Here is a 57,028-nt window from a genome sequence, read left to right on the forward strand (position 1 = left end):
TGACCTTGGTGACCTTGGTGATGGTGGTCATGAATTGCTTGCGGATATCCACCTATTCCTCCAGCCACAACACCTACTCCTGGTACAGGAAATCCTGTCTGCACTCCTCCAACGAAAGATGGAAATCCTGTTTGTACACCCGCTACTGACGTTGAAAGCCCTCCAGGCGCTCCGCCTATCCAGCTCGGAATTCCGCCATATCCTTGTTGACCTGCCCCTCCCATTAACATCATTTGTTCATAACTATCCGATCCACCTCCGAAAAATCCGTGTGGTGCATTATTGTCCATCCCTTTCATTCCTTTCACCTCTTCTACTCAATTTAGCCTACCTTTTTTATCATATTTCCTATAGAAAAATAGGTGTTTGTCTGTATTGGAATTCCGCTCCTTTTTCTTCATTCATGGTAAAATTAATTAACTGAATATTTTTTCTAGGGGGTATTTCTATTGAAGAACGTAACAAAAGCTTCTATCAATGATTTAGATTCAATCGTACATATAGATATTGATGTAATCGGAAATGATAGCAGACGAAATTATATTAAGCACACTATTGATGAGGAACGATGCGTCATCTTAAAAGAAGATAATTCTATTTCCGGTTTTCTAACATACGATACAAGTTTCTTTGATTGTACTTTCCTCTCATTAATCATTGTTTCGCCAGCAAAAAGAAGACGAGGCTATGCAAGCTCGTTACTCTCATATATGTTAAGTCATTCTCCTACTCAAAAAATATTTTCTTCAACGAACGAATCAAATGAAAGTATGCAAAAAGTTTTTAGTGCGAACGGTTTTATACGTAGTGGCATAATTGAAAATTTAGATGAAGGTGATCCAGAGATTATTTTCTACACAAAAAAGCTCAGAGTATAAATACTCTGAGCTTTTATTTAGAATGAATTAGTTTGCAACAACGTTAACAAGTTTGCCAGGAACAACAATTACTTTACGAACTGTTTTCCCTTCAATTTGGTCTTGAATTGCTTCAAGTGCAAGTTTTTCCATTTCGTCTTTTGATGCATCTTTACTCATTGTTAGTTTTGCGCGAACTTTGCCCATAATTTGAACAACGATTTCAACTTCATCTTCTACAAGTTTAGACTCATCAAATGTTGGCCAGCTTGCATATGTGATTGTTTCATTGTAACCAAGCTTGCTCCATAGCTCTTCCCCGATGTGAGGTGCAACTGGTGCAATCATTTTTACGAAACCTTCTACATATTCTTTCGGAAGTGTTTCAGCTTTGTATGCATCGTTGATGAATACCATCATTTGAGAAATCGCTGTGTTGAAGCGAAGCTCTGCATAGTCTTCTGTTACTTTCTTCACTGTTTGGTGGTAAGCTTTTTCAAGGTCTTTATTTGGTGCATCAGTAATTTTCTCGCTTAATTCACCGTTATCTTGAACAAATAGGCGCCATACGCGGTCTAGGAAACGACGAGCTCCGTCAAGACCATTTTCAGACCAAGCGATTGAAGCATCTAATGGTCCCATGAACATTTCGTATAGACGAAGTGTATCTGCACCGTGGCTTGCTACGATATCATCTGGGTTTACAACGTTACCTTTTGATTTACTCATTTTCTCGTTGTTTTCACCTAGAATCATACCTTGGTTAAATAATTGTTGGAATGGCTCTTTCGTTGGAACTACACCGATATCGTATAATACTTTGTGCCAGAAACGAGCATATAGTAAGTGAAGTACAGCATGCTCTGCACCGCCAATATAAATATCAACTGGAAGCCATTGTTTTACTTTTTCAGGATCTACAAGTGCTTCGCTATTGTTTGGATCGATGTAACGTAGGTAATACCAGCAGCTACCAGCCCATTGTGGCATTGTGTTCGTTTCACGACGACCTTTTTTACCAGTCTCAGGATCTACAACATTTACCCACTCGTCAATGTTAGCAAGTGGTGATTCACCAGTACCTGAAGGACGGATGTTTTCTGTTTTCGGAAGAACTAATGGTAATTCTTCTTCTTTCACAGCTGTCATTGTGCCATCTTCCCAGTGGATTACTGGAATTGGCTCACCCCAGTAACGTTGACGGCTGAATAACCAGTCACGTAGACGGTACGTTACTTTTTGATTTCCTGCGCTCGTTACTTCAAGCCATTCAATCATTTTTGCGATTGCTTCTTCTTTATTTAATCCATCAAGGAATGCTGAGTTTACGTGAGCACCATCACCTGTGTATGCTTCTTTCGTAATGTCTCCGCCTTTTACAACTTCCTTCATTGGAAGGTTGAACGTTGATGCGAATTCATAGTCACGCTCATCGTGAGCTGGAACCGCCATTACAGCACCTGTTCCGTAAGTTGCAAGAACGTAATCAGCAATCCAGATTGGCAATTTCTCACCATTTACTGGGTTAACTGCGTAAGCACCAGTGAATACACCAGTTTTTTCTTTCGCAAGTTCTGTACGCTCTAAATCACTCTTCATTTTTACAGAATTAATGTAAGCTTCTACAGCTTCTTTTTGCTCAACAGTTGTAATGTCAGCAACAAGTGCATGTTCTGGAGCAAGTACACAGTAGCTTGCGCCAAATAGTGTATCAGGACGCGTTGTGAAAACTGTGAATTTCTCATCTGTACCATCGATGTTGAAGTGTACTTCTGCACCTTCAGAACGACCGATCCAGTTACGTTGCATATCTTTTAAGCTTTCTGGCCAATCAAGCTCATCTAGATCTTCTAATAGACGATCTCCGTAAGCTGTAATTTTTAACATCCACTGTCTCATCGGACGACGCTCAACTGGATGTCCACCGCGCTCACTCTTACCATCAATGATTTCTTCGTTTGCAAGTACTGTACCAAGTGCTGGACACCAGTTTACAGGTACTTCATCAACGTAAGCTAAGCCTTTTTCAAATAGTTTTAGGAAGATCCATTGTGTCCACTTGTAGTAGTTTGGATCTGTTGTATTTACTTCACGGTCCCAATCGTAAGAGAAACCTAATGATTTAATTTGGTTACGGAACGTATTAATATTATGCTCTGTAAATTCTGCTGGGCTGTTTCCAGTATCAAGTGCATATTGCTCTGCTGGAAGACCGAATGCATCCCATCCCATTGGATGAAGAACGTTATATCCTTGCATACGCTTCATACGAGATAAAATATCTGTCGCTGTATAACCTTCTGGATGTCCTACGTGTAGACCTGCACCTGATGGATATGGAAACATATCTAGTGCATAAAATTTTGGTTTTTCTGTTTCATCTGGCGTACGGAATGTTTTATTCTCTTCCCAGTACCCTTGCCACTTCTTCTCAACTTCTTGATGATTAAAGCTCATGAGATACCCTCCTTGAAATTTCATTTATTTTCACCGCCCAAAATACAAAAAACCTCTCATCCCTAGAAAGGGACGAGAGGTTATAGATTCCCGCGGTACCACCCTAAATTAATGTACAAAAAATATACATTCGCTTAGATCCGTAACGTGGATTAACGGCAATTGCTACTACTAGTTTCACAACCGCAACTCAAAGGCGAGTTCATAACGAAACGTGGATTGACTTGCACCGACCGTCAACTCTCTAAACCAGCTTCTATTACTACTACTCCTTCTCACTGTTATTACAAATATGAGTGAATGTGAACTACCCTCAACTTCGTATCTCATAAGAGCTTACTTAAAGCGGGGCTTCTCGGTTAATCGTTACTCTTAATAACGAACGAATTCGTCTTAAGACAGCCGAGCTATCTCCCTTGTCCCAAAGGTTGTTTTATTTAAATATATTCTAAAACATGTTAACATGTTCCGTCAAACTAAACTGCAATTTTTTCTTCAACTGTTTCTTCTACTTTTACTCGTTTATCATAAATGCTCGTTGCTATAAGCGCTACTACAAGCATTACCATGATTGCTATAAACAATACTTCCATATTGTATAAATCAACAATTGCTCCGCCAACGACTGGCCCGAACATTTTCCCTACAGTCGCCGCACTATTTACAACGCCTTGATAAAAACCAAGTTTATCTTTTGGCGCAAGTATATTTGCAATTGTCGGCACTGCTGGCCATACGAATAATTCACCAATTGTTAATGTAACCATTGCCACAAGGAACATCGTAAATTGCTGCGCTTGACTTAATACAACGAATGACGCCGCAAAAATGAAGATCCCAATCATAATTTGTTGTTTTAATGAACGCTTCATCCAGCGAATTAACATACTAACTAGCGGCTGCGCACAAACAATCATCGCTCCGTTTATCGTCCATAATAAACTGTAGTGACGAAGGCTAATGTTTAATTCTTGCATATGTGTTGCAATTGCCCCTTGCCACTGTACGTATGTAACCCAGCATAAAGCATATGCTACACATACGATAAGAAGTGCTTTGAATCCTGGCGTAAGTGACCAGCCTTTTTCCGTTTCGCCTTCTTTTTGCGCTCCTGGCTCTTTCTTGTCTTCCATACCACGGAATCCAATAAAAGCAATTAAGAAGAAAACAAAGTATAAAATAAAGTTTGCTAAGAAAATATAATCAAAACGATACGATGCAACTAATCCACCACACGCTGTTCCGATCGCAATACCAACGTTTTGTCCAACATACATCGCATTAAATGCTCGTCTTCCGCCCTCTGGCCAAACCGTACCAACCATCGCATACATCGATGGGAAGACCATTCCAGAACCAAAACCGATTAACGCTAGCCATACAACGTATAAAGGCCAACCGTGGAAGAACACAAGACCTAAAATCGATACAAGTGTAATCACAATCCCTACTAAAGTTGATTTATAACCGCCCCATTTATCAAATAAAACACCGCCGAGCAAGTTTCCGATTACACCAGTAAGCGAGTTGATCATTAATACCATTCCGGCTACAGATAAAGATTTCCCTAGGTGATCATGCAAATAAATTGTATTAAAAGGCCATAAAAAAGAAGCACCCGTGACATTAATAATCATCCCAGCTACTAATAGCCATACTTTCCTTGGCATAGTCTCCCCTCCTATTCTATTTTTTTCGTTCATCTATAACAGTAAAATTGTAGTCGTTTTTAAATAGGAAGGCAACTGATTAATAGTTGATGAAATTCAGATAATGGTTTGTTAGTAAATGAAATGATATTGATTGCCGTTTGAAAATATATCAGCGATTTTGGAAATATATCGACTTACCGACAAAAAACGCCAACAGTAACAATATATAAAAAAGAAGAGACTGCATGAAGTTCATGCAGTCTCTTCTTTTTTATATTATCCAACTTCTTTTTCTCGCTTCGCACGTTCTTTAGCGCTCCATTTAAATATCTTATCTAATAGAGAGTATATCCTCCCAGATTCTTTCGTTAACAAAGGTCCTAACGATGCCAATATTAAAACATATAAAGCCGAGAACGGTTTGATTGTTGCCAGTAAGCCGCCTGCAATTCCAATATTCGCAACAATTATGGAGAACTCTCCGCGTGATACGAGTGTTAAACCGATATTCGTAGAAGCCTTATGGGATAACCCGGCTTTACGTCCCGCAATCATTCCAGCAGTAAAATTACCGATTAGAGTAATGAAAACTGCTCCTAATGCCAACCACACTGCTCCTCCAAGCGAAAATGGATCTATACTTAAACCGAAGCTGAAAAAGAATATGGCTCCAAAGAAATCACGGAATGGGACGACGAGCTTCTCAATTCGATCACTATGCTCCGTTTCAGAAAAGACGAGTCCTAATAATAACGCTCCAATCGCCTCAGCAACGTGAATCGTTTCTGAAAATCCTGCTACGAAGAATAAAATAGCAAATATTACGATAATGAAAATTTCGTTAGACGAAATATCTAATACTTTATTTAAAAACGGCGTAGCTTTTCTAGCGATTACAAAGAATAGTAGCATATACCCTACTGCGATTAGCACCGATGTAAGAGCACCTACAAATGATGTTGCCCCACCAAGTACTAAACCTGAAACGACTGATAAATATACAGCTAAAAAAATATCATCAAACATAATGATTCCTAATATTAATTCAGTCTCTTTATTACCAGATCTTCTTAAATCAACAATGACTTTTGCAACAATTGCACTTGATGAAATCGTAATGATTCCAGCAATAATTAACGTTTCTAGTAAGGGGAAGCCCATCACATATCCATAAAGCAAACCTAATATGAAATTAAGTGATATGTGGACAGTCCCCCCGAAAGCAATTGATTTTCCTGATTTAATTAATTTTTTTATTGAGAATTCTAAGCCTAAATAGAATAGGAGGAATATGACGCCAACACGTCCGAGGAAGGAAATAACTTCTCCGCTTTCAATAAATCTTAAATCGATAAGTCCTAAATCTGGGGCATGAGGCCCCACTAACATACCGAGTATAATGAGAAACGGAATAATCGAGAACTTTAACTTCGCAGCGAGGATAGCTGCAAAAGCGACTAATACTAACGCAGTTCCAACTTCAAAGATTAAAGTATCCATCGATTATGAATCACCTCCTGCTGAAAGCAATTCATTAATAATTCTTTTCACTTCATGTCTTTCACCCGATAACACGAGCATATCGCCAGCTTCAATAATAGAGTCTGGACCTGGATTAAAGAATTTCTTCATATTCTTTTTTAAAATAGCAATAATCGTTACATTATACGTTTTTCGTACATGTAAGCTACCAATTGTTTTTTGTACGACTGGTGCGTTATTTTCCACCTTAAACCATTCAATTGATAATCCTTCAAAAGCCATCTCAATTGTGTCTAATGCTTGTGGTCTATATACCATTCCGCCTAATATAGCCGCAATTTGTCTCGATTCAGAATCACGAAGAGAAATGCTTGAAATACTCTCATCATGATCCGCATCAAAATGATACATTTCTCTTCGGCCATCATCATGAATAACGATAACCATTTTTTCATTACCTTTTGTAATTACTTCAAATTTACATCCAATGCCCGGTAATTCACTCTCTCGAATATTCATATTTTCCGCCTCCTAAAGTTTTTAGTTACGGCTTTTACAAATCTACATCAATCTCTGTTTTAAATTCTTCATCTTTTGAGATTCCCAAATACTTTAATGTCTCTGAAGGTGTCGCGTGATGAAAATGTTTTTGCAATAGCGCAATCGCTATCCCTCTTTTGTACGCATGAAATCCAAATGTTTTTCTCATTGAGTTCGTTCCGATTTTACCAACAACCCCAACTGCTTCAGCAGCATTATGAATTACACGATACGCTTGTTGACGCGTAATTGAATTTGCCGTTTTATTAGATTGAAATACGTAGTTTTCTCTTTTCACATTAATAGATTGTACGTACTCTAAAAGTGCTTCTTTTACTTTTGTATTTAAATAAATATCTTGTTTAAACTTTTCATCCTTCACAGGAAGAGAATAAAACTCTTTAACAGTTCCATCTTCATTTAATACCTCTTCAAATTTCATGCTAAGTAGCTCAGTAATTTTTAATCCTGTGTTAATTCCAATAACAAATAAAAGATAATCTCGCTGCGAGTGCTCTTTTAAATACTTTTTCATAGCCTCAATTTGGCTTATATCTTTTAATGCCTCTACAACTTCCATACATGTATTCTCCTCATCTTATGAACGGTAATTTTCTCATCATGTTGTCCATTTTACCTTATCATGCTAGGGGATTTCCATGTATTATCCATTATTTTTTAATATACTTTTAGGTCCGAAAATTTTTCGTTTGGAAATTTATAATTGTGCAAATACAGTGGGGTAGGAAAAATAGGGGGATACAAGTTCAGCCTCTTTCTACAGATCGGATTCCTCCTTTCATTATCCAGCTGCTTCTACTTTAATATTATGTTACTTATTTACATTATATTATATATTTCAGTAACATTAAAGTGTTTTTTCTGAAAATAATAAAAACCGAGCAGTTTCGCTCGGTTTTTTTATTAATCTTCCTTAGGAAGAACAATTCCTTTATACAATTGAACTGTAATGAAGTAATAAATCGTGTAAATAACTACGAAAATTACAATTGGTACCCAAATACGGAAGTACGGATCGATTAAAATAAATCCGAAAATATTCATACCAACTAATACGTGTGCAATACCTACAATTGCTGGGAATAAGAATACTAAGAATAATTCTTTATAAATGGATTTTGTTAATAATTCACGGCGCACACCGATTTTACGAAGCATTTGATAACGCGTAATATCTTTTGATGCACCAGAAAGAATTTTAAACATTAAACAACTTGCCATCATTGCTAAGAATGCAATTCCAAGGAAGAATCCCATAAACACTGTTCCGCTCGCAACGCCGTAGAACATGTCGTAAGCTTGATATTTACTATTTAATCTTTCAGCTGCTACATTTTTATATTTATCTAGTTGCAACTCGTCAAGTTTTTTCCATTCTTTTATGTGTGCTTCAAAATCATCTGTTTTTCCAGTAAATACGATTCCTTCTTTACCGTTTACAGTATCGTACATTTTTTGATCTACAATTTTAATTGCATGATCTTCATGTACGTAGAATGGCTGGATTGTTCTGAAAGCCTCGTCCCATTCTTCTGGAAGTTCTTTAGCGTTCGCATCTTTTTCATTCATTTCTCGAGAAACTGCACCTACTGGCAGGTCCGCTGAAACTTTCTTTGTATTCATTAAATCCTTCATCGACTTCATATTTGACATATCTTTTACTAAAGGACGATTTTTCTCTAAATCTTCTTTTACATAGTAAACGTATTTATTATCAACTTTGTAACGATATTCATTTTTCTCTTTAAATGTAATACCATTTAAAACTTTCTTTTCTTCAGCTGTTGGATTATGAACAACTGAATCGTAAATTACTAAACCATCAACCATTTTTATAACGTTATTTTTAAACGCCATACCACCTGAAATTGCACCAGCTCCAAGAGCAACTAACATCGCTACTGTTGCAAGTACTTTCGTTAAACTATTAATACGGAAATTTAATTGTGCAAATGTAAAAGCGTTAAGCCCTTTTTCACTACGCTTTTTATTACCTTTTAACTTTTTAATAATAACTGGGAGAAGTGATCCAAACAGCATGTAAGTACCAGCTGTTGTTGTAATTAATGCAATAAGGATTCCCATTTCTCTTAGTTTTTCCATGTAAATCATTGATGCATAGCCAATACCTAATAAAATAACCGCAAGGAATGCAACTACACCTGTCATTTTTCCTTTTACTGCAACACGTTCTGTTTGTGCGTCTGCATGTACAAGTTGCAGTACAGAAATACGTGATAATTTAATACTGTTCATAATTGCTGATAATACAAATAGTGCAAAGAAGAAGATGCACGTAACAGTCATTGATGGTAAATAAAATGCTTTATAGCCTTTACCAGCAAATTCTAATTGTTTCATTAATAACTGTCCGATACCTTCTGCAAGTCCTACACCAACTATAATACCAATTGCAAGAGACGCAGCGCCTAATACGATTGTTTCAATAAACATAAGTAATGTAACTTTATGCTTTTTTGCTCCTAACATCATATACATACCAAACTCTTTTTGACGAAGAGATAGTAAGAAAGAGTTCGCATACAAAATATAGAAGAACGTTATAATAGCGAGTAAAAATGAACCTGCTTGGAATACAAATCCAATTTGACCAATAGTAGAATTTTCCTTAAGGAAGGCTTCGTTTAACGCTAATGTTTGAAACATATAAAAAATTGAAATGGACATGACAAGACCAACAAGTAAGACGATATAATCTTTCAGCTTACTTTTTAGTCCTGACATGGAAAGTTTAAATAACATGCCCTAGACCTCCTTTCTTACGCTTTTTGTGTGCCTAAGTCTGCAAGCACATCTAAAATTTCTTTATAAAACTCTTCGCGTGTACCACCGCGGTGAATTTCTTTATATAGCTCACCATCTTGAATGAATAAAATACGCTGACAGTAACTTGCACTATACGGATCATGTGTAACCATCATAATAGATACGCCTTGATCTTTATTTAAGTTCGTCATCGCATCAAGTAAACTCGCTGCATTTTTAGAATCAAGCGCTCCTGTTGGCTCGTCCCCTAAAATAATTGCTGGCTCATGTACTAAAGCGCGCGCTGCTGCTGAACGCTGTTTCTGTCCACCAGACACTTCAGATGGATACTTTTGAAGAATTGCTGAAATACCTAACATATCTGCTACTTTTTCTACTTTCGGTCCAATGTTACGTGATGAAACACCTTGAAGTGAAAGTGGCAATGCAATGTTTTCGTAAATAGATAAGTTCTCTAATAAGTTAAAATCTTGGAAGATGAATCCTAATTTTTGCGAGCGGAAATCAGAAAGCTCACCTTGCTTCATTTTCGTAATATCCGTTCCTGCAATTTCAACAACTCCGCCCGTTGCTTTATCAAGCGTTGAAATTACATTTAGTAATGTTGTTTTACCAGAACCAGATGGTCCCATAATTCCAACAAACTCACCCTCTTGAATTGAGAATGATACACCTTTTAATGCGTGTGATTGATTCTCACCTTTTTTACCGTACACTTTTTGAACGTTTTTCACGTCTACAACTGGTTTCGTCATATATATCCTCCTACACTTGTTTTTCCATTACCTATTCTGCGCTTTTTGGAGCTGAACTGCTATTTGTTAACATTACAATTACCTTACACTTTTGTAAGATAAAAAAGTTGTGCTTGTAAGCTTGGCTTCTACTACTAGTTCGTTTTTTGACACAGCAAATCGGTAAATGAAATTATATCGGCGATTTTTCAAGTATATCGACCGTAACTCCAAATATATCGGCGATTTTCAAAATATATCGACCATAACTCCAAATATATCAGCGATTTTCAAAATATATCGACTTATCGACAAAAGCTGACAATACAAATAGGCTGTTCCACAAAAGGAACAGCCCACTTCTCTCTTTATTTCTTTAAAGGTGTTACCGTCCAGTACGTAATAACACGCCAAATCCATTCTAGTGGACCCATTTTAAAGATTTTCATCCAAATTACACTAAACACAATTTGAATTGCATAAATTGCAATACACACATATAACGTCTGCATGTAAGTTAAATTTCCTGCAAAGTTAAATACACTGCCTGCAATTAAAATCATTGCAGTTTGACCGATATAATTCGTTAACGCCATACGTCCATAATATTTCAGTGGTGCTAACAATGTTTGAACTGGTTTTAATTGTAGTAATAAAATTAATGCTCCAACATAGAAAGCTGAAATAATTGGTCCAACAGTAATACCAATTTTTAAAAACTGGCTTGCAGCATCCATTGTTCCGTCCTCATTCATTAGTATCATATTTACAAATGGATCAGCAGGTACTTGTCCGTATTGATACCATACAGCTATGACACTTAAAACAAACATAATACCTGTAAAAATAGCGACTTTCTTTATATTTTGCGTGAGATTTTCAAATACACGATATTGTCCTGCAGCAAGTCCTAATAAAATTAAGCCAAGTGGTAATAGTTCTTTAACTCCCATTACACTGAAGGCAATTGTCAAAATAAGTCCTAGTACTAGGTTCACTTCTTTTTTCGCTTTATAAAACGGTAAAACGATTAACCCGCAAATTGCGTATAACGCTAGTGCTTCTCCAGGCTGAAACATTTGATGAATTAAACCAAAAATAAATAATGCTACTAAGCGACGTAAAAACAAAACATAGCCATTTTTCCCTTTCGCAATCGCTCTCGAAATAAAGATATAGAATCCCACTCCAAATAAGAATGAGAAGATTGAGAAGAAACGACCTTCTACAAATAAGTATAAAAATCTTTGATAGCTAGCATCCACTGTATTAGGATCTGGAATTTTAATGTTAAGTAATGCGAGAATATTTACTAAAATAATCCCCAGTAGTGCGAAACCACGAATGTAATCTAACTCATCAATTCGTTTGTTTGTAATATTGTTCCCCATAAAGCAACTCCTTGTCCAAAATTTAATCCTCCCTTACTCTACTGAAGAAGTAGGCTTATAACTATCGGTAAACCTTACAGTAATCTTACATTATTGTCATATAGTAAAATAAAACTTTAATTGATATATTAACTGTTCATCTCGCACTACTCATCCATTTGCAGTGCAAAATAAAACCAGGTCATAATGCGACCTGGTTTACTCTGATTGCTTCGATTTTTGAGGTTGTCCTTTTTTACTGTTACGCTGTTTTACTTGAACAATCGGATCAAGTTCATTTGAAAACTCAGCGTTATGTCCATTTTGCGTTTTTTGCTCTGGGTTATTTTGATCTGAACGTTTCGCCATTACATTCACTCCTTATTAGTGCGGTGTAATAATCATTTGATGTTGCAGTTGGCGAATTGCCATACGTGCTCTATTTAACTGCTCACGTTGCTCATCATTTGCATGTTGTTGCATCGTTTGTAAATCGTTATACGCTTGTTCTAATTGTAACTGCGCATCTGAATACTCCATTGTATTATAATGCTCTTGTCTCATACCTTGGTCTAATTGTTCTTTCGCATATTCCACCGCTTGTTCCGCTTGTGTAATATAAGATTCAAGTGATTGACGCTCTGCCATAATTGTCCCTCCTTGCTTCAATTCCCCTTTAGTGTGTCCCTTCCATATGAACCTTATGAGTATGTTATAATGGATTTTGTTTCATTTTGACTCGTCTTAGGAGGGAAAGTAATGAAGGTTCAAAACCCTTTTCCATATACGAACGACAATAAACGTTATCATACATGGAATTACCATTTACGAAATGAATTTGGAGAAAAAATCTTTAAAGTGTCATTAGATGCTGGATTCGATTGCCCGAACCGTGACGGTACAGTTGCTTATGGTGGTTGTACATTTTGCAGTGCTGCTGGATCTGGTGACTTCGCTGGCGATCGCCGCGATGATGTTATCACGCAATATCATGAAATGAAAGAAAAAATGCGTTCAAAGTGGAAAGATGGAAAATGTATCGCTTATTTTCAGGCTTATACAAATACACATGCACCACTTGAAGTGTTAAAAGAAAAATTCGAACCGCTTCTAGCAGAAAAAGACGTTGTCGGTCTTTCTATTGCGACTCGTCCAGATTGTTTACCAGACGATGTCGTTGAATATTTAGCGGACTTAAATAAACGCACGTACCTTTGGATTGAGCTCGGACTACAAACTGTTCATGAACGAACTGCAAATCTTATTAATCGTGCTCACGATTATCCTTCTTACGTTGAAGGCGTAAATAAATTACGTAAACATGGCATTAGAGTTTGCTCTCATATTATTAACGGTCTTCCTCTTGAAGATTACAACATGATGATGGAAACAGCTCGTGAAGTAGCGAAGCTTGACGTACAAGGAATTAAAATTCATTTACTTCATTTATTAAAAGGAACGCCAATGGTGAAGCAATATGAAAAAGGACAATTAGAATTCCTTTCTCTTGAAGATTACGTAAGTCTCGTTGTTGACCAACTTGAAATGATTCCAGAAGACGTAATTGTGCACCGCATCACAGGTGACGGTCCACCTGATTTAATGATCGGCCCAATGTGGAGCTTAAATAAATGGGAAGTATTAAATTCCATCGATGCAGAATTTGTACGCCGCGGAAGCTGGCAAGGAAAATATGCAAATGAGGAGAAACAAAAATGAAATTAGAACGTGTATTACCGTTTGCTCGCTCGCTTCTGCAAACGGCAGTAAAAGAAGGCGATTACGCTGTAGATGCAACACTTGGAAATGGTCATGACACTTGCTTCCTAGCTGAAATCGTTGGAGATAACGGAAAAGTATTTGGATTTGATATTCAAAAAGAGGCAATTGAAAGCTCGACGACTCGTCTAAAAGAAAAAGACCTATTCGAACGTACTGTTTTAGTTCACGATAGTCACGATACACTTCAATCCGTATTACCAGAAGATGCAAAAGGAAAAGTAACAGGCGCGATCTTCAACTTAGGTTACCTTCCAGGCGGAGACAAGCATATCGTCACAAAACCGAACTCAACAATCTCGGCAATCGAGCAATTACTAGAAGTAATGGCGCCTGAAGGTATCATCGTCCTTGTCATTTACCACGGACATCCAGAAGGACAAGTAGAACGCGACGCTGTACTTAAATTTGCCGAAGAACTAGACCAAAAACAAGCACACGTACTGCGATACGGCTTCATTAACCAGCAAAACAACCCGCCATTTATTGTAGCGATTGAGAAACGATAAAATATCGACGATTTTTCAATTATATCTATCGTAACTTAAAATATATCAACGATTTTTTCGATATATCGACGATTCGACACAACATATCGACTTATCGACAAAAGATAACAAAAAAAGACGTGCACTCACTGCACGTCTTTTTGTTATTCTCCTATATAATGGATATATACAATATTTAAAGAAAGAAGGATAGAACTTTGCTAGTAGAACTAAGGGGAATTCAAAAGAAGTATGGCAAATCACTTATACTAGACAACATTGATTTATCCATTCCAGAAGGAGAAGCACTCGCTATTATTGGCGGGAACGGGACTGGAAAAAGTACGCTACTCAAAATAATTGCAGGCTTTATTTCACCTACGGCAGGGACAATTCAAAGGAAAGAACATATACAAATCGGTTATGTACCTGAACATTTTCCTGAAGGGATTCGTTTTACATTAGAGGATTATTTATATCATCTCGGCTGCATTCACGGCTTATCAACAGCATATGTAAGAAATAAAATTCCGATGCTCCTTGAATCTTTTCATTTACTTCATGTAAGGCATTCTGTTGTACGAAACTTTTCAAAAGGTATGAAACAAAAAACAGGCATTATGCAAGCATTACTTACAGACGTCCATTTATTAATTTTAGATGAACCTCTTTCTGGGCTCGATCCTAACTCTCAGCAAGAATTAGAACATATTTTACTCTCATTAAAACAACAAGGTATATCTATACTCTTCACATGTCACGAAAAACAGCTACTAGAAAACTTCGCCGATAGAATTGTGACGTTAGCAAATCATACAATCGCAGAAGATACCGCTGTGCAAAAAGGAGCAAAACAAGTCTATATTGAAGCAATCGTTCATGAAACATTTTCAGCGATAGAACTACAAAAGCAATCCGGTTTTATACACGTTGCACACAATTCAAATCAAAATCTTATTCAATTACAAATCGAAAAAGAATATACAAATGACATACTTCAGTTTTTATTACATAAAAAAGCATCTATCACACTGCTACAACCTAACTTTTAAATCGAAAGAAGGTTTATTATGTTCGCGCTTATTCGTTACCATTTTCTCGACTATACAAAATCGTATAAGTACATCCCTCCTATTGCGATGTACTTTATGAGCTTGCTTTTTGTATATACATATAAACCGACTCCTATTGTACCGACATATTTAGAAACAGCACTCGCACTTTATTTATTATCTGCCTGGATTACGGTCACAATTTTTCATACCGAAGACCCTGTACAAGAGCAAATCACTATTTCACATACAAATAACATTTCCACATTATACGTTGGTAAATATATTACAGCTCTTCTCATTTGTACTGTGCTATCTTTTATATCCGTAATCTATCCCATTATTTTGCAAATGTTTAATGAAAAAATGAAAGTTTCTTTATTTCTAGTCGGATTTCTCTCTCACATGTCTTTCTCTATAATAGGGATTTCAATCGCAATATTATTTACAAGAAATATAATTCAAAAAGCAAGTACGGCTTGGCTTAGCCTTACATTCATATTACTTATAACAATTGCCTCCATCCGGTTTAAAAAAGAATTACTATGGTTTTTACCACCTGTCGAAAGCTTTCTAATGCTTGGACAATACAAATATCATATACTGATTCACACGCTATGGCTCACTGTTTGGGCTATCGTATATTCATTTTTATTACTTACTTTATTTCTTTTTATCGTTCGCAAAAAACGTTTTTGATTACATATTAAAGGAGACGAAACAATGATCGGAATACTAGCAGGAATGGGGCCAAAATCAACTGGACCGTTCGTCGATACAGTTGTAGCAAGGTGCCAAACAATATACGGAGCAAAACATGATATGGACTTTCCTCATATGATGATTTACTCGTGCCCAACACCGTTTTACATGGATCGCCCTATTGATCACGAAGCGATGAAAAAAGCGATTATTGAAGGAGCACAAAAACTCGAGAGTACTGGTGTAGAATTTATCGCTATGCCGTGCAATACAGCGCATCTTTATTTTGAAGAATTACAGCGATCTCTTTCTATTCCTATTTTGAATATAGTTGATGAGACGTTAAAAACAATTCCTGAAAATACAAAAAGAGTTGCTCTTCTCGCAACAGAAGCAACTGTTCAAGCTGGGATTTACCAAGATGGGATTACAAAACGTAATATAGAATACATTCATCATGAAACATGGCAGGAAATGATTAATCAAATTATTACTTGGATTAAATCTGGAGAGAGTGAAGAAGCTCGCGAATTGTGGAATGCGCTCGTTTTACAGTTGGAAGATGAAGTAGATACTGCAATTATCGCATGTACCGATTTGAATGTGGTGGCGAGTGAGGATTTTGTTGATTCTGCTCAATGTCTTGCTGAAGCGGTTGTTAGGATGTATGTAGAAAATATAAGGGGGTCCCAATGAATATACCTTTTGAAATGGGATACACGTTTGATGAAAACCTTAGAGAAAAACCTTTATCCCTTGCTGAAATGAAGCAAGGGATTGTATTTTTGAAAGAGCATTTACATGAAGGACCGTTATATGGGAAAAACTGCGGATTAATCGGTGTTTATGAACGAATCGCTAGTAACCTTTCTGACAGTAAGTATTACTTACAGAAGGCCATTGAATATTACACACAAACAGACAACATCCAAGGGCTTTTTATTAACAAACTTCGCCTCGCACATACATATCATTGGGAAAGAAGTTTTTCTGCTGCAAATACAATCTTTATCGAACTTCTACAAACACTACCAGACTTACCCGCTTATGAAGATTTTTTCTACTAACATTACGGAAAAAGTAAATTAGATGAGGGTGACTTCCAAACCGCCCTTACTTGTTTTCAAAAAGCGCTTCAAATCAGGCTACAAAAAGGAAATGAAGAGCTAATTCATTCAACTAAGCTTTGCATTACTTATTGTATGTCTCGCCGATAAAAATCCTTAAAAACTTTTAATTTTCTTCACAATTCTTTCAAAGTATCCACACTTAATCTCGCTATATTAAATAAGTAGTTATTCATATAGGGAAGGTTAGGGGAACTAAGAGTATGAAAGTAAATCGTTCGCTTCATTACATTTTTTGGCGTTGGCATTTTTATGCTGGGCTTTTTATTACGCCGCTTCTTATTACGTTGTCACTGAGCGGAATTGGGTATTTATTTCGGGAGGAAGTTGAAGATTTCATCTATAAAGATTTATATTTTGGGAAGAGCGCCCAAACAGAATCTATTTCGATGGCTGATTCTATTTCATTAACAGAGAAAAAATATCCGCATTATAGTGTGGCAAAAATTAGTGAGTTTCATGAAGATTATAATACGAGACTTACCATTGCAAATGAGTATACTGGACAACAAAAATATGTGTATTTAGATAGTAATAATCAAATTGTCGGAGATCAAAACGCAAGTGAAACATTTGCCAATATCATGAGGGAATTACATAGTTCTCTTTTAGTTGGTGGCACTGTCGTTAACTATATTGTAGAACTTGCGGCATGCTGGACAATCTTTTTAATTGTAACCGGATTGTATATGAGTATACGCCAGTTCAAAAACACACCGGCCTCCAGTAAACGAGAAAAAGCAAAACGACGTCATTCTATTATCGGTATTATATTTACAATTCCTCTCGTTTTGTTAGTCGCATCTGGATTGCCATGGTCAGGATTTATGGGTAACCAAATTTATAAAATCGCATCGTCGAATGAATCGCTCGGGTATCCGAAATTATATATGGCACCGCCTGAATCGAAGGTAAAAGAATTACCATGGGCAACAAGAAAAGAAGCTCCTCCTGAATCGAACTCAAATGAACCGAAAGCAATTTCTGTCGATGAATTACAAAAAGGAATTGAAATAAAAAAACCATATGTTATCTCACTACCAACTGATCCGAAAGGTGTATTCACCGTTTCGAAATCGAGCGGTTCTGGTATTACGGGTATGCACGTCGCACCAAATGAAGAAATAACAGCTTACTTTGATCAATATAGCGGCGAACTTATTTCCAAAACGGACTATCGTGATTATGGCTTATTTGCACAATGGTTCACTTACGGTATCCCGCTTCACGAAGGTCATTTATTCGGATGGCCAAATAAAATATTATGCTTACTAACGACATTATCTTTATTACTTCTCATTTATTACGGAATAAAAATGTGGTTAGCAAGAAAGCCGGAAGGAAAATTAGCAGCACCTCCTAAGCAAAGAGATAAGAAAAGCATACTCGTTTTCTTTATCATGATGGTTATACTAGGCGCTGTCATGCCTTTATTCGGACTATCTGTGTTAGTTATTTTCGCGGTTGAGCTTCTTATATATGCATTTGCAAAAATACGTTCATAATAAAAAAGCGTTTGTACTACCGTGTACAAATGCTTTTTTATTTACTATTCGTTTGTTTTTTTCTACTACTTATTAAAAAGACAATATCTACTATAATAATTGCGCCAATTATTACTTGTGGCACATAATCCATCATAGTAGGACCACTTGGCCTATTCATCATCATATACATTCCAGTTACAAATGAAATTGATAATAAGACTAAGAGTGTTACTTCAATGTGATCATATAGCTTTTGAAAGACATACTTCATTTCTGCCACCACCTTTACCATATTATAACAAAAAACCACTCTATATGAGTGGTTTTCTTCATCACTGCGCCGTTTTCTTTCGGTACATCTTCCCGTTCCAATAGAAGAATCGTGAAGTGAGGCCTCCGTATTTTACAATGCGCCGTGCCATTTTGTGCATATTCTTTTGTGCTGATACTTTTTGATCTGATAAATAAATACCAAGTAACCCTCGGCTTATAAGACGATGAAACTTCGCATGAGGCAAATCACCAATGCTTTTCTCTGCTTCTTCTACAAAGTGTTTCATACGATCTAATATAGCTTGCTCGTTTTCATAATAACTACAGAAATTCAAATCCCCGCCGGCGCGGTCTTCTTCTTGATCAATGAAATAATCAAGTAAGATATGAAGTCCTTGCACGTAAGGGAAATATCCTTGTCTAATTTTCGCAATATCTTCATCATGTAATTCATCATGAAATGCATATGCTACAAGACAGAAAATTCCAAGCGTAGAACCGGCACATGCTGAAAATTCAAACCAACTCATCTCAGGTAAGTTTTCTTTATGCGCTTCAAACCACTTTTGTAATCGTGGTTCTCTTTCTTCTAACTTCACGTGTTTATGAATTTGCAAATCACAATAATAACAAGCAAGTTCATGAAGAACAGGAGCAATTTTGTCATAGTGCTTCGTTTTCTTTAAAACATCTTGGCACGTTTCAACAAGTTCATCTAAATAACCACCATCATCTTGATCATCACGATAACGATAATAATTACCGCCACCTTCTACTTCAGGTGATAATGCCATTAACATCGATTCATGCAACGCGGCAAAATCATTTGGATCAAGTGATGTACTGCGATCACATAAATTATCTAAGTAGTCACTAATCGTTTGATATGCGACGATAAAACGAATACATTCCTCACGGTGTTCATTCGCTAATAGCGCTAAAATGCCACCGCCTTCGCAATGAAACGTTTTATGCTCAATACTTGCGATTGCCTGACTATGAAGCTCATCATTCGGAATATGGTAGGCACGCTCTTTCCACATCGCTAGCTCATGGTGTACAACCGGAAACACATCACGGTATACTTTCGCCATGAGCGTTATGGGATTACTCGGTACGTTCACTTCTTCCTTCATCTCCTCTATTCAATGTACAAATAATTTACTTATTTGTTTCTATTATGTTATTGATGCGTATTTCAGTAAATGACTGAATATAATTCAAAATTTCATCACGCTCATACTCATTTAATAACTCATGATAACAATTCGGCCATTCTTTAAAAGCCTTATCACTTATTTTAACATTATCAAACCACATGCGGACACGTGTTTTATCTACAAGTTTATCCTCACATGCTTGCATTAGCAAGAGTGGAACGTCTGGAAAATCACCTATTTTTTTATGAGCAATTTCAATAGACTTAATTAATTCACTATACCAACGTACTGATACTTTGCGCAAGAACAATGAATCATTCTCCATCGCATCTCTCACTTCATGGTTACGTGTTGACATTTCCACTGTAAGATTTGTTGCAAATTGCAATTTTGGAGCAATAATATTTAATATTTTTGAGGCAGCTTGAAGCGGTGCAGAAGGTGCAGCTAATACGCCTAAACATGGCGAACTTAAAATAATGCCGTCTACATCTTCTCTCTTCGTTTCTTGCATCATACGAATGACGATAAGACCACCCATACTATGACCAAATAGAAAAATAGGTAATCTGTACTTTCTTGCCTCTTTCACCCATAGTTTAACTTCCTCTATGTATTCATCAAACGAATCAATATGTCCTCTATTTCTTGAAGTCGTTCCATGTGACGGAAGGTCCCCCATCACGACGTGGTAGCCGATATGATTCCACATTTCCGCAACGGCTTCATAACGTCCGTGATATTCCATTGCGCCGTGTACAATAACGATTACAGCTTTCGCTTCCTCTGCTTCATAATTCCACATACGGCTCTCCTCCATTTCACTCTTTCTCATAATTTGATACACTGAAACTAGTCTCTAGGAAAGGAAGGCTTTACATGATATATCCTTACAAAGAAAAAAATCCGAAAATTGCGAGTAGTGCTTTTATCGCTGACTATGTTACCATTACAGGCGATGTTTCAGTTGGCGAAGAATCAAGTATTTGGTTTAATACAGTCATACGCGGCGATGTATCACCAACAATCATTGGAGATCGTGTAAATGTACAAGACCAATGTACACTTCACCAAAGCCCACAATATCCTCTTATTTTAGAAGACGATGTAACAATTGGGCATCAAGTGATTTTACATAGTTGCCATATTAAGAAAGATGCTTTAATTGGAATGGGATCTATTATATTAGATGGTGCTGAAATTGGCGAAGGAGCCTTTATCGGTGCTGGAAGCCTCGTTTCACAAGGAAAGAAAATCCCGCCAAACACGTTAGCTTTCGGTCGTCCAGCGAAAGTCGTTCGTGAATTAACAGAAGAAGACCGTAAAGACATGGAGCGTATCCGCACACAATATGTTGAAAAAGGTCAGTACTATAAATCATTACAGAAATAAAATTCCGCTGCCATAAGATTGGCAGCTTTTTTATAAAAAAACTAACTTTTTCTTTACAAAACATTATTACTCCCTCAACAAAATCTTATTAAAATAAAAGCTAATATCTCCATATATATGTAAACGAGGGAGGAGAATTTTCATGAAGGCCAGTGGACTGTATAAAATAGAATGTTACATTTTCAAAGGAATTAACCGATATTTTGATCAAAAAACGTTAAATATATTTTTCAGCAATATTACTCATATCGGTGGCGCGACTTTCTCCATCGCACTCACACTGTTCTTTTTAATTTTCGCAGAGGGAACTTTGCACCAAGCTGCAATTGCAACTGCTATTTCGTTAGCAATTAGCCATATCCCTGTGCAAATATTAAAAAGGTGGTATCCGCGAAAACGTCCTTATTTAACAATTCAGGATGCAAAATATCCAGTCCATCCATTAAAAGACCACTCTTTCCCGTCTGGTCATACAACAGCTGTTTTCTCTGTCTTTATTCCATTTATTTGCTATAATCCAAGCTTATTTGTTTTTCTATTACCGTTAGCATTATGCGTTGGTATTTCTCGTATTTATTTAGGGCTTCACTATCCGTCTGATGTATTCGTCGGTATGTGCCTCGGCACTTGCTCTGGCATCATCTCTTTTTATCAATTCATCCCACTTTTCACATAAAGGAGTGATATGATGAGAGTCGCCATATTTACCGATACTTTTACGCCACAAGTGAACGGGGTTGCGAAAACATTAGAACGATTAACACGTTACTTTCAGAAAGAAAAAATCGCCTATTCTGTTTTCGCCCCTCAGCATACGGCTGAAGATAATTTCGTGGCTAATGTGAACAAGATGAGAAGTATCCCGTTAACAATATTATATCCAGAATGTCGTTTTTCTTTTCCTACTCCGCGCATTAAACGAGAACTTCTTTCCTTTAAACCTGACATTATTCACATTGCCACACCTTTCAACATGGGACTTTGTGGATTGTATTATGCAAAAAAGTTAAACATCCCAGTTGTCGGTTCTTATCATACTGATTTCGATGCTTATTTACGCTATTACAAAATCGAATTTCTCTCTAATATGCTTTGGAACTATTTAAAGTGGTTTCATAGTCATATGCAAAAAAATTTTGTACCCTCTCCTGAAACATTACATCAATTAAAAAATAAAGGCTTTCAAGCTCTCTCTATTTGGGGACGGGGTGTAGATTGCACACTCTTTCATCCATCTTACAATACAGACCTATTCCGAAAAAAATATAATATTACAGCGAAGTACGTCCTTTCCTATGTTGGACGGATTGCCCCTGAAAAAGATATTGATACGTTGCAAAATCTTATCGTTAAATCAGCGCATACTCGAAACGATATTCATTGGCTTATAGCAGGAGACGGTCCTCTAGCAACAAATTTGCGTGAAGCTGTCCCAAAAACAAATGTAACCTTTACTGGATATTTACAAGGTGAAGATTTAGCTGAAGCCTATGCTTCTTCCGATCTAATGGTATTTCCATCTGCTACTGAAACATTTGGGAACGTTGTACTTGAATCGCTTGCATGCGGTACACCTGTCATTGGTGCAAATAGTGGCGGGGTTAAAAATATTATTACAGATGGAAAAACAGGAGTTCTTTGTCCACCCAAAAATGAGGACGCATTTCTATCATCCATTTATCTTTTATTGCAAAATGAAGAAAAACTTGAGCAGATGGGAATAGCAGCTTCATCTTATGCGAAATTAAAAAGCTGGGATGAGATCTTTCGTGGCTTACTTAACCAATATGAAGAAGTCCTTCAGCATAACGCATCAGAGTTGCTTGCTTAAATAGAAAAACTCCCTTCAAAAAAACGAAGGGAGTTTATTACACAGTTGTAAACTTTACTTAAATAAATGATACACAAGGTGAAAAATCATATTATTTCTATATTCATCATAACAAAAACAAACATAAACAAACATAAACAAACAGACTTGTAATAAAAACCCATAAAAATTAATATATGGTTATACAGTATTTTAACTGTATGATGATTTTAAGAATTCTCCTTAAAATCAACTTACTCACATACCTTTATACAGTAATTGTTCCCCAATTTCTGTATATCAAAAAAACCTTTCATTCATTTGAAAGGTCTTTTTGAGCCTGCACATATTCTTCTTTCGTATTCACATTCATAAACCAATCTGCATTCGCTTGTACATCTTCTCCAGCAACATATTTCACATTACATTGTGATAAAAGTTGGCCCATACTTCTTTTTTCTTCTTGAAGCAAAGCATAAATCTTTTCTTTCACACGGTTATGATATGCTGCAAGTAACGGTTGTTTCCTTCCATTAATAATAGGTACGACTGCATCATATTCATCACTCGTTTGCTCTAATAAAATGGTAAACCACTCATGCGAAACATTTGGCGCATCGCAAGGCATAATAGCGTACCAATCTGCTTCTATGTATTCCATCCCTGATACAATCCCAGCAAATGGTCCGTTTCCTTTATAGTGCGGAATATCTTCTATAACAGGAACTTGTACGAGTTGCTCTACTCGCTCTTTTATATCAGAATGACTAATGACTACAACCTCTTGGAGCGTCCTTGTCATCACTTTCAAAATACGCTCAATAAACGTACTCCCTTGCCAGCTCGCTAACGCTTTCGGCTCACCGAATCTACTCGACATACCGCCCGCTAATACAATTCCAGCCCATTTACTCATTGACGATGCAGCTCAAATGTAATATGACCTAATTCCGGTAAAATTAATTTATTCATCGCAAGGCGAACTGCTCCGCTAGACCCTGGCATTGAAAAGACAACTTTTCGCCCAATTGTGCCGCCAATCGCTCTACTTAACATTGCACTACTTCCGATATCTTCTAAATAACTAATCATGCGGAATAACTCACCAAATCCGACGATTTCTTTATGTAATAGCGCTGATACGGCTTCAATTGTGACATCACGTTTCGTAATACCAGTACCACCATTTGTTAATACAACATCTACGTCTTCCCTATGATAACCAGCTAACACTGCTTGCTGAATACTCTCTTTATCATCTTTTACAATTTCATAAGAAGTCACTGTATGTCCTGCTTCTTTTAACAATTCATGTAATAATTGTCCACTCTTATCTGTCTCTTCCGTACGTGTATCAGAAATCGTCACGATCTTACATCGCACTTCTTTTGGAGCTTGTTTTTTATGTTCATTGACACTCATTTTTCCTCTTCCTTTCTTAAAGACTTTTCTTCATTTTATCATACATATCTTTACACAATTATGTATGAAGCCGATGATGCATCATGATACAATATAAGTATACTAATCCACAAAAAGGAAAATAAAAAACATTCTTTCTTATCCCCCTAGACTTCACATCATTAGCTAACCTTTAACTTTTCTTATATTTTCTACATAGTAGAATTCAGTTTTTAAAATTGCACTACCAAATAAATCGGAGGTCTACATATTATGGAACTATATAAAAAATTAACAACAACATTCATCCTCTTATTTGTTGCTTCCATCACTGTCGGTTTTTCTCTAAAAGGCGCAATCCCATACTCTACATTAGTAAGCATTATATTCGCAACGCTATTTTTACTGAGCAGTGCATTTTGCGCAGGAAAAGCACGTCAAATGAAAGGTTAATTTCACATGTTTCAAAAAAAGCCAACTGTTTGTAAATCATGCCAAAAAGAAATAAAAACATATGAAAAAGCGTGGATTCATATGCCATTTCCAGCAAGCGGCATAACAAATATGAAAAAGTATATTGAGCTAGACGGAGAAGTGTATTGCAAATCATGCATCCAAATCATAAGTAAAACGAAATAAAAAAAGCTTTGCGCTCACTGCGCAAAGCTTTTTTTCATATATTATAGACCAGCTTGCTCTTTTAAAGCTGCAGCTTTGTCTGTACGTTCCCATGATAGATCTACATCAGTACGTCCGAAGTGGCCGTAAGCTGCTGTTTGTTTGTAAATTGGGCGACGTAAGTCTAGCATTTTAATAATACCAGCTGGGCGAAGATCGAAGTTGTTACGAACTAGTTCTACTAGTACGTCTTCAGATACTTTACCAGTGCCGAATGTATCAACTGAAATTGATACTGGTTGTGCTACACCGATTGCGTATGCAAGTTGTACTTCTGCTTTATCAGCAAGACCAGCTGCTACGATGTTTTTCGCAACATAACGAGCTGCATATGCTGCAGAGCGGTCAACTTTTGTTGCATCTTTACCAGAGAATGCACCACCACCGTGGCGAGCGTATCCACCGTAAGTATCAACGATGATTTTACGTCCTGTTAAACCAGCATCACCTTGTGGTCCACCAATTACGAAGCGACCAGTTGGGTTAATGAAGAATTTCGTTTCTCCATCCATTAATTCTGCTGGAACTACAGTCCTAATTACATGCTCTTTTAAATCGCGATCGATTTCTTCCCATGTAACATCTGGATGATGCTGTGTAGAAATTACAATTGTATCTACACGTACAGGTTTACCATTTTCATCATACTCAACTGTAACTTGCGTTTTTCCATCCGGACGTAAGTATGATAATGTATCATCTTTACGTACTTCAGTTAAACGGCGAGCTAATTTGTGAGCAAGCGAGATTGGAAGTGGCATTAATTCTTGTGTCTCATTACATGCGAAACCAAACATTAAACCTTGGTCTCCTGCACCAATTGCCTCAATCTCAGCGTCAGTCATTTGACCTTCGCGTGCTTCTAGCGCTTGGTCAACACCCATAGCGATGTCAGCAGATTGCTCATCGATAGATGTTAAAACTGCACAAGTTTCTGCATCGAATCCGTATTTTGCGCGTGTGTAACCAATGCCTTGAATTGTTTCACGAACGATTTTTGGAATATCTACGTAAGTAGAAGTCGTAATTTCCCCCGCTACCAATACTAAACCAGTTGTTACAGTTGTTTCACAAGCTACACGTGCATTTGCGTCTTTTGATAAGATCGCATCTAAAATTGAATCAGAAATTTGGTCACAAATTTTATCTGGATGTCCTTCAGTTACAGACTCAGATGTGAACAGATGACGTTTTTTTGTCATGTGGTAAACCTCCCTACAGTAATTGTATATATTGTACGGAACTCATCCTTAATTTGCCACAAACTGCGACATACATTTATTCTCCCACAAGCATACAGAAAAACCTTTCCTACTTTACATAGAGGAAAGGTTTAATTTGCTACTTGCATACTGCTTTTTGCCCTTCGCTCTTATCGTTCGAGACCTGTAGCCTCGCACAGGTTTTAGCACCTATTCACCTGTATTTACCACTACAAGTGAGGTTGCTGGGCTTCATCGGGCCTGTCCCTCCGCCAGCTCGGGATAAGAGAGTATCCGTCCCAACCTATACTAAAGAAATGATATTCATTTGTCAATTAATATTCACATTTTCCTGAAAGTTTTTCTCAATACGCCTAAAATGAAATATTAATAAGGAAATAATGTATTCACACAAACAAAAAGAAATAAATAGTATACATTATTTATATAATTGTGTTATACTCTTGTTGGGGATTACGAGAAATATTTCATTAAATGAAAAGGATGGTATATAAATATGAGTACTGTGAATGTCCAAATTGGTTTACACGAATTATTGAACGGAAGCAATGCACAGATTCAACTAAGTGTTCCGCAATTAGTGGAAAAAGTATTAATGCGAAATGAAGGGAAATTAACTTCGACTGGTGCCGTTTCTGCTTCAACAGGAAAATATACAGGACGTTCTCCTAAAGATAAATTTATTGTGAAAGAAGCATCGGTTGCTGACAAAATTGCTTGGGGAGCTGTGAATCAACCGATTTCTGAAGAACATTTTAATAAATTATATACTAAAGTTTTAGAATACTTAAAAGAAAAAGAAGAGTTATTCGTCTTCAATGGATTTGCAGGCGCTGACCGCAATTACCGCCTACCAATTCAAGTTATTAACGAATATGCATGGCACAATTTATTTGTACATCAATTATTCATTCGTCCAACTGAAGAAGAATTAACAACTCATGAATCAGAGTTCACAATTGTTTCTGCGCCGAATTTCAAAGCTGATCCAGCTGTTGACGGTACAAACTCTGAAGCATTCATTATGGTTTCATTCGAAAAACGTATCGTACTAATTGGTGGTACAGAATACGCTGGAGAAATGAAAAAATCAATCTTCTCTATTATGAACTTCTTACTACCTGAACAAGATATTCTTTCTATGCATTGCTCTGCAAACGTAGGTGAAGAAGGTGACGTAGCACTATTCTTCGGTTTATCTGGAACAGGTAAAACAACATTATCTGCTGATCCAAACCGCAAATTAATCGGTGATGATGAGCATGGTTGGTCTGATAACGGTGTATTCAATATTGAAGGCGGTTGCTACGCAAAATGTGTAAACCTTTCTCACGAGAAAGAACCACAAATTTTCGATGCAATCAAATTTGGATCTGTTTTAGAAAACGTTATCATTAATAACCAAACGCGTATCGCAGACTATAACGATACTACTTTAACAGAAAATACTCGTGCTGCATACCCTATGCATGCGATCGATAATATCGTACTGCCAAGTGTTGCTGGACACCCAAATACAATCATTTTCTTAACTGCTGATGCATCTGGCGTATTGCCTCCAATCAGTAAGTTATCAAAAGAACAAGCTATGTATCATTTCTTAAGTGGTTATACTAGTAAACTAGCAGGAACAGAGCGCGGTGTTACATCTCCGCAAGCAACATTCTCAACTTGCTTCGGTTCACCATTCTTACCACTTGATGCATCTCGCTATGCTGAAATGCTTGGTGAAAAAATTGAGAAACACGATGCGAAAGTATTCTTAGTAAACACTGGCTGGACTGGTGGCGAATACGGCGTTGGAAAACGTATGAACTTAGGTTACACTCGTGCAATGATTCAAGCGGCATTAAGCGGCGAACTTGCGAAAACTGAAACAGCTAAACATAACATCTTCGGTCTTGAAGTTCCACTTCACGTACCAGGTGTACCTGACGAAGTGTTAATGCCTGAACAAACTTGGGCTGATAAAGCTGCTTACAAAGCAAAAGCAATCGAGCTTGCAAATGAATTCAAAGAGAACTTCAAAAAGTTCGACAGCGTATCTGAAGATATTATTAACTTAGGCGGCCCAATCGCTTAAGAATAAACTTTCTGTTGGAATAACCCTTTTACTCATATGAATAAGTGTCGTGTAACCGTAAAGTTCCGCGTACTCACCGACAAAACCCAATGCGGCTTAACGGTTACACACACTTACATAAAAAAGAAGCTTACGTTTTTGCGTAAGCTTCTTTCTATATCTTATATAAAGTGAAACGTTCATCTCTTCATCTGTGGCTTAGCTCGGTTAACTTACAGAAATTTCACTTTATATTTATTTACTTTTAGTTTTTTATGATACAATTTACATATATAGGAAGGGGTGAAACCTATGAAAAATTTTTCTCGTACAGGAAAAATTTTATTCAGTTATGGAGCGATCCAAATGTTTTGGGGACTTGTGATGCTTAACGTTAATTTATTTGAGCATACAAGTGAAACAATAAAATATATTATTCTAATTATCGGGATAGCTTTTTGTATTATATCCAACTTTTTTAAAAAATCTAAGAGTCATACTAATACGTGATTTCATGTTAACTTATTGGAAGCGGAAATCTGTATTTTATGCAAAGTTACGCTTCCTGCTGTACTATCCATCACTGAATCACTTATCCCAGAGTAAACCCATTTCAACAGAGATAAATCACGGCTTCGCACATATAAATTATATCCCTACTCACTACATCTCTCTGGTTTCACATCGCATGGGGCTAAAAAAGGCTCTGACCGTTTCTATCCGTGGCTGGATCATCTATTCCATCTAAAAAGAAGCTTTTTATCTTTTTAGCTCTTCGTTAATTCTTTCTCATCTTTCATGCTATAGTATCCTAAATTAACAACAATTAAGAAATAGCCGCCCATAATCCCTACTGCAAATGCCCACATAACCATGTGGTGCTCAATTTCGTACATAATAATAGCACCTAAAATAGCCGCAGCAAAACGATTAAACATACCGAGCGTCGGTGCTTTCGTTTTCTTTACGATACTATCTCCAAGCTTCTCAATTCGTCTCCCTAAAAGCCAAACGCAATACATACTTACGATAAGTCCAATTCCAGCGCCTAAAAAATGTGCTGAAAACGGTGTTAACATCCATCCTATTAACAAAATACCTAGTATATAATACGATTGAATTTTAAATGACCTTAATGACATACTAATCATGCTGTTCTCCTCTTCGGTAATTTTTATCTATCCAACAAAAAATTTCTTTCAAGTTTATACTGCTTACATCCATTTCAATCAAATTAAAAACAACATAAACGATATGTTTACGTTGTTTAAATGCTTTTAGGAAATAATATTATACAAGATTTCAAACATCATATTCTTATAATTTGTGACGTTTTTCCAAACATTTTTCGTCCATTTATGAAAAAAATGATATCAATCTATGAACATACGGATATGATGTAATAAGCACACAAATAAAGGGGGCGTCTAATGATTTATTTTTTAATGGCTCTCATTCACCTTATTATCCCTGCACTTATTGGACTTTCATTGTATTGGTACACGAAAAATCATAGTATTTTCTATGCTGTCCTCGGTGTTCTTCTTCCAGGTATTATTCTTATCACACTCTTCCGTATTCCATTTTTAAACTTAATTCCACTTATTACTGCTATCTTATTTCTCGTCTTCTTACCAAAAATAAAAAAATAGGAAAGCAGATCATAGGTGATCTGTTTTCCTATTTTGATATAGGTTCCCCACAGTAGAGTGCACTTTTACTTTCTCCGATTTCACAAACCATAAACCGAAGAAAATAATAATCCCACCAATTATTTGTTGAAACGATACATATTCATCTGCCCATACAGCTGCAAATAAAACAGCTACAAGCGGCGTTATATACATATATACCATCGTATGTGACGCCCCAATTTTTTGAATCCCAACATACCACATAACTAAACCGAATACTGTTACAAAGAAAATAGAATATAGTAAAGCAAATAGTGTCATTCCATGTGTAATGTGAAATGGCATTATAAATATGTATGGTCCACTTAAAAGTAAAAGCGGCATCGCGCCAACTAGTGCTGACCATGCGGTGACACGTAGTGCTGAATATTTTTTAATTAATGGACCAGCTAAAACAGGATAAAGCCCCCAGCATATTGATGTAATTAGCCCAATTCCATTTCCATAAAAAGAACTAGCAAGTGAATGCCCTGCTACTAAAACTAATGCTGCACCACTAAAGGCAATGATAGAACCGATGAACTTTCGAGAAGAAAACTTTTCTTGTTTCAAGAAAATAGCAAATACAGTTGTAAAAATAGGTGAAATAGAAATAAGTAAAGAGGCATTTGTAGCGGATGTATATTTGACAGTTTCCATAAATAACGTTTGATACAGTACAATACCTACAACGCTAACGATGATTAATCTAGGTATATCTTTTCTCTCCATATAAACCGACTTTTCAATAAAAAAGGTAAGGAGTAACATAAGCGGTGCCGCCGATATCATACGAAGTGCAGTAAACTCAATTGCTGTAAATTCTAAAAGTCCATATTTCGCAATCGTAAAATTAATCCCCCAAATAATAACAACTGCTAAAATTAATAACTCAATTCCCCATCTTCTCATGCGTATCCCCTCCGCAAATAAGATTATACAGAAAATTCAATCATATGTACATTTCATTATGTGAAAAAAACCTTTGTATTGTATGCAACGTTTTGGTACAGGAAATTATATCGGCGATTTTTTAAATATATCGACTTATACAATAAAAAAGGTGATTCCAAAATACATTTTGGAATCACCTTTCCTTCACTACACTCGAACGTGTAACTTCATATTTGGATTATAAAATTGGCTTGGGCTCTTCAGCTGAAAAGTTCCTCCACCTTCATGCCAATCAACTGTTAACTTATCATCCATAAATACAAGCTTTGTGCGATCTGCGATAAAGCTAAACTGGCTTGATTCAATATCCACATCGCGCTCATCTTTTTCTGCTACAGCTACTAAATCGATAATTCCGCTCATTACACAACCGCAACCTTCGTTATCGTAAAATAACTTTATATATTTCGCCTCATTTGGAATCGTATCCATAATCTTTTTATATGCTGCTTCTGTTACAGTAACGTACATATGTTAATGTTCATCCTCTCTCGTATCATTCATATATTGTACCACCTTTTTTCTCAAAAAATATATACAGAAAATTCTGACCGATATACAATGTATGTAATAAAGGAGGTTGTATCACTTATGCTCAAATTACTGCGATACCCCATCTTCTTAGGTCTACTCGGTAGTTTTTTTATTTCCAGCGGAATGGTATTACAACATATACTTCCCTATTCTCCTTCTATTGGTTGGATTCTAAGCTTTATTTGTTTCCTAACCGCTTCTTATTTTGCTATGAACAACAAAAATAATTAATTGAAGACGAACCAATAGTCGAAACATCCACAGAAGTACTCCAAAAGCATCTAAAAAATCTCTTCCATATATTAATCCTATTTTTACTATAAACGCTATGCATTCTATATTTTTAATAACAAATATATATCCATTTCATTTTCAAAAAATGCCCCAATAATTGGGGCCAACAAATAGAAATAGAAATAGAAATACAAATAAATTAAAACAACTAACAGACAAGCTCATTTTATACTATCATTGTAAAAATATCCATATTTTAGATTTAAAATTATATATACTGTACGAATGATGCAAACACTTTTGAATTTTTATTCATAAAAAGGGAAATCGCTCTCAAGTAAGTGATTTCCCTTTTAAAAATACTTTTTTATTGTATCGGCAACATAACCTTCACCGTCGTCCCAACCCCAACTTCACTTTCAAAACTCATTTTACCGTTGTGGTCTTTAATAATTTTTTCTGTAACTACTAAACCTAAACCTGTTCCCGTTTCTTTCGTTGTGTAAAAGGCTTCATTTAGCTTCGGAATTTTGTCTTTTGGGATGCCGCATCCCTCATCCTTAACTTGAATAATGATTGCATCTTCTACAGTCACTTTAATCGTAATCGTTCCGCCAACTAACATTGCCTCAATCGCATTTTTAATTAAATTAAAAAACACTTGTTTTAATCGTTTTTCATCGCATGTAATCGATGGTATGTCTTTACTATAAATACCTTGTATGTGAACTCCTTGCTTTAAAGCAGGCTTTCCCATAACTCGAATAACATAAGCGATAATTTCTTCTATACTATGAATTTCTGATTCTAGTGATTTAGATTTCTCAAATCCACTAAGTTCTGTAGCGATTGTATGAATTCGTTCCACTTCCTGTTTCATAATATCACTATATATTTTATCCTCTGGATATTTATTTGCTTGCTTATTCACAAATTTCTTCAAATTCGCTAGAGGTCTTTTAATTTTGTAGCCAATAACTGTTGCCATTTTTCCAACAGTTGCTAGCTTTTCTGTTTGTTGTATTTCTTTATCCATCATCTCAAGCGTACGAACGTAAGATTGAAACCGCAAAAACATAATCCAACATATGACAGTAAATACGCTATATAATGCCATCGGGATTAAAACGAGTGTAGAGTGAATAATGATTCCTATAAGAGCGTATTTTCCAACAAGTATGCTCGGAACTAACCAAAAATATCTTTTATTCACAAAGAGTGGGGCAAATAAAATAAAAAATCCTTCTACTATATTCCCACCATCAAACTCAGCATCACTACCGTAGTAAATCATAAAATTATGGATAAAATCTAATAGGTTATATCCAATTAGTATAATATACTTCACTGCAAATGGATTCTTCCATTTCATGAAATATACTCCAATACAAAATAAGATCACCATCAGAAAATACAGCCATAAACCTAAACCATCTTCAAATTGTCCTACTCCTTCTTGCTCTCCTCCTATTAAAGGTACAATAAATTCGTAGGCAAGATCGTATACAAAAAATATAATAAAAAATAAACTTAAAAATATTTTCAGTGCCTTCATTTCTTCATTTTTAAATATATCGTCTTTATTCATATGGTAACTCCTAGCTTTTCTCCCACTTGGATTTCACTATTTCCACGTTGTTTCGGGAGAATGATATCTATTCTAGTTCCAATATCTCTTTCACTTGAAATATGTAATTCACCAAGATGCTGCTCAGTAACAAGCCGATGTGCTACCGTAAGTCCCAGGCCAATTTTATCTTGTTTCGTTGTATAAAAGGCTTCTGTAATACGAGCCAAATTTTCCTTCTTAATACCGTAACCATTATCGATTACACTTAGCATTACATAATCTTGGCCTTTATTTTCTAACCGTAACTCTAACGTGCCACCTTGCTCCATTGCCTCCAGAGCATTTTTTATGACATATAGAAAGACTCCTCTTATTTTCCGCTCATCACATTCAACTTCTAATATCTTCTCTTCGATATTAGAAATAAGCTGAACATTGGATTCATTCATTTTTTCTCGAAGAATTGTTACTGCTTGTAATGCAATTTCACCTATATTATGTTTCTTATAAATAGAGGGTTTACATGTAGCAACCTCCATCAATTCACTTATCATATTATTCATATTTTCTATTTCAAAAATCATCTGTTTGTAAATAGGGTCCTCCCCATGCTTCTCTCGTTGTAATTGCGTAAACCCTTTTAATGAAGCAAGTGGATTTTTAATTTCATGTCCCACTGTCGCTGCCATTTTTCCGATTACTGCTAATTTTTGTGATTCACTAGCAATCTTAATACTTTCCTTTACCGCTGAAAGGTATTGTATAAATCGATTTAAAATGATGTATGCCGCTATTAATACGAGTGTATACATAATGAGGAACATAAACCCTTTTACTTCCTTTAATACAAATAAATAAATCACATATTTCCCTACAATAGTTGAAAGTACAAACACAAAATATTTTTTATTTAAAAATATAGGTACAAAGAAGATGAGAATAATTTCTATTATATTTCCCCCATCAAATGCCGCCTTATTATAAAGCATATACGAAAGTATATTAATGATTTCTATTCCTATGTATGCAAATACACATGCATATTTAACAAGGTTCGCTTTCTCTTTTTTTATTAAGTATACATTCACACCGAGTATTGCTGTTCCGCAAATAACTTGCCATAGTATGCTATGTCCCTTATCCGTTAGCGATTTATTCTCTAATACGATTGCGTAGAAAATTTGGTATGAAACTACAATGCCATATAGCACCCACAAAAGGATTTTTGCATTCTTTTCTTCTTCTTTATATGATAGAAAACTTTCTTTCACTTCAACACCCCTTCAAAGTAATATCTCGAAGAATACCATTTATTATAATAAATGATTTTCATAAACAAACAAAGATAAATCGAACATTTAAGGAAAATCATCCCAATGTCACGATATTTTCAGACTATATGCATTCATAAAAACTATAAACAATAATACGTATATTATGTAGGGGGTAGAAGATAAAAAATAAAGTGAAACTTTAATCAGCCCTTACCAATCAGGCTTTTACGGGCCATTGATAAATGGATAAATCACTGAAATCTTTCACACTTAAAAATGAAAGAAAGCCTGGTGTCTTAATAGAACAAAACTCTATGCTCCTGGCGAATGAATTTATTAAGGCTATGACGAAACAACGTTTTTGGGATAGAGCTTATGAATAGGATAGGGGGATAATTTATGTTTGTTACCGTCGAAAAAGATGTGCATATTTTTGTGCAAGACGTGAATCCCGGCCCCGGTAGTAAAACCGTGTTCTTCGTCCACGGCTGGCCTTTAAATCATCAAATGTACCAATATCAGCTCAATGTGTTGCCACAGCATGGTTTCCGCTGCATCGCTATGGATATACGCGGAAACGGGCAATCTGATAAACCGTGGACTGGTTACACATACGATCGTTTAGCAGACGATATCGCCATTGTTCTAGAAGCACTTCAAGTAGAAAATGCTACATTAGTTGGTTTCTCAGTAGGTGGTGCTCTTTCTATTCGGTACATGTCTCGCTATAATGGTCATCGTATTTCTAAACTTGTATTAGTCGATGCTGTTTCCCCCTCTTTCGTTAAAAATCAAGAATCTCCCTATGGTGTCCCAAAAGAACAAGCAGATACCCTTATTAATCAAATGTATGCCAATATGCCTAAATTTTTAAATGACGTATCTTTATCATTTTTTAATAGAAACTTAGGATCTGCTACGTTAGAATGGTTTTCTTATCTCGGTATGCAGTCTGCTTCCTACGCTCTCATCAAAATATTACAAGCAGCCGCAAATGAAGATGTAACGAAAGATTTAAGTAAAATTAACGTCCCAACAAAAATATTCCACGGTATTCACGATCAACTTATCCCTTACAAAAGCGCTGAACTCACACAAAGGCGGATTAAAAACTCTCAGTTACAGCCTCTTACAAATAGTGGTCACGGTTCTCCAATCGATCAAGCGGATGAATTAAATGAAGAACTTATAAAATTTTTACGTTCATAAAAACCTATGCCAAATCGTGTTGATATGAACGCAGTTTTTGAAAAGGTTAAAATTCACACATTTCTCACAAATCAATCAATAAAACGATTATATTTACATTTATACTAAATGTACAGGTAATATTCCCTAAACCCAGCTTGTCTGGTTACCCCGTTAAATACTATAAAAAAAGAACTTGTATCGTTATACAAGTTCTTTTTATTTTTCTATTTAAAAAGTATATCTTTACTATACTGCTTTCCAGCAAGTAAATCATATTGGAGCATTTTATATTGCTCTAACATTTCTTTTTGTTCTTTTGTTAAATCTGTTATCTCTTCCCCATCTTTATTAACCTTTAACTCATCTCTCAGAACCGGTATTTCTTTATGCATTTCCGATAGAAATTGATAAAATGGTGATTGATTTAATCCTGCATAATCAAAAACAAGACTAGAAAAATAAATTGGACTTACTAAACCTAAATTGTCATTTGGCAAATCGAAATTCGCATACATTAACAATGGTGTTTCTGACATAATTAATCTTTCTCTTACCGTCTCTTCATTTTCTATATATCCTGCTTCTTTATAAATAGATTTATTAGTTCCTAACATAGGTAAATGATCTCCAAAGAAGACTAATAAAGTAGGCCTGTCTAACTCATCAAGCTGCTCGATTAAATATTGTAGCGCTTCATCAGACAGTCTTACCCCTTCTGTATATGCTTCTAATTCCGCTTTCGATTCCTCTTCTGTTAATCCACTAATTTCTATTTTATTTTCACCAAACATATTTGGTGTATATGGAAAATGATTTTGCATCGTCACCGCATGAATAAATGTAGGTTGTTTTCTCTTTTTTAATTCATCTATTATTTCTTTACTCATAGATAAATCACCAATATTATCTCCAACCACTTCTGTATTTTTCATCGTGTCTTCTGCATTAAAATTATCGAATCCTAATGTTTTATATACATCTTCCCGTTTATAAAACGATCGATTAAAGGCATGAATTGCACTTGCATAATACCCTTGCTTTTTCAATTCACTTGCAATAGATGGAACTTCTTTCTGACTTGGAATAGCTTGTTGATAGGGTATAGAACCTGGCATTAAAAGGCTCATCGAGTAACTCGTTAATGCTTCAAATTCTGTATTCGCTGTATTCCCTCCAAATGTAGGAGCTATCGTTTGTCCCCCTGGGAAATTCTCTGTATAACGATGTAAATTCGGCACTGGATCTTCGCTAAATGAAAGATTCGTTAATTTTGTCGGATCCCAAAATGCTTCACTCATAATATATATAATGTTCGGCTTCTCTGCCTTTTTTTGCGCTTTTACTTTACCGCCATATTGCTTTTCTATACCCTTTGCAATTTGCTGCATATTTTCCTTTGAATATCCCTCTGGCTCTTTTATGACTGTCGTATCTAAATTACTTAAAAATCCTATAACAAAACCATTCCCCTTATAATTTGAAGCTTGATTCCATGCGCGGATGTCTACCCCAGCTTTTGTAAATATATTATTCATAAAGGTAGTAGGGTAGTTACTATATGCATACAACATAAACGCAGAGCCACATATTAAAATTATCCTTATAATAATATGTGATTTTATAACTGGAATGTATTTTCTTATATACATAACTATAAATATCAGTAAAACAATACTAACTATCATCAGAAACATATTCCAAAAACTGAAATAATCCATAACCATCGGTATAACGGAATTCATATGGCCAATCTGTGTAAAATCAGACGGGTAGAATGGCTCCCCTCTAAAAATGAGCTTAAAATGGTTCACCATCACAAAAATAATCAAAACTAGGCTAGTTATCATTGTACTTAAGAAAACTTTTCCAATTAAATTATATGCAAAAACGTATACCATATAAATAAATAATAGGCTTAATATATACTGTCCATATTGTAAATACACCCATGTATTTACTACTATAAGATTCATATCCTCCTGTATCAGGATATACATCCAATTCATTGTATGAGCAATTAAAAATAATACGACATAAACTCGAATAGCTGGCCTAAGCTTATGACTGATACCTTTATTTAAATGAATGATGTATAGTAGTACACTCCACAAAACAATAATGAGTATACTTAGCTGGATTTTCCCATTAAAAAATTCTTTAGTTTTCTCGAATTCGAAAGACCTTAACATAACAAAAAACAGCGTTTCTAAACAAATCGCCCACATTCCACTAAGAATGATAGAAATTAGTAGGTTCTTCCTCGGCTCCTGAGGAGAAAAACTAAGATAAAATTCATCTCTTCTTCGTTGTTGTGTTAAAACATTAAAAAGCAATTTATTCCCTCTTTCCTTTACCCCTTCGTCTCGCATCAAAAAACATATTGTCCTATACAAAATAACATATTTGTATACAGTTAGTCTCCCTATGTGTTTGTATTATACACGTATATCCTTAATTTCCCCTTAAAAAATACAACTTCTTTATCTCTTCTATATTCTAGTAGCATAATAAATGAACTATGCTTCACAAAATTTTTATCAAAAAAAAAGAACCTATCAACACTGACAGGTTCTCCTTCCTTTTAACAGAAATAGGCATATTTATTATACAAGAGGATACATCCATACTTTCCATATAATACATACAAGTACGATAACTACAAAATCAAAAAGATCTAATCTCGGACCTTTTTTCATCGTCATATCTAACCACATATGAACCCATTTTATCCCCTTGTATTTATGAATATTTTTCTTTGCAAATTGGTAAGTAAGAAATTGCATAATGAAAAATCCAACTACAAATATGAACAATAGAATGAGAAAATCAATCACGAAATTCCTCCCTATTTTTGCAGCGATTTTTCTACTATATGATTTCTCAAAACCCACTCTTCAAATTGAGCACTTCCAAATTCCCAGCTAAGATCACGAGCATGTACAGAAAAAACGTAATGACCAGCATATTCATCCATAAATCTACCCGTCTCAATCTCATCTTTCTGAAGGCCATATGCTCCAAAATTAAAATACACATCCCACACGTCTTCATTCTTCCGCTTATAAGCAATCGATTCCATATCACATTCTGTTCCGAAATAATCAAGATGTAAATGTACGCTATCATCATATTCGTACTCCATTTTATCACCCCTTATATTTGTACTTCTTTATCACCAAAAAAATTCCTGCTATCTACACTCACATATGGGCACTTACCTACATATCATGCTTGTAGAGTGACTTCTAGGAGGTGTTATATAGTGAAAAAATTAATAGCTGTTTTTTGCATCATGTTACTAGCTGTTTTCACATTCGCTGCTTGCAGTAGTAAAAAAGAAGGTACGAAAGAACAAACCCAAAACATTCGCGTCGGCGAAGTTACCCATTCTCTCTTCTACGCCCCGTTATATGTCGGGATTGAAAAAGGATTTTTTAAAGATGAAGGATTAAATATTGACCTCCAAACAACAGCTGGCGGAGATAAAACGATGACCGCCCTGTTATCTGGCGGCATTGATATTGCTCTCGTTGGTTCAGAAACGTCTATTTACGTTCATCAACAAGGCGCAAAAGACCCTGTCATTAACTTCGCACAGCTTACACAAACAGATGGAACATTTTTAGTTTCACGTAAAAAATTAGACTCTTTTAATTGGAATGATGTAAAAGGTGTTACATTTTTAGGACAGCGTAAAGGCGGCATGCCGCAAATGGTTGGAGAATACGTTTTAAAGAAAAATGGCATTGATCCTCACAAAGATACAAACTTAATTCAAAACATCGAGTTTGCTAATATTGCAAATGCCTATGCATCTGGTACGGGAGAATTTGTACAGCTCTTTGAACCGACTGCAAGTATATTCGAAAAAGAAGGTAAAGGTTATATCGTCGCTTCGTTCGGAAATGAATCTGGTACTGTTCCTTATACATCGTTCATGGCAAAAGAAAGTTTCTTAAAAAAGGATAAAGCTGCTGCTGAAAAATTCACACGTGCTCTCTACAAAGCGCAACAATGGGTTGATACTCATAGTCCAGAAGAGATTGCTGATGCAATTTCTCCGTTATTTAAAGACACTTCAAAAGACATTACAGTAAAAGTAATTGAGCGGTATAAAAAGCAACATTCTTATGCGACAAATCCGCTATTAGATGCGGAAGAATGGAAACAGCTCCAAACGATTATGAAGGAAGCTGGCGAATTACAAAAAGAAGTTCCACATGAAGCGCTCGTCAATACAAAAATTGCCGAAAGCGTTATTAAGAAATAGAGGCGAAGTGTATGAGTTTTTTACAAATACGTAACGTTTCTCACTGCTTTTTCGCAAAAGAGAATGCCAAACTGATTCTCGAAGATATGAGTTTACAAGTGGAAGAAGGCGAATTCATTTCTATACTCGGTCCAAGTGGTTGCGGCAAAACGACACTCCTCTCCATTATTGCCGGGCTGCTTGATCCAATTGAAGGTATCGTCTTTTTAGATGGTGAGCCAATTACAACGAAAACTCCATCTATGGGGTATATGTTGCAGCAAGACTACTTGTTTCCTTGGAAGACAATTGAAGACAATATTATGCTTGGACTTCATATCCGAAAAATTTACGATCAACAGACGAAAGAACATACTTTACAACTTTTAAAACAAGTCGGCCTACATGACGTAGAAGAGCAATACCCTCGTGAACTATCCGGTGGTATGCGTCAACGTGCCGCTCTCGTTCGAACGTTAGCGACCGATCCGAAAATTTTATTGCTAGATGAACCCTTCTCAGCGCTCGATTATCAAACGAAATTGAAACTAGAAGATCTCGTTTTTAGCTTACTACGCAAATATAAAAAAACTTCACTACTCGTGACACATGATATTGAAGAAGCAATTGCGATGAGTGATCGTATTTATTTACTACAAGCAAATCCCGGGAAAATTGCAAAAACATTTATCGTCCCAGAAAGCATCCGTTCCTTATCACCGTTAGAATCACGCCATCACCATGACTTCCCATCCCTCTTCCAAGATATATGGAAGGAGCTGGAACGACTTGGATAATATAAAGCAACTACATGAACAGTTTCGGAAGAAAGAACGCAGACGCGCATGGCTAGCCAGGTCTTTACAACTTTTACTACTCATTCTTTTCTTTGCACTATGGGAAATAGCTAGCAAAAAAGAGTGGATTGACCCTTTACTCTTTAGCTCTCCTTCAAGCATTTGGGATCTCTTCCTTAGTAAATGGCTTGACGGTTCGCTTTGGGTCCACATATGGACGACATTACTTGAAACGGGAGTAGGCTTCATTCTTGGAACAGTGCTCGGAGCCATTATCGCTACTTTCCTTTGGTGGATACCACTTCTCGCCCGCGTACTTGATCCATATCTCGTCGTCCTAAACGCCATGCCAAAAGTGGCACTTGGTCCTATTATCATTGTAATCTTCGGTCCAAATATTTCTTCGTCGATTGCAATGGGAGTAATCATTTCCATTATCATTACCATCATCGTTATTTACAGCGCATTTCAAGAAGTCGATTCTAACTATATAAAAGTGATGGACACATTCGGCGCAAATAAATGGCAATGTTATAAGCAAGTAGTTCTCCCTGCATCCTTCCCAGCCATTATTTCAACGTTAAAAGTAAACGTTGGTTTATCATGGGTCGGCGTTATATTCGGCGAACTACTCGTCTCCAAACAAGGTCTTGGCTACTTAATTAGCTACGGATTCCAAGTATTTAATTTCACGCTCGTCTTACTGAGCGTACTACTCACCTGCGTCCTCGCCACACTTATGTATGTGTTTGTTGAGGCGTTTGAAAAACTTCTAATTGGGAAACGAAAAAAAAGCTGACTTAGGACGATAAACTATAGTCAGCTTCTTTCTTTTACTTTTTATCACACATCTTTGTTTCATTTTTAACGTTTCCATCCGCAACCGTAACTGTATGGAAACAATCTTTCACACGTACTGTAACGACATTATCTTTTCGATCTATCACATGATAATCATTAAACTTTTTATCCAATGCACTACGAATTTGCTCCCCTTCAAAAATCGGAAAACCGTGAGACATTACCCAAATGAGACCAGCAACAGCAAGAATCGTTTTCATACGTTTCATTACCTCCTCGAGAGTAAACTTATAGCCCCTACAACACGCGCATTATAATTGTGTCTAAATTGTGACATTTTTATACTAATTCTATTTTATAGTGATAGTTCCTTCTTCTTTTTAATAAAAAAGACAGAATTTTCAATTTTATAAACATAAAAAACGCAAAGAACTAAAATTCTTTACGTTTTCTTGGCTAAAATATACAACTCTCATTAATGTCCACTTTATTGCTCTATCGTTTTCGAAACATCATATAATCCCGATAACACTTCCGCTCTCATTCTTACAAGCTCAGGGAACTGATAAAAGAACGCAATTTTTTTATACTTTAACTCCGATCCTTCTTTCACCTTTTTGGAATCTTGCAAAATAAACGCTGTAAACGTATCAGCAATATCTTCTGCTACATTTGTCGTTCCATACTGTGAGACAAACTCATCTTGCTTTTCTTTAAAAAATTCAATTTGAGTTTCTTCACTTTCTTCTACTTTCTTTTCTGTCCACTCCTGCTCAATAGGCTTCCAGAAAGCGTTATAAAATTGATTAATATAAGATTTTTCCTTCGCACATCCCTCTTGTAAGAAAAGATTTCCACATTTATTTCGGTACGTTGAAATATCTTTATCTTCTTCAAAAGCCTTTACATAGTTTTCATCTACTGGTATTTGCTTATGCCCGAGCGTCAACACGTGAGCCGTCTCATGAATTAATGTTTTCATCACTTCATCGATATTTACCGCAGAATCAAGCGTATCTAGGCTAAGAGTCCAGTCTTTCGGATTCTCCATACTCGGCATAACATGGGCAACAACACCGTCATAACCATCCGTTATTAAATCAAATTCTGTTATATTACCGCGATATTTAGCTGGAATGAGTGTACGATACATATCCCATAAGTCTTCATGATAACCTCTATCTTGACGTTGTTGCAGCACCTCTTCTTTCGCTTCTTTATCTTCAGCGAATACTTTATTTAAACGTTTCCGTTCTATCTTTTCAAAATAAGGATCTACAATTTCATCACCATCGATATAATAAGAAGCTAAAAAGAAATAACTTTCATCATTATCATCGTCTTTTTTCTGCTCTGCCTCTTTCATATCTGCACTTTCATGCTCTTCTATATCATAATCTTCTACTGCCTCAAGCTCAGATAATCCATCTATTTTTTCATATACTTTTTGAAGTGTATTATCTCCTATTTCCACGCATTCTTCTTCTGTTTTACACACTTCTTTTTCTTTCACACTCTTCATAGAACTATCGCATCCTGCTAGTAAGCCGATTGCAACGATACCCCCTACTAACTTGCCATACAGTCTCTTCATACAATCCTCCATTATTCCATTCTACAAAAATATAATAATCTCTTTTTAACGAATATGCGATAATTAATTATATAAACTGTGAGGAGGTTTCCCATGATTCGAGCAGTCTTCTTCTAAAAAATTATATCAGCGATTTTTCGAATATATCGAACACAACTTGAAATATATCAGCGATTTTTGAAATATATCGACCGTAACTCAAATTATATCGGCGATTTTCACAATATATCGACTTACCGACAAAAACTGACAAACAAAAAAGAGGCCGTCGTTTAAAAACGCCTCCTCTTCCTTACTTACTCATATACTGTAAACTGCGGTTTACTCGGATGATCCTTAACTAACGCATCATCTGGAAACTTTGAAACTTTTTGATATAAGGCAATATCACCGATACAACTCGCTGTTAGTAAAATTCCTAAAAATGAGAGTGGCTCCAGATTCATAACTAATCCCAATACAATTGGCAAAATTCCAGTCGGTAAAAACGGTAACATTAACACTTTCTTCATTTGCTTTACTGTAATTTCTTTTTTAGAATGAGCGTATGCTACACCTAATTTCCAATTGACGCCCCATGTTAGTTCACTCCACGGAACACCTCCGATATAACGAAATCCAATTAAATGTATTGCCTCATGAATACAAACGAGAACAATCATTCCAATAATCAAAAGAGACATAACGGGCAATGTAATTTCAACTTGAAACCCGCCTGAAAAAAGCGCATGTAAAAAACTAATTCCAATCGCTAGAGCGAATATTATAAAAAATGAATAGATATTTAATTTAACCATCGAAACAGTAACAGTTGTTTCTTTTCTGTTATCCATCTTCCCCTCCTAAAATGTAAATATATCTTCACAAAATTGTATAATATACCCAAAATCACGTAAAGATATATTTACATTTTTCTTACGCACAAAAAAAGAAATCGGCCACTTTACTTCGTAAAACAGCCGATTTCTTCTATATGTTTCATCGTACGCGCCAATACATCGTCGCGCATTATAAAGCTAAATTTTCTATCCGTTTTAATGTTGTCAGGAATGTCTGTTAATAAAACAGATCCTTTCGTTTCTTCGTAATGCGTATGTTGTTCTACCGCACTAATTGTTGCAAAATAAATGTTTTTAATGATTATTTTGTCTTTTCCAGATACTTTATATTGTCCTAAGTAAGTTAAATCAGAAACTATGCCGCCAGTTTCTTCATGAACTTCTCGAACTGCCGCTTCTTCCGGTGTTTCCCCTAGTTCTACTTTACCACCTGGAAATTCAAGACCGCGACGTAAATGATGTGTTAATAACCATTGATCCCCGTACCGGCATACAACCCAAACATGCTTTGGCTCAGGAGAAAATGGATAACGTTCAAACGATAATTGTACAGTGTTGTGGTAATAATCTTTAAATTTGTACATGCCATTACTCCCCTATTGATGGTTACAAGTTTTTCCTACCACAAATTGTAGCATATTCTCGCTTTTCTGCATAATATTATCCAATTATAATCCATTGATTATTCCCATTTGCGCGACTAATTCTTTCGTCTCATGATTTCCTAAATCGTAAATCATTTTATATGCTTTTTGTAGTTGTTCATCATATCGGTCATTATTAGAATCGTGATGATACTCAACAAATGGAACGTGGGAGCGTACAAATGAACCTAAATCCTCTACATACGCTTGATCGAAATACTCTCTTAACTCCGTAATTTCCTCATCACTTGCGGAAATCTCAAAATTATACGTATCCGCCGTCTTCACTTGTGAAATTTGACCGTTTCCTATTGATATATAATATGTTTTTTTCTGTTCCATGTAACGCCCTTCTTTCATCCTTTTTATTTCTATTGTTTTCATCAATTACAAAATTATGTAAAATAAAGAAAAGGAGGGATTCCATGTTCAAAATATTAATTATCGGTATTATCATCGTCCTAGTCATATTAGTACTCTCCGTCGTGACGATTAATAAGGGGTATGCTTATAAACATTCTATTGATAAACCAGAAGATAACCCGTATACAAAAAACAGCAAGAAGAATTCATAATACGCTTCGTATACTACTTATTTTAATCGTACTCAATGCCATCCTCATATCTAGTATTACTTTAACGACAGTTCAAAATACCTTTCTACCACTTGCACAATTTCTATTAGGAGCTTCACTATTCCTCATTGCCCTTGAACAAATAAAGAAAAAAGATTCAAGAATCGGATTTATTTAGATTTTCCTCATCATTAGCTATATAAAATAACAGGGGGGATATATATGCTAAAAGGATTACAGATTACTTTTGCACTCATTGCATTATGTATAGTAATATACGGATTTTTTACTGGCAATAGAGAAATGATGCCTTATATGTTCTTTTTCTTAGGATTAATGGCTTTCACTGTAGCGCTAGGAGAAATAAAACAACACAGAAAATCTAGTGGTATACTCGCTTTCATGGCTGGTGCTGGTGCTTTATTTCTTAGCTTCTCAGAACTATTCCGATAAATAGTCTATTTAAAGGAGGATTATATGTTTAAAAACATTCGAATTATACTAGCAACGATTGCCCTCATCCTCGCTATATTTAGCCTCTTTGCAAATATCTCTATACTTTTGTCATTCGTATTCATCCTTTTGAGTATTATGTTTATCCTGTTTGGAATTGATGAAATAAAGAAACAGGAAAAAGCAAAAGCATTTGTTTATTTTCTCGGTTCTGTCTTTGTTTTATATGTTGGGGTGTCTAGTATACTTTCCTAAAAAAGAGGCCGTCCAATACATATTTTAGACGGCCTCTTCTTTTTATTCGCTTCATACCCTTGTCAATTTTTGTCGGTAAATCGATATCCAGTGTCGAAACGTCGATATATTAAAAAAATCGTTGATATATTTCAAGTTGCGTTCGATATATTTGAAAAATCGTCGATATCATTTCATTTATTATGGTGCTACAAAAAAACTGCCCTTTCACAGGCAGTTTTCCTTTTTATCCAAACACTTTCTCAAGTTCATCTTTATCTTGGCTTAACCAGAAGTTCATTAAGCGTTGTGCTCCTTCTAAATCGTGAAGCTTCGCTTGGCCACATTGTGTTTCATTTGCAGCTGGAATTTCTGTAATTTGAACCGCATCTTTTAATGTTAGTTCTAATAAATCAATGATTTCTCGAACTGTCGGTGTTCCGCTTACTACAAGATAGTATCCTGTTTGGCAGCCCATCGGTGAAATATCGATAATATCAAAATGCGGATAACGATCAATATATTTACGTAAATTAAATGCTAATAAATGCTCTAACGTATGAATAACATCTGGTTTCATTGCTTGTTTATTCGGTTGGCAAAAACGTATATCAAATTTATTTACAATACCGTCACTACCTACATTGTGAACTCCGCAATGTCTTACATAAGGCGCCTTTACAATCGTATGATCTAATTCAAAGCTTTCTACTGATGGCATACAACATCTCTCCCGCTTTTAATTTAATTCCGTTATATCCAATATGATATAACGGAAATGCACATTAGTAAAGTATTATGTACAGTCGTGCTATAATACTTTAAGAATATGCTGAAAAGGAGACCGTTATGAAACAGATTTTTATTGGGATTATACACTTTTATCAAAAGTTCATTTCTCCAATGACACCACCAACGTGCCGCTTTTACCCAACTTGCTCTCATTATGGATTAGAAGCGTTTCAAAAACATGGTGCCCTTAAAGGGTTTTTGCTTACATGTAAGCGTATATTAAAATGTCACCCTTTCCATCCGGGAGGATTTGATCCTGTCCCAGATAAAAAGGATGACAATATAAAGTCTTAATTATCGTAACCATTCACAACTAAATCTAATTTTCCTGTATCAGGATCTATAACAAGACCGTGAACAGGTACTTCTTCTGGAAGTAATGGATGGTTGCGAAGTATTGATACGCTATGTTCTACACTTTCTTCTACACTAGAGAACCCTTGTAGGAATCTTTCTAAATCGATTCCAGAATAACGAAGTGTATCTAATTTCTCATCTGTTACACCGCGCTCTTTCATCTTCTCAATCGTACTGCTTGCTTGAATTTTTGCCATACCGCAATCGTGGTGACCAACTACACATACTTCATCAGCACCAAGTTCATATACAGCCACTAAAATACTACGCATAATACTGCCAAACGGATGTGAAATAACAGCGCCTGCTACTTTAATAATTTTCACATCACCGTTACGCATATTCATCGCTTTTGGTAATAATTCAACAAGACGTGTATCCATACAAGAGATAATTACCATTTTTTTATTCGGGAATTTTCCCGTTTCATATTCTTCGTATTTTTTTTCTTCAACGAATTTTTCATTGTATTGTAAAATCTCTTCTAATGACTTCATAGTAAAGAACCCTCTTTTCTCTCATTTACATTACTTATATAGTGTACCAAAATTTAAAAAACTCAAAAAGGATATTGATTTATAGTAAAAATAGGATATTTTCAGATAACCGACATAATTCTTTCAAAATATACACACAGCTTTGTAACAAGTCCCCCCTATTTAAAACGTATTTTCACTATAAACTGATTGTAGATAATGTAAAAAAGGAGTGAATATTTATTATGTCCGACGTTCTGTTACTGAGTCGTTTTCAATTTGCAATTACTATTTTTTATCACTTTTTATTTGTACCTTTGACAATCGGACTTGTTATTTTAGTAGCATGTATGGAAACTCAATACGCCCGCACATTGAATCCAACATACCGCAAAATGGCAAATTTCTGGGGTAAATTATTTACAATTAATTTCGTAATGGGGATTATAACCGGGATTACGATGGAATTCCAATTTGGAACAAACTGGTCTGAGTACTCCAAATATATGGGAGATATTTTCGGATCACCTCTCGCAATCGAAGCACTCGTTGCCTTCTTCTTAGAATCTACTTTCATGGGAATATGGTTATTCGGTAAAGACAAAATTTCACCAAAGTTCCGTGCCTTCTGTATGTGGATGGTTGCACTTGGAACAAATATTTCCGCCCTTTGGATTATTACAGCAAACGGCTTTATGCAAAACCCTGTTGGCTACGTCGTACGTAACGGCCGCGCTGAATTAAATGACTTCTGGGCACTTGTTACAAATCCATACGCTTGGAATATGTTCTTCCATACTGTAATTGGTTGCTATATTGTTGGTGCTTTCTTCGTTATGGCAATTAGTGCCTATCACTTATTACGTAAGAATGAAGTTGAATTCTTCAAAAAATCATTTAAGTTTGGCTTACTGTTAGGCTTATTCGCCGCAACAATTACACCGTTTATGGGACATCAATCTGGTGTATCAGCAGCTAAATATCAACCAGCTAAAGGTGCTGCGATGGAAGCTGTTTGGGAAACTGGAAAAGGACAAGGCTTCTCGATTGTTCAAATTCCTGATGTAAAAAACGAAAAGAACTTTGAATTCCTAACGATTCCAAAGTTAGGAAGCTTCTTCTATACAAACTCATTTGATGGCGAAATTGTTGGTTTAAAAGATATTCCGAAAGAAGATCGTCCAAATGTTAACCTCGTGTACTATAGCTTCCGCTTAATGGTTGCACTTGGTATGTTCTTTATGGCATTAACTTGGTATGGCTTCTATTTAAACCGAAAAGGAAAACTAGAAAACTCAAAACGTTACTTAAAAATTACAATATGGTCTGTTTTACTACCATATATCGCAATTAACGCTGGTTGGATTGTTGCCGAAGTAGGTCGTCAACCATGGACAGTTTATAAACTAATGCGTACAGCAGAATCTGTATCACCTATATCTGTTCCACAAATTTGGTTCTCATTAATTAGTTTAATCTTGTTCTACACTTTACTTTTAATCGCAGACGTATATTTAATGCTGAAGTTCGCGAAAAAAGGACCAGCAGCATTAGAAGAACCTGCTACTGAAGGAGGTGCAGCTCATGTCTCATGATATGCTTGCAATCATCTGGTTTGGTTTATGGGGCGTGATTTGGACAGTTTACTTTATTCTTGATGGGTATGCGCTTGGTAACGGAATGATTTTCCCTTTCGTTGCGAAAGACCGACAGGAACGAAATCAATTACAAGAAGCAATCGGCCCGTTCTGGGGTGGTAATGAAGTGTGGTTAATTACAGCTGGTGGCGCAACATTTGCTGCCTTCCCAGTCACATATGCAAATATGTTTAGCTACCTATATACACCACTATTTTTAGTATTACTTGCACTGTTTGCTCGTGCTGCTGGACTGGAATTCATGCATAAAGACGATTCACCAATTTGGCAAAAAACTTGTAAATGGGCATTTACAATTGGTAGTTTCCTAATTGCTTTCTTATTCGGAGTTACCTTCGCTAACCTTTATTATGGACTACAAATCGGAAAAAATGGCTATGAAGGAAATTTACTTAGCTTACTAAATCATTACGGTATTTTAGGAGGTCTGTTCTTCACTGCTATATTCGTCGTATCTGGTGCCCTTTGGGTTATGATTAAAACGACTGGTGAAGTATCTGATCGAGCTTATAAAATCGCAAGACCATTTTCAATGGCAGCTGCTATCATTTTAGCTATTTTCTATGTAGCTACTGCTAATCGTACAAACTTATTCCACAATTTCACAGAATATCCGGTACTATTCATTCTTCCGGTACTTGCCATGTTAATGAGTGTACTCGCACTTATTATGGTGTATAAACATAAAATCGGCCTTGCATTTACATTCGTTTGCTTAACAATCGCAATGTTTATGACAACAGGCTTTGCAGGCATGTTCCCAAGAATGTTACCATCTCGTATTAATGATGCTTATAGTACAACGTTATACAACGCAGCTGGTAGTCAATTAAACTTAAAAATTATGTTCTTCGTTGCAATGGTTATGGTGCCAATTGTTATTGGATATCAACTTTGGAGCTACAGTATCTTTAAAAATAAAATTCATAAAGATTCCGCTAAAGGGTATCACTAAGATGAAAAAAGACACTTCTTTTGAAGTGTCTTTTTTATACGTATGATTTTCGATAGGATGTTATATTTCTAATCTAACAACTATAATACAGAAGAATCATTAACAGCTCACAGCTAGATTGTAGCACAGGGCAAGTTCATCATTTTATGCAATTTTACATATTTCTCTATAAAGTAAATTGTATCCCTTGGTCATTCGCATCACTATCCCCTACATCTGCTGTACTAATACCACTAAATGTTTGTACTTTAATCCCTGTATTCGATGATCCCGATCCATTATAAGCTTTCGTTTTTTCAATCGGCTGGACGTTATATTTATCTCCTAAATTAATCGTTCCGTTACAGTTTTCAATAATAACACCTTCCACAATTGACGGCATTTTGTCACCTACTTTCATTTCCTTACTTTCATTTTATGAAAAGCGCCTAAAAAAATAGCATGTTTCCATAAGAAAAAGCACTCAGACTGAGTGCTTTTTCTTATTTACCTTTTTTCTTTTTCTCACAAGCAATTCCATCGCCATCACGGTCTAAATGCTTACCATAATATGGACTATCTCTTGTAATGTCATAATATCCCGCATCGTTTGCTTCTTTACAATTAGCAAAACGTTTCGGATCTGGTTTTACTTCTGGTTTCACTTCCGGTTTCGGTTGTGGTTGTGGTTGTTTTGCTCCTGGTCTTTCTTCAAATGGTAACGTTGCATTATATAAGAACTGAACGTATTGCTCACGACTTACATGCATTTTAGGTGCGAATTTACCATCACCAGTTCCAGCCGTAATATAATTTGATTTAATTGCAGTAATCGCAGGATTCGCCCATCCATTTCTATCTACATCCGGGAAATTATGATCCCCTCTTATTTGCAATTGGAATCCCCTTGTCAAAATTTGTGCCATTTCTTCGCGAGTTAACGAATCTTTCGGTCTAAATTTCCCTGTGTTATCTCCAACGAATACACCCATCTCTGTTAAAGCAAGAATCTCTTTTTTAAACATAGTTGAACGATCCGTAACATCTTTATACGGATTGTTATACTGTTCTTTTACTACCGGTTTTAAATGACGGAACATAAGAGCTGCAACTTGTTCACGCGTTACATCATCACCAAATCCAAAAATCCCATTTCCGTATCCAGCAACAACGTTTTTATTTGCTAAATCCATAATTGCTTTATAAGACCAATGATTGTTTGGAACATCTTTAAAACCTACGCTTGCCTGCGCTGTTCCAATTGAAGTAAATGCTGTAGTTGCAACAAGTGCACCTGTTAAAATTAATTTTTTAAATTCCATACTTAAGTCTCCTTCTCTTTTCCATAATAACCATTTAACAATATAACAAATTATAATAATATAATTTGTCATATTCTGTCGAACACAAAAAAGAATCCAGCAGGATTCTTTTTTGCTAAGCATGAATGGCAATTTTGGAGACAGTTGACTTCTTCAAAAATTTATTAGGGGTAATATTTTGAAAAAGAAAGCCTTTCATATGTAGGTTAACACTACTGGAATATATAGTAAATTGATAATCTTTATACGGAAGATTGCTAATGTTTAGTATAGATAGTTTCCACTATGTAAACAGTAAAAACACTCTATACTAAACAGCAAAAAGGCGCCTTCAGAGAAGACACCTTCATAAACAAACACTATAAAACAGAATTATTTATTGTTATACGATTGTTAGATACAAAAAGTAGAGGGAAATGTTTGTATTAAATTCTGCTTTATAAAGTCTGTCTATAACTTATATTTTAATCTTCTTCATTTAAAAATAAATATAATATGCATAATTACATACCTAAAAGAAAAGACACCCCATAGAGTGCCTCTTCAACCATTTTACTTTTAATATCTCGCCTTTTATACATTTTAACATATGTATTCATATATTTTATTGAGAAAATTCAAAATCCTTTTTCTTTCATTTCTAATTATAAAATCATGTAATATAAAAGGTATGTCAAATTCTTATACAAATTGAGGTGTACTATATTTATGTCTTTCGGAATTATCCCTCTTATATTGTTTATTATTTTTCTTATCTCCTATCTAAAAGATCCACGAAAAATAATAAATGGGTTTTTATTTAATGCCTTTTTCTGTTTTTTCCTGCTTTTTTGTGTGATTATATCTGTGAATGCAAGTAGTGATGTCCTACGCTACATTATAATTTTACCTATTTTAGCACTTCTCATTATGCTTCCTTTCGGTTTTATTGCCTTAATGTTTGGATTATTTCTTAATGCAAGAATTTTAATGAAGCGAGAAGGACGTCGGTTCACTAACTGTTTAACACTCCTTGCTGCTTTAGGGATGTTATTCTTTATGTTACTCCCTATTATAAATCCAGCAAGTTTGGTCTCATCACATTTAGAGCCTATTTTTGCAGGTATTTCTCTTATAAGCGTATATTTCTTCATACACTTATCTAACTTCTTAAGCGCTTATTTTCTATATCAATTCAACAGACCAAGGCGTAATCAAGATTTCATCATCGTTCTTGGTAGCGGCTTAATTAATGATAAAGTACCGCCTTTACTTGCAAGTCGTATTAATAAAGCAATCGACTTTTACTGGAAACAAGCAGCTGTGAATACACCACCAACAATTATTTTCTCTGGTGGCCAAGGCCCAGATGAAGGTCTTCCTGAAGCAGAAGCGATGCAAAAGTATGCTGTTGAAAAAGGAATTCCGATTGAACATACAGTGCAAGAAAATCGCTCTGTAAACACATATCAAAATATGTCGTTCTCTAAAGAAATTATGGATTCTTTAAAACCAGACGGTAAGTATAGAAGTATCTTTACAACGAACAACTTCCACCTTTTCCGCGCTGGTATATATGCAAGACAAGCTGGTCTTAATAGCCAAGGAATCGGATCAAAAACTGCATTTTATTACTGGCCTAATGCAATGATTCGCGAATATGTCGCAATTGTTGTTATGGGACGTAAGCGCCATATGAAAATATGTGGAACTATTTTAGGCTTCGCTTTATTCCTAACAGTAATTAGTTTTATTATTTCTTAATAGCTACAAAAAAAATGATCCTCTTTCATGAAAGAGGATCATTTTTTTAGTTAAACAATTAACATAAACGCATACAAGACATTAATAATTCCTGAAACGATTCCAACAATAGCAAACACTTTACTCGTACCCGTCACTTTTTTATTTAAACCTAATATAGAAAATACAATAGCTACCGTACCAACAAGCCCCCATAAATTAATAAACCAAGATATCAATCCCGTTATAAAGCCAACTATTGAAAAAACCTCTATATCACTATTTGGATGACTGGCTATTACTTTTTCATAATTAAGACTCTCTCCACACTGTCCACAAAACTTATTCTCCTCGTTCGTTTCATTCCCACATTTCGTACAGTATCTCACAGAATCTCCTCCCTAATATGAACGCCCTAACTGTACATATTTATACTGTTCATTCTACTTTTTTATATCAGAATTATGCCCGCTCACTAATCATTTACAGGTGTATTTAAAATAATAATATGGTGATAATATTCCCTGCATACATCCATTAAAGGAGAATTTTTTCAAATTAAATGTTAAAATGAAATTTAGGTGTGAATTACGTAACAAATAAGAAACTAGTTTGAAACGAGGAAATTACATGGAGAAAATTATCAAAAACAAGCCCAATAAGCTAAAAATCGCTTCAAAAGCTTTGATGATTATTATTGGGGCATTTATCACAGCGTATGGATTAGAAGCAGTATTAATTCCAAATAACGTATCAGACGGTGGTGTAACTGGTTTAAGTATCGTTAGTTCAAGATTATTTGGATTGCCATTAGGAGCTCTAATCGCAGTTATTAACATTCCTTTCGTTTGGTTAGGGTATAAACAAATAGGTAAAAGCTTCGCAATTTATTCTATTATCGGGATTGCTTCATTAGCAATAGGTACCGTTGTCATGCACGGAATACCAGCTATTATTGAAGGCGATACATTATTAGTTACAGTTGTTGGTGGTATTATCATCGGTTTTGGTATGGGACTAGCATTACGTAACGGTGGAGCATTAGATGGAATCGATATGCTAGCTGTATTACTTTCTCGTAAGTTACCATTTGGAACGAGTGACCTTATTTTATTCTTAAACATGTTCGTATTTATTTTCGTATCAACAGTATTCGGCCTTCAAGGAGCTATCCTTTCGGCAATTGCTTACTTTATTGCTTCGAAAGTGATTCATATCGTTGAAGTTGGTTTAAGTGGTTCGAAAGCATTTAAAATCATTACAAAAGAGCCTGAATTAATGGTAGAAACAATTCGTGACCGTTTAGGCCGAAGTGCAACATATAACGAAGTATACGGTGGTTATTCAAGAGAGAAATTCAAAGAAATTTCTTGTGTAATTAACCGTTTAGAAGAAAGTAAAATGAAAGAACTTATTAATGAAATTGATCCACACGCCTTTATTACAGTTTATGACGTAGCAGAAGTAAAAGGCGGTAATTTCAAGAAACGTGATATTCATTAATCATTATGAATAAAGAGGGTGTGCCAAAATGTTGGCACACCCTCTTTTTGTTATACTACCGTTGTCAGTTTTTGTCGGTAAGTCGATATATTTCAATAATCGCCGATATATTTTGAATTACGATCGATATATTCCGATAATCGCCGATATATTTTGATTTGTGATCGATATATTCCAATAATCGCTGATATATTTTTACTCGCTCCATCTTCCTCCCCGTCTAATCCACGCTACATACTTTTGAAAAGCCGTCACTTCATGTTGAAAGCGTAGCGGAACATATAGAAAAAGGGTACATGTACATAGTATCCATAGAATACCTACCACAAAGTGAAATTTCATCATTCTACTAATAAACAAGCTCAAGAATAATACGAGGAACATAATTACACTAAATCTTTTATACATAGTCATACTATTCCCTCCTTATGTCTTAATTGCACCAACTAAAAGGGATTTATTTCCACAACAAAAAAAGACCGAAAAGCAAATTCCACTTTTCGGTCTCTACACTATCTTCTCTTCGTAATTTTCCCAGAACCACCGACCCTCGTTTTCGGAGGAGATGTATTCCTTGGCGGCGTTTTAATAGATGATTTGGGCTTCACATCTGATCCGCTCGAACCACCTGGTGTTTTCGTTATTTTCCCTTTGCTTCCAGTAGAAGGCGGAGGCGTGCTGCTTCCTTTTTTCGTAATACTTCCAGTATCTCCTACAGAAGATTTCGAATCTACATTATCGCCACGCTTAATGATAGATCCTTTCCCTTCCTTCGTAATTGGAGGCGGGGTTTTCTTTTCTTCTTTTGTAGGTGGTCTCTCTGGAATAACTGGTTTATGATTTTGTCTGTCATTATATCCGCGATAATCACCGGATGATGATTTTCGTGAACCGAATATATCGTTTAAAATACTTCCCATAATATATCCTTGCAAGAAGGATGGTTGGTAATTTTGACGGACAAACTCTTTATTACTTATTTCAATTAACGTATCAGATGGCTTCTCTTTATCCTTTTGCAGATTATAAATCTTATCAGAATAAACGAGGAACATTTGATTTTCGTCTTCCTTAGATGCTTGCTTCGGTTCTCTTTCATTAATGAGTTCCTTTGCGACTTCAGGAACTGACCGATTGGCGGCCCTATACACGTAAGATTCTTGTTTACCTTCTTTTGCGACAGATTCAAGTGGATAACGGTCCTGAATCGACTTTGTCTGTCCGCCCTGACAACCTGATAAGGCATATCCAGCAACAACAAGTAATATAACGATAGCAAGTATAGGGATCACGAACGATTTAATCATGGTAAACAATCGGTTTGACATGATTACGCCCCCTTACGTTGCTCTTATAATTTGTACATCAGCAGGAATAATTGCTTCTCCCTCATACATCATTGTGCGACCATTTTGCCATTCAATACGCAATAATTTTCGATTATCTGATTGGAATTCCCATACATGCTGTTCTTCTGAAGCAGAGAATGGTGTTTTCCCCATCACAACAACACGTCCGTTATATTGCTCTTCCATATGGTACTCTGTATTATCCATTTCAATTGTCGTCGGAATTTCATCAATCGAATCTAAACGACCATCAATTGGTGTATATAATTTGTAATACGTATTTTCACGGTCTTCAATTTTTAAATAACGAATATCTTTCCCGTCTTGCAGTGTTAAAACAATTTCTTTACGAGAATGCATACTCGTTTTTCCAGTTAATTCGTACATAACTAATGAAACTTCAACCATATCGCCAGGAGCTAACGTTAATAAACTTTTCTCTGGTTTCTGCGGCTCTGGGCTCTTCATTATATTTTTAATTCGTTTAAATAAACTCATGACCTACCCCTCCTTCTCTCTTTATAAACAAGCACCTAAAATAAGTGCACCAACGATATGTAATGATCCGGCCAACATCGCATGTGCAACACTGCCTTCTTTCGTACCTTCTTCTAAATCTAAACCAGCCATTTTCCTTAACACAAATTCAATAAACATTTCTACTACTAACAAAATAACGAAAGAAACTGCTGATGCAAGTAGCGCTTGCCATAAGTCATTTGCTTTCGTTATTGATTGAGATAGGATGTATCCTTGCGCAAATAA

General features: G+C 35.7%; 66 protein-coding genes, 2 pseudogenes, 1 riboswitch and 1 other annotated feature (1 of these 70 only partly in view). Of the genes and pseudogenes, 29 read left to right on the plus strand and 39 right to left on the minus strand.

Annotation, left to right across the window (positions count from 1 at the left end; genetic code table 11):
- Window positions 1-299, minus strand: a pseudogene (locus ACYVEC_RS20815) (vrrB protein); the annotation flags it as partial.
- Window positions 300-449: 150 nt separating this feature from the next.
- Between ACYVEC_RS20815 and ACYVEC_RS20820 the strand changes: the two are divergent.
- The gene (locus ACYVEC_RS20820; RefSeq protein ID WP_063223601.1) at window positions 450-878 is read left to right on the plus strand and encodes a GNAT family N-acetyltransferase; all 429 of its coding nucleotides are present in this window, start codon (window positions 450-452) and stop codon (window positions 876-878) included.
- A 27-nt stretch (window positions 879-905) separates the two neighbouring features.
- Here ACYVEC_RS20820 and leuS read toward each other — a convergent pair whose 3' ends face one another.
- The 10 genes from leuS to ACYVEC_RS20870 form a co-directional block, all read right to left on the minus strand.
- Window positions 906-3,314 (minus strand): leucine--tRNA ligase, encoded by a 2,409-nt coding sequence (leuS, locus tag ACYVEC_RS20825; RefSeq protein ID WP_460508130.1) that lies wholly within the window; start codon window positions 3,312-3,314, stop codon window positions 906-908.
- Between the two features lie 65 nt (window positions 3,315-3,379).
- Window positions 3,380-3,602, minus strand: a binding site (T-box leader).
- 188 nt (window positions 3,603-3,790) lie between these two features.
- Entirely contained in the window at window positions 3,791-4,984 is a 1,194-nt protein-coding gene (locus ACYVEC_RS20830; RefSeq protein ID WP_460508132.1) for an MDR family MFS transporter, read from the minus strand.
- Window positions 4,985-5,242: 258 nt separating this feature from the next.
- Entirely contained in the window at window positions 5,243-6,466 is a 1,224-nt protein-coding gene (locus tag ACYVEC_RS20835) for a cation:proton antiporter (RefSeq protein WP_063223604.1), read from the minus strand.
- A 3-nt stretch (window positions 6,467-6,469) separates the two neighbouring features.
- Window positions 6,470-6,967, minus strand: coding sequence for a cation:proton antiporter regulatory subunit (locus tag ACYVEC_RS20840; RefSeq protein ID WP_098555211.1), 498 nt, complete (start codon window positions 6,965-6,967; stop codon window positions 6,470-6,472).
- A 34-nt stretch (window positions 6,968-7,001) separates the two neighbouring features.
- Window positions 7,002-7,568: a tyrosine-type recombinase/integrase gene (locus ACYVEC_RS20845; protein ID WP_063223605.1), complete on the minus strand. Its 567-nt coding sequence runs from the start codon at window positions 7,566-7,568 to the stop codon at window positions 7,002-7,004.
- A 344-nt stretch (window positions 7,569-7,912) separates the two neighbouring features.
- Window positions 7,913-9,772 (minus strand): FtsX-like permease family protein, encoded by a 1,860-nt coding sequence (locus ACYVEC_RS20850; protein ID WP_098555209.1) that lies wholly within the window; start codon window positions 9,770-9,772, stop codon window positions 7,913-7,915.
- A 17-nt stretch (window positions 9,773-9,789) separates the two neighbouring features.
- Complete coding sequence (locus tag ACYVEC_RS20855; RefSeq protein ID WP_071771094.1) at window positions 9,790-10,551, minus strand: ABC transporter ATP-binding protein; 762 nt, start codon at window positions 10,549-10,551, stop codon at window positions 9,790-9,792.
- Window positions 10,552-10,898: 347 nt separating this feature from the next.
- Window positions 10,899-11,921, minus strand: a complete 1,023-nt coding sequence (locus tag ACYVEC_RS20860) for a DUF418 domain-containing protein (RefSeq protein WP_063223608.1) — start codon at window positions 11,919-11,921, stop codon at window positions 10,899-10,901.
- 198 nt (window positions 11,922-12,119) lie between these two features.
- Window positions 12,120-12,269 carry a hypothetical protein gene (locus ACYVEC_RS20865; RefSeq protein ID WP_001129340.1) on the minus strand — a complete coding sequence of 50 codons (150 nt, stop codon included), beginning with the start codon at window positions 12,267-12,269 and terminating at the stop codon, window positions 12,120-12,122.
- Window positions 12,270-12,284: 15 nt separating this feature from the next.
- Window positions 12,285-12,548: a YtzC family protein gene (locus ACYVEC_RS20870; RefSeq protein ID WP_000840869.1), complete on the minus strand. Its 264-nt coding sequence runs from the start codon at window positions 12,546-12,548 to the stop codon at window positions 12,285-12,287.
- Between the two features lie 111 nt (window positions 12,549-12,659).
- On the opposite strand from ACYVEC_RS20870, the gene mnmL reads away from it, so the two are divergent.
- The 7 genes and pseudogenes from mnmL (at window position 12,660) to ACYVEC_RS20905 (ending at window position 18,553) form a co-directional block, all read left to right on the plus strand.
- Window positions 12,660-13,619 (plus strand): tRNA modification radical SAM protein MnmL/YtqA, encoded by a 960-nt coding sequence (gene mnmL / locus ACYVEC_RS20875; RefSeq protein ID WP_098555208.1) that lies wholly within the window; start codon window positions 12,660-12,662, stop codon window positions 13,617-13,619.
- Entirely contained in the window at window positions 13,616-14,188 is a 573-nt protein-coding gene (gene mnmM, locus ACYVEC_RS20880; protein WP_063223609.1) for a tRNA 5-(aminomethyl)-2-thiouridylate-methyltransferase MnmM, read from the plus strand. Before mnmL ends, mnmM begins: the two co-directional genes overlap by 4 nt.
- Before the next feature lie 197 nt (window positions 14,189-14,385).
- Window positions 14,386-15,219, plus strand: a complete 834-nt coding sequence (locus ACYVEC_RS20885) for an ABC transporter ATP-binding protein (protein WP_063223610.1) — start codon at window positions 14,386-14,388, stop codon at window positions 15,217-15,219.
- Window positions 15,220-15,237: 18 nt separating this feature from the next.
- A complete protein-coding gene (locus ACYVEC_RS20890) occupies window positions 15,238-15,918 on the plus strand; it encodes a hypothetical protein (RefSeq protein WP_063223611.1) in 681 nt (226 codons plus the stop codon).
- A gap of 24 nt (window positions 15,919-15,942) precedes the next feature.
- Window positions 15,943-16,617, plus strand: coding sequence for an aspartate/glutamate racemase family protein (locus ACYVEC_RS20895; protein ID WP_063223612.1), 675 nt, complete (start codon window positions 15,943-15,945; stop codon window positions 16,615-16,617).
- Window positions 16,614-17,138, plus strand: a pseudogene (locus ACYVEC_RS20900) (hypothetical protein). The gene ACYVEC_RS20895 and the pseudogene ACYVEC_RS20900 overlap by 4 nt, the downstream one beginning before the upstream one ends.
- Before the next feature lie 113 nt (window positions 17,139-17,251).
- A complete protein-coding gene (locus ACYVEC_RS20905) occupies window positions 17,252-18,553 on the plus strand; it encodes a PepSY-associated TM helix domain-containing protein (protein WP_063223613.1) in 1,302 nt (433 codons plus the stop codon).
- 37 nt (window positions 18,554-18,590) lie between these two features.
- Here ACYVEC_RS20905 and ACYVEC_RS20910 read toward each other — a convergent pair whose 3' ends face one another.
- The 3 genes from ACYVEC_RS20910 to ACYVEC_RS20920 form a co-directional block, all read right to left on the minus strand.
- A complete protein-coding gene (locus ACYVEC_RS20910) occupies window positions 18,591-18,806 on the minus strand; it encodes a hypothetical protein (RefSeq protein WP_063223614.1) in 216 nt (71 codons plus the stop codon).
- 61 nt (window positions 18,807-18,867) lie between these two features.
- A complete protein-coding gene (locus ACYVEC_RS20915; RefSeq protein ID WP_063223615.1) occupies window positions 18,868-19,932 on the minus strand; it encodes a tetraprenyl-beta-curcumene synthase family protein in 1,065 nt (354 codons plus the stop codon).
- A gap of 37 nt (window positions 19,933-19,969) precedes the next feature.
- Window positions 19,970-20,773: an alpha/beta hydrolase gene (locus ACYVEC_RS20920; RefSeq protein ID WP_063223616.1), complete on the minus strand. Its 804-nt coding sequence runs from the start codon at window positions 20,771-20,773 to the stop codon at window positions 19,970-19,972.
- A 74-nt stretch (window positions 20,774-20,847) separates the two neighbouring features.
- On the opposite strand from ACYVEC_RS20920, the gene ACYVEC_RS20925 reads away from it, so the two are divergent.
- The 3 genes from ACYVEC_RS20925 (at window position 20,848) to ACYVEC_RS20935 (ending at window position 23,191) form a co-directional block, all read left to right on the plus strand.
- Window positions 20,848-21,360 (plus strand): gamma carbonic anhydrase, encoded by a 513-nt coding sequence (locus ACYVEC_RS20925; RefSeq protein WP_000640207.1) that lies wholly within the window; start codon window positions 20,848-20,850, stop codon window positions 21,358-21,360.
- 142 nt (window positions 21,361-21,502) lie between these two features.
- The gene (locus ACYVEC_RS20930; protein ID WP_063223617.1) at window positions 21,503-22,036 is read left to right on the plus strand and encodes a phosphatase PAP2 family protein; all 534 of its coding nucleotides are present in this window, start codon (window positions 21,503-21,505) and stop codon (window positions 22,034-22,036) included.
- Window positions 22,037-22,048: 12 nt separating this feature from the next.
- On the plus strand, window positions 22,049-23,191 hold the full coding sequence (locus ACYVEC_RS20935) for a glycosyltransferase family 4 protein (RefSeq protein WP_063223618.1): 1,143 nt from the start codon (window positions 22,049-22,051) through the stop codon (window positions 23,189-23,191).
- A gap of 292 nt (window positions 23,192-23,483) precedes the next feature.
- Here ACYVEC_RS20935 and ACYVEC_RS20940 read toward each other — a convergent pair whose 3' ends face one another.
- Window positions 23,484-24,086, minus strand: coding sequence for a molybdenum cofactor guanylyltransferase (locus ACYVEC_RS20940; protein WP_063223619.1), 603 nt, complete (start codon window positions 24,084-24,086; stop codon window positions 23,484-23,486).
- On the minus strand, window positions 24,083-24,592 hold the full coding sequence (locus ACYVEC_RS20945; protein ID WP_063223620.1) for a MogA/MoaB family molybdenum cofactor biosynthesis protein: 510 nt from the start codon (window positions 24,590-24,592) through the stop codon (window positions 24,083-24,085). Before ACYVEC_RS20945 ends, ACYVEC_RS20940 begins: the two co-directional genes overlap by 4 nt.
- Before the next feature lie 252 nt (window positions 24,593-24,844).
- Between ACYVEC_RS20945 and ACYVEC_RS20950 the strand changes: the two genes are divergently transcribed.
- Complete coding sequence (locus tag ACYVEC_RS20950) at window positions 24,845-25,024, plus strand: hypothetical protein (RefSeq protein ID WP_063223621.1); 180 nt, start codon at window positions 24,845-24,847, stop codon at window positions 25,022-25,024.
- A 6-nt stretch (window positions 25,025-25,030) separates the two neighbouring features.
- Window positions 25,031-25,210: a hypothetical protein gene (locus ACYVEC_RS20955; RefSeq protein ID WP_063223622.1), complete on the plus strand. Its 180-nt coding sequence runs from the start codon at window positions 25,031-25,033 to the stop codon at window positions 25,208-25,210.
- 41 nt (window positions 25,211-25,251) lie between these two features.
- Here the strand turns inward: ACYVEC_RS20955 and metK are convergent, their stop codons facing one another.
- Complete coding sequence (gene metK / locus ACYVEC_RS20960; RefSeq protein WP_063223623.1) at window positions 25,252-26,451, minus strand: methionine adenosyltransferase; 1,200 nt, start codon at window positions 26,449-26,451, stop codon at window positions 25,252-25,254.
- A gap of 167 nt (window positions 26,452-26,618) precedes the next feature.
- Window positions 26,619-26,740, minus strand: a riboswitch (SAM riboswitch).
- Between the two features lie 228 nt (window positions 26,741-26,968).
- Between metK and pckA the strand changes: the two genes are divergently transcribed.
- Window positions 26,969-28,555: a phosphoenolpyruvate carboxykinase (ATP) gene (gene pckA, locus ACYVEC_RS20965; protein WP_063223624.1), complete on the plus strand. Its 1,587-nt coding sequence runs from the start codon at window positions 26,969-26,971 to the stop codon at window positions 28,553-28,555.
- Window positions 28,556-28,846: 291 nt separating this feature from the next.
- Complete coding sequence (locus ACYVEC_RS20970; RefSeq protein WP_199677839.1) at window positions 28,847-29,044, plus strand: hypothetical protein; 198 nt, start codon at window positions 28,847-28,849, stop codon at window positions 29,042-29,044.
- Window positions 29,045-29,301: 257 nt separating this feature from the next.
- Here ACYVEC_RS20970 and ACYVEC_RS20975 read toward each other — a convergent pair whose 3' ends face one another.
- Complete coding sequence (locus tag ACYVEC_RS20975) at window positions 29,302-29,685, minus strand: ATP synthase subunit I (RefSeq protein WP_060632637.1); 384 nt, start codon at window positions 29,683-29,685, stop codon at window positions 29,302-29,304.
- A 279-nt stretch (window positions 29,686-29,964) separates the two neighbouring features.
- Between ACYVEC_RS20975 and ACYVEC_RS20980 the strand changes: the two genes are divergently transcribed.
- Complete coding sequence (locus ACYVEC_RS20980; RefSeq protein WP_000639043.1) at window positions 29,965-30,186, plus strand: hypothetical protein; 222 nt, start codon at window positions 29,965-29,967, stop codon at window positions 30,184-30,186.
- A 9-nt stretch (window positions 30,187-30,195) separates the two neighbouring features.
- Here the strand turns inward: ACYVEC_RS20980 and ACYVEC_RS20985 are convergent, their stop codons facing one another.
- The 4 genes from ACYVEC_RS20985 to ACYVEC_RS21000 form a co-directional block, all read right to left on the minus strand.
- Window positions 30,196-31,119: a DMT family transporter gene (locus ACYVEC_RS20985; protein ID WP_063223626.1), complete on the minus strand. Its 924-nt coding sequence runs from the start codon at window positions 31,117-31,119 to the stop codon at window positions 30,196-30,198.
- 189 nt (window positions 31,120-31,308) lie between these two features.
- Window positions 31,309-31,632, minus strand: a complete 324-nt coding sequence (locus ACYVEC_RS20990; RefSeq protein ID WP_000289563.1) for an iron-sulfur cluster biosynthesis family protein — start codon at window positions 31,630-31,632, stop codon at window positions 31,309-31,311.
- A 664-nt stretch (window positions 31,633-32,296) separates the two neighbouring features.
- A complete protein-coding gene (locus ACYVEC_RS20995) occupies window positions 32,297-33,517 on the minus strand; it encodes an ATP-binding protein (RefSeq protein ID WP_275719011.1) in 1,221 nt (406 codons plus the stop codon).
- The gene (locus tag ACYVEC_RS21000) at window positions 33,514-34,770 is read right to left on the minus strand and encodes an ATP-binding protein (RefSeq protein WP_063223628.1); all 1,257 of its coding nucleotides are present in this window, start codon (window positions 34,768-34,770) and stop codon (window positions 33,514-33,516) included. Before ACYVEC_RS21000 ends, ACYVEC_RS20995 begins: the two co-directional genes overlap by 4 nt.
- A gap of 402 nt (window positions 34,771-35,172) precedes the next feature.
- Here ACYVEC_RS21000 and ACYVEC_RS21005 point away from each other — a divergent pair, with 402 nt between their 5' ends.
- Complete coding sequence (locus ACYVEC_RS21005; RefSeq protein ID WP_063223629.1) at window positions 35,173-35,982, plus strand: alpha/beta fold hydrolase; 810 nt, start codon at window positions 35,173-35,175, stop codon at window positions 35,980-35,982.
- 206 nt (window positions 35,983-36,188) lie between these two features.
- Here ACYVEC_RS21005 and ACYVEC_RS21010 read toward each other — a convergent pair whose 3' ends face one another.
- From ACYVEC_RS21010 to ACYVEC_RS21020, 3 genes are all read right to left on the minus strand, one after another.
- Entirely contained in the window at window positions 36,189-38,333 is a 2,145-nt protein-coding gene (locus ACYVEC_RS21010) for an LTA synthase family protein (protein ID WP_142332678.1), read from the minus strand.
- A gap of 234 nt (window positions 38,334-38,567) precedes the next feature.
- Window positions 38,568-38,798, minus strand: coding sequence for a hypothetical protein (locus tag ACYVEC_RS21015; protein WP_063223631.1), 231 nt, complete (start codon window positions 38,796-38,798; stop codon window positions 38,568-38,570).
- Window positions 38,799-38,809: 11 nt separating this feature from the next.
- Window positions 38,810-39,106, minus strand: coding sequence for a DUF3986 family protein (locus ACYVEC_RS21020; RefSeq protein WP_063223632.1), 297 nt, complete (start codon window positions 39,104-39,106; stop codon window positions 38,810-38,812).
- A 120-nt stretch (window positions 39,107-39,226) separates the two neighbouring features.
- On the opposite strand from ACYVEC_RS21020, the gene ACYVEC_RS21025 reads away from it, so the two are divergent.
- The 3 genes from ACYVEC_RS21025 to ACYVEC_RS21035 are packed head-to-tail and all read left to right on the plus strand — an operon-like array spanning window position 39,227 to window position 41,809.
- Window positions 39,227-40,234, plus strand: coding sequence for an ABC transporter substrate-binding protein (locus ACYVEC_RS21025; protein ID WP_063223633.1), 1,008 nt, complete (start codon window positions 39,227-39,229; stop codon window positions 40,232-40,234).
- Window positions 40,235-40,245: 11 nt separating this feature from the next.
- Entirely contained in the window at window positions 40,246-41,010 is a 765-nt protein-coding gene (locus ACYVEC_RS21030; RefSeq protein WP_063223634.1) for an ABC transporter ATP-binding protein, read from the plus strand.
- A complete protein-coding gene (locus ACYVEC_RS21035) occupies window positions 41,003-41,809 on the plus strand; it encodes an ABC transporter permease (RefSeq protein ID WP_063223635.1) in 807 nt (268 codons plus the stop codon). Before ACYVEC_RS21030 ends, ACYVEC_RS21035 begins: the two co-directional genes overlap by 8 nt.
- A 34-nt stretch (window positions 41,810-41,843) precedes the next feature.
- On the opposite strand, the gene ACYVEC_RS21040 is transcribed toward ACYVEC_RS21035, so the two are convergent.
- From ACYVEC_RS21040 to ACYVEC_RS21060, 5 genes are all read right to left on the minus strand, one after another.
- A complete protein-coding gene (locus tag ACYVEC_RS21040) occupies window positions 41,844-42,071 on the minus strand; it encodes a hypothetical protein (protein WP_000849109.1) in 228 nt (75 codons plus the stop codon).
- Window positions 42,072-42,298: 227 nt separating this feature from the next.
- The gene (locus ACYVEC_RS21045; protein ID WP_460508161.1) at window positions 42,299-43,405 is read right to left on the minus strand and encodes a recombinase family protein; all 1,107 of its coding nucleotides are present in this window, start codon (window positions 43,403-43,405) and stop codon (window positions 42,299-42,301) included.
- Between the two features lie 296 nt (window positions 43,406-43,701).
- Window positions 43,702-44,238: a DUF3267 domain-containing protein gene (locus ACYVEC_RS21050; protein ID WP_098555203.1), complete on the minus strand. Its 537-nt coding sequence runs from the start codon at window positions 44,236-44,238 to the stop codon at window positions 43,702-43,704.
- Window positions 44,239-44,348: 110 nt separating this feature from the next.
- Complete coding sequence (gene mutTA, locus ACYVEC_RS21055) at window positions 44,349-44,828, minus strand: antimutator 8-oxo-(dGTP/GTP)ase (RefSeq protein WP_000276389.1); 480 nt, start codon at window positions 44,826-44,828, stop codon at window positions 44,349-44,351.
- A gap of 84 nt (window positions 44,829-44,912) precedes the next feature.
- Entirely contained in the window at window positions 44,913-45,230 is a 318-nt protein-coding gene (locus tag ACYVEC_RS21060; RefSeq protein WP_000435821.1) for a hypothetical protein, read from the minus strand.
- 83 nt (window positions 45,231-45,313) lie between these two features.
- On the opposite strand from ACYVEC_RS21060, the gene ytzI reads away from it, so the two are divergent.
- The 4 genes from ytzI to ACYVEC_RS21080 are packed head-to-tail and all read left to right on the plus strand — an operon-like array spanning window position 45,314 to window position 46,171.
- Window positions 45,314-45,463 (plus strand): YtzI protein, encoded by a 150-nt coding sequence (gene ytzI / locus ACYVEC_RS21065; RefSeq protein ID WP_063223638.1) that lies wholly within the window; start codon window positions 45,314-45,316, stop codon window positions 45,461-45,463.
- The gene (locus ACYVEC_RS21070) at window positions 45,456-45,641 is read left to right on the plus strand and encodes a hypothetical protein (RefSeq protein WP_080468579.1); all 186 of its coding nucleotides are present in this window, start codon (window positions 45,456-45,458) and stop codon (window positions 45,639-45,641) included. Before ytzI ends, ACYVEC_RS21070 begins: the two co-directional genes overlap by 8 nt.
- Window positions 45,642-45,685: 44 nt before the next feature.
- Window positions 45,686-45,916: a YczI family protein gene (locus tag ACYVEC_RS21075; RefSeq protein ID WP_199677837.1), complete on the plus strand. Its 231-nt coding sequence runs from the start codon at window positions 45,686-45,688 to the stop codon at window positions 45,914-45,916.
- A 24-nt stretch (window positions 45,917-45,940) separates the two neighbouring features.
- Window positions 45,941-46,171, plus strand: coding sequence for a YczI family protein (locus ACYVEC_RS21080; protein ID WP_063223641.1), 231 nt, complete (start codon window positions 45,941-45,943; stop codon window positions 46,169-46,171).
- A 226-nt stretch (window positions 46,172-46,397) separates the two neighbouring features.
- Here ACYVEC_RS21080 and luxS read toward each other — a convergent pair whose 3' ends face one another.
- Window positions 46,398-46,871, minus strand: coding sequence for an S-ribosylhomocysteine lyase LuxS (gene luxS / locus ACYVEC_RS21085; RefSeq protein ID WP_001141371.1), 474 nt, complete (start codon window positions 46,869-46,871; stop codon window positions 46,398-46,400).
- Window positions 46,872-46,999: 128 nt separating this feature from the next.
- Between luxS and yidD the strand changes: the two genes are divergently transcribed.
- Entirely contained in the window at window positions 47,000-47,236 is a 237-nt protein-coding gene (gene yidD, locus ACYVEC_RS21090) for a membrane protein insertion efficiency factor YidD (RefSeq protein WP_063223642.1), read from the plus strand.
- Here the strand turns inward: yidD and ACYVEC_RS21095 are convergent.
- Window positions 47,233-47,796, minus strand: coding sequence for a beta-class carbonic anhydrase (locus ACYVEC_RS21095; RefSeq protein WP_000838170.1), 564 nt, complete (start codon window positions 47,794-47,796; stop codon window positions 47,233-47,235). The genes yidD and ACYVEC_RS21095 overlap by 4 nt on opposite strands.
- Window positions 47,797-48,020: 224 nt before the next feature.
- On the opposite strand from ACYVEC_RS21095, the gene cydA reads away from it, so the two are divergent.
- Together cydA and cydB are read left to right on the plus strand one after the other, a co-directional pair.
- Window positions 48,021-49,370, plus strand: a complete 1,350-nt coding sequence (cydA, locus tag ACYVEC_RS21100) for a cytochrome ubiquinol oxidase subunit I (protein WP_063223643.1) — start codon at window positions 48,021-48,023, stop codon at window positions 49,368-49,370.
- Window positions 49,360-50,388: a cytochrome d ubiquinol oxidase subunit II gene (gene cydB / locus ACYVEC_RS21105; RefSeq protein WP_063223644.1), complete on the plus strand. Its 1,029-nt coding sequence runs from the start codon at window positions 49,360-49,362 to the stop codon at window positions 50,386-50,388. The genes cydA and cydB overlap by 11 nt, the downstream gene beginning before the upstream one ends.
- A gap of 166 nt (window positions 50,389-50,554) precedes the next feature.
- Here cydB and ACYVEC_RS21110 read toward each other — a convergent pair whose 3' ends face one another.
- Both ACYVEC_RS21110 and ACYVEC_RS21115 read right to left on the minus strand, forming a co-directional pair.
- The gene (locus tag ACYVEC_RS21110; protein WP_063223645.1) at window positions 50,555-50,788 is read right to left on the minus strand and encodes a spore germination protein; all 234 of its coding nucleotides are present in this window, start codon (window positions 50,786-50,788) and stop codon (window positions 50,555-50,557) included.
- Window positions 50,789-50,870: 82 nt separating this feature from the next.
- On the minus strand, window positions 50,871-51,689 hold the full coding sequence (locus ACYVEC_RS21115; protein WP_460508173.1) for an S-layer homology domain-containing protein: 819 nt from the start codon (window positions 51,687-51,689) through the stop codon (window positions 50,871-50,873).
- A 708-nt stretch (window positions 51,690-52,397) separates the two neighbouring features.
- Here ACYVEC_RS21115 and ACYVEC_RS21120 point away from each other — a divergent pair.
- Entirely contained in the window at window positions 52,398-53,432 is a 1,035-nt protein-coding gene (locus tag ACYVEC_RS21120) for a YdcF family protein (protein WP_063223647.1), read from the plus strand.
- Between the two features lie 50 nt (window positions 53,433-53,482).
- On the opposite strand, the gene ACYVEC_RS21125 is transcribed toward ACYVEC_RS21120, so the two are convergent.
- Window positions 53,483-53,800 (minus strand): zinc-ribbon domain-containing protein, encoded by a 318-nt coding sequence (locus tag ACYVEC_RS21125; protein ID WP_460508178.1) that lies wholly within the window; start codon window positions 53,798-53,800, stop codon window positions 53,483-53,485.
- A 241-nt stretch (window positions 53,801-54,041) separates the two neighbouring features.
- Here ACYVEC_RS21125 and ACYVEC_RS21130 point away from each other — a divergent pair, with 241 nt between their 5' ends.
- A complete protein-coding gene (locus tag ACYVEC_RS21130; protein ID WP_000411240.1) occupies window positions 54,042-54,914 on the plus strand; it encodes a YitT family protein in 873 nt (290 codons plus the stop codon).
- 195 nt (window positions 54,915-55,109) lie between these two features.
- Here ACYVEC_RS21130 and ACYVEC_RS21135 read toward each other — a convergent pair whose 3' ends face one another.
- The 4 genes from ACYVEC_RS21135 to ACYVEC_RS21150 form a co-directional block, all read right to left on the minus strand.
- The gene (locus tag ACYVEC_RS21135) at window positions 55,110-55,328 is read right to left on the minus strand and encodes a hypothetical protein (protein WP_431113941.1); all 219 of its coding nucleotides are present in this window, start codon (window positions 55,326-55,328) and stop codon (window positions 55,110-55,112) included.
- A 98-nt stretch (window positions 55,329-55,426) separates the two neighbouring features.
- The gene (locus ACYVEC_RS21140; RefSeq protein ID WP_063223650.1) at window positions 55,427-56,242 is read right to left on the minus strand and encodes a DUF4247 domain-containing protein; all 816 of its coding nucleotides are present in this window, start codon (window positions 56,240-56,242) and stop codon (window positions 55,427-55,429) included.
- Between the two features lie 12 nt (window positions 56,243-56,254).
- Complete coding sequence (locus ACYVEC_RS21145) at window positions 56,255-56,761, minus strand: DUF4178 domain-containing protein (RefSeq protein ID WP_063223651.1); 507 nt, start codon at window positions 56,759-56,761, stop codon at window positions 56,255-56,257.
- Between the two features lie 21 nt (window positions 56,762-56,782).
- Window positions 56,783-57,028 carry the 3' portion of a DUF350 domain-containing protein gene (locus tag ACYVEC_RS21150; RefSeq protein WP_002067791.1) on the minus strand. The gene runs 159 nt beyond the window's last position, so only the last 246 of its 405 coding nucleotides appear in the window; its start codon lies beyond the right edge, outside the window — the gene reads right to left on this strand; the stop codon is at window positions 56,783-56,785.

The organism is Bacillus sp. MN7755, from assembly GCF_054771475.1.

Excerpts from the sequence above, each read along its gene's own strand:
- leuS (WP_460508130.1), bottom strand. The coding sequence starts at position 3,314 with ATGAGCTTTAATCATCAAGAAGTTGAGAAGAAGTGGCAAGGGTACTGG.
- ACYVEC_RS20830 (WP_460508132.1), bottom strand. The coding sequence starts at position 4,984 with ATGCCAAGGAAAGTATGGCTATTAGTAGCTGGGATGATTATTAATGTC.
- ACYVEC_RS20835 (WP_063223604.1), bottom strand. The coding sequence starts at position 6,466 with ATGGATACTTTAATCTTTGAAGTTGGAACTGCGTTAGTATTAGTCGCT.
- ACYVEC_RS20840 (WP_098555211.1), bottom strand. The coding sequence starts at position 6,967 with ATGAATATTCGAGAGAGTGAATTACCGGGCATTGGATGTAAATTTGAA.
- ACYVEC_RS20845 (WP_063223605.1), bottom strand. The coding sequence starts at position 7,568 with ATGGAAGTTGTAGAGGCATTAAAAGATATAAGCCAAATTGAGGCTATG.
- ACYVEC_RS20850 (WP_098555209.1), bottom strand. The coding sequence starts at position 9,772 with ATGTTATTTAAACTTTCCATGTCAGGACTAAAAAGTAAGCTGAAAGAT.
- ACYVEC_RS20855 (WP_071771094.1), bottom strand. The coding sequence starts at position 10,551 with ATGACGAAACCAGTTGTAGACGTGAAAAACGTTCAAAAAGTGTACGGT.
- ACYVEC_RS20860 (WP_063223608.1), bottom strand. The coding sequence starts at position 11,921 with ATGGGGAACAATATTACAAACAAACGAATTGATGAGTTAGATTACATT.
- ACYVEC_RS20865 (WP_001129340.1), bottom strand. The coding sequence starts at position 12,269 with ATGGCGAAACGTTCAGATCAAAATAACCCAGAGCAAAAAACGCAAAAT.
- ACYVEC_RS20870 (WP_000840869.1), bottom strand. The coding sequence starts at position 12,548 with ATGGCAGAGCGTCAATCACTTGAATCTTATATTACACAAGCGGAACAA.
- mnmL (WP_098555208.1), top strand. The coding sequence starts at position 12,660 with ATGAAGGTTCAAAACCCTTTTCCATATACGAACGACAATAAACGTTAT.
- mnmM (WP_063223609.1), top strand. The coding sequence starts at position 13,616 with ATGAAATTAGAACGTGTATTACCGTTTGCTCGCTCGCTTCTGCAAACG.
- ACYVEC_RS20890 (WP_063223611.1), top strand. The coding sequence starts at position 15,238 with ATGTTCGCGCTTATTCGTTACCATTTTCTCGACTATACAAAATCGTAT.
- ACYVEC_RS20895 (WP_063223612.1), top strand. The coding sequence starts at position 15,943 with ATGATCGGAATACTAGCAGGAATGGGGCCAAAATCAACTGGACCGTTC.
- ACYVEC_RS20905 (WP_063223613.1), top strand. The coding sequence starts at position 17,252 with ATGAAAGTAAATCGTTCGCTTCATTACATTTTTTGGCGTTGGCATTTT.
- ACYVEC_RS20910 (WP_063223614.1), bottom strand. The coding sequence starts at position 18,806 with ATGAAGTATGTCTTTCAAAAGCTATATGATCACATTGAAGTAACACTC.
- ACYVEC_RS20920 (WP_063223616.1), bottom strand. The coding sequence starts at position 20,773 with ATGTGGAATTATGAAGCAGAGGAAGCGAAAGCTGTAATCGTTATTGTA.
- ACYVEC_RS20925 (WP_000640207.1), top strand. The coding sequence starts at position 20,848 with ATGATATATCCTTACAAAGAAAAAAATCCGAAAATTGCGAGTAGTGCT.
- ACYVEC_RS20930 (WP_063223617.1), top strand. The coding sequence starts at position 21,503 with ATGAAGGCCAGTGGACTGTATAAAATAGAATGTTACATTTTCAAAGGA.
- ACYVEC_RS20935 (WP_063223618.1), top strand. The coding sequence starts at position 22,049 with ATGAGAGTCGCCATATTTACCGATACTTTTACGCCACAAGTGAACGGG.
- ACYVEC_RS20940 (WP_063223619.1), bottom strand. The coding sequence starts at position 24,086 with ATGAGTAAATGGGCTGGAATTGTATTAGCGGGCGGTATGTCGAGTAGA.
- ACYVEC_RS20945 (WP_063223620.1), bottom strand. The coding sequence starts at position 24,592 with ATGAGTGTCAATGAACATAAAAAACAAGCTCCAAAAGAAGTGCGATGT.
- ACYVEC_RS20950 (WP_063223621.1), top strand. The coding sequence starts at position 24,845 with ATGGAACTATATAAAAAATTAACAACAACATTCATCCTCTTATTTGTT.
- ACYVEC_RS20955 (WP_063223622.1), top strand. The coding sequence starts at position 25,031 with ATGTTTCAAAAAAAGCCAACTGTTTGTAAATCATGCCAAAAAGAAATA.
- metK (WP_063223623.1), bottom strand. The coding sequence starts at position 26,451 with ATGACAAAAAAACGTCATCTGTTCACATCTGAGTCTGTAACTGAAGGA.
- pckA (WP_063223624.1), top strand. The coding sequence starts at position 26,969 with ATGAGTACTGTGAATGTCCAAATTGGTTTACACGAATTATTGAACGGA.
- ACYVEC_RS20970 (WP_199677839.1), top strand. The coding sequence starts at position 28,847 with ATGAAAAATTTTTCTCGTACAGGAAAAATTTTATTCAGTTATGGAGCG.
- ACYVEC_RS20975 (WP_060632637.1), bottom strand. The coding sequence starts at position 29,685 with ATGATTAGTATGTCATTAAGGTCATTTAAAATTCAATCGTATTATATA.
- ACYVEC_RS20980 (WP_000639043.1), top strand. The coding sequence starts at position 29,965 with ATGATTTATTTTTTAATGGCTCTCATTCACCTTATTATCCCTGCACTT.
- ACYVEC_RS20985 (WP_063223626.1), bottom strand. The coding sequence starts at position 31,119 with ATGAGAAGATGGGGAATTGAGTTATTAATTTTAGCAGTTGTTATTATT.
- ACYVEC_RS20990 (WP_000289563.1), bottom strand. The coding sequence starts at position 31,632 with ATGTACGTTACTGTAACAGAAGCAGCATATAAAAAGATTATGGATACG.
- ACYVEC_RS20995 (WP_275719011.1), bottom strand. The coding sequence starts at position 33,517 with ATGAATAAAGACGATATATTTAAAAATGAAGAAATGAAGGCACTGAAA.
- ACYVEC_RS21005 (WP_063223629.1), top strand. The coding sequence starts at position 35,173 with ATGTTTGTTACCGTCGAAAAAGATGTGCATATTTTTGTGCAAGACGTG.
- ACYVEC_RS21010 (WP_142332678.1), bottom strand. The coding sequence starts at position 38,333 with ATGCGAGACGAAGGGGTAAAGGAAAGAGGGAATAAATTGCTTTTTAAT.
- ACYVEC_RS21020 (WP_063223632.1), bottom strand. The coding sequence starts at position 39,106 with ATGGAGTACGAATATGATGATAGCGTACATTTACATCTTGATTATTTC.
- ACYVEC_RS21030 (WP_063223634.1), top strand. The coding sequence starts at position 40,246 with ATGAGTTTTTTACAAATACGTAACGTTTCTCACTGCTTTTTCGCAAAA.
- ACYVEC_RS21040 (WP_000849109.1), bottom strand. The coding sequence starts at position 42,071 with ATGAAAACGATTCTTGCTGTTGCTGGTCTCATTTGGGTAATGTCTCAC.
- ACYVEC_RS21045 (WP_460508161.1), bottom strand. The coding sequence starts at position 43,405 with ATGAAGAGACTGTATGGCAAGTTAGTAGGGGGTATCGTTGCAATCGGC.
- ACYVEC_RS21050 (WP_098555203.1), bottom strand. The coding sequence starts at position 44,238 with ATGGATAACAGAAAAGAAACAACTGTTACTGTTTCGATGGTTAAATTA.
- mutTA (WP_000276389.1), bottom strand. The coding sequence starts at position 44,828 with ATGTACAAATTTAAAGATTATTACCACAACACTGTACAATTATCGTTT.
- ACYVEC_RS21060 (WP_000435821.1), bottom strand. The coding sequence starts at position 45,230 with ATGGAACAGAAAAAAACATATTATATATCAATAGGAAACGGTCAAATT.
- ytzI (WP_063223638.1), top strand. The coding sequence starts at position 45,314 with ATGTTCAAAATATTAATTATCGGTATTATCATCGTCCTAGTCATATTA.
- ACYVEC_RS21075 (WP_199677837.1), top strand. The coding sequence starts at position 45,686 with ATGCTAAAAGGATTACAGATTACTTTTGCACTCATTGCATTATGTATA.
- ACYVEC_RS21080 (WP_063223641.1), top strand. The coding sequence starts at position 45,941 with ATGTTTAAAAACATTCGAATTATACTAGCAACGATTGCCCTCATCCTC.
- luxS (WP_001141371.1), bottom strand. The coding sequence starts at position 46,871 with ATGCCATCAGTAGAAAGCTTTGAATTAGATCATACGATTGTAAAGGCG.
- yidD (WP_063223642.1), top strand. The coding sequence starts at position 47,000 with ATGAAACAGATTTTTATTGGGATTATACACTTTTATCAAAAGTTCATT.
- ACYVEC_RS21095 (WP_000838170.1), bottom strand. The coding sequence starts at position 47,796 with ATGAAGTCATTAGAAGAGATTTTACAATACAATGAAAAATTCGTTGAA.
- cydA (WP_063223643.1), top strand. The coding sequence starts at position 48,021 with ATGTCCGACGTTCTGTTACTGAGTCGTTTTCAATTTGCAATTACTATT.
- cydB (WP_063223644.1), top strand. The coding sequence starts at position 49,360 with ATGTCTCATGATATGCTTGCAATCATCTGGTTTGGTTTATGGGGCGTG.
- ACYVEC_RS21110 (WP_063223645.1), bottom strand. The coding sequence starts at position 50,788 with ATGAAAGTAGGTGACAAAATGCCGTCAATTGTGGAAGGTGTTATTATT.
- ACYVEC_RS21115 (WP_460508173.1), bottom strand. The coding sequence starts at position 51,689 with ATGGAATTTAAAAAATTAATTTTAACAGGTGCACTTGTTGCAACTACA.
- ACYVEC_RS21120 (WP_063223647.1), top strand. The coding sequence starts at position 52,398 with ATGTCTTTCGGAATTATCCCTCTTATATTGTTTATTATTTTTCTTATC.
- ACYVEC_RS21130 (WP_000411240.1), top strand. The coding sequence starts at position 54,042 with ATGGAGAAAATTATCAAAAACAAGCCCAATAAGCTAAAAATCGCTTCA.
- ACYVEC_RS21135 (WP_431113941.1), bottom strand. The coding sequence starts at position 55,328 with ATGACTATGTATAAAAGATTTAGTGTAATTATGTTCCTCGTATTATTC.
- ACYVEC_RS21140 (WP_063223650.1), bottom strand. The coding sequence starts at position 56,242 with ATGTCAAACCGATTGTTTACCATGATTAAATCGTTCGTGATCCCTATA.
- ACYVEC_RS21145 (WP_063223651.1), bottom strand. The coding sequence starts at position 56,761 with ATGAGTTTATTTAAACGAATTAAAAATATAATGAAGAGCCCAGAGCCG.